Origin of the sequence: Pseudomonas sp. WS 5021, assembly GCF_012985535.1 — a bacterium.
Lineage (GTDB): Bacteria > Pseudomonadota > Gammaproteobacteria > Pseudomonadales > Pseudomonadaceae > Aquipseudomonas.
Genome location: NZ_JAAQWP010000003.1, coordinates 56,037 through 112,048, shown reverse-complemented (window position 1 = coordinate 112,048; position 56,012 = coordinate 56,037). Strand labels below are relative to the sequence as shown.

Sequence of the window (56,012 nt, the reverse complement as noted above, 5' to 3'; positions counted from 1 at the left end):
GTCTGGTAAACGACTTCCGCATGGTGATGAAGACCCTCAAGCGTTTGTCGCGCCTGTACCCTCAGGAGCTGACCGAGCACTTCATCTACCTGCCGGCTGTCAGCCTGGAGCAGTTGGGCGATCACGCAGCGATGCAGGATTGGCTGGCCCAGTACGAAGTGCGCCTGCGCACCGTCGAGAAGTCTGGCCTGGTGTACAAAGCCAGCCTGCGTGAAGACCGTGAACGTAACGTCTGGCTGCCAGAGGTCGAACTGATCTCCCACGGCCTGTCGAACTACGTCACCTTCAACCGCGACTTCTTCGGCAGTAACGACTACAAGACCGTGGTAACCCTGGGCGCGCAACTGAGCACCCTGCTGGACGACGGCGCGTACATTCAGCGCGGCGAACGCAAGAAGCAGGTCAAGGAGTTCAAGGAAGCCCTGGACTGGTTGATGGCAGAAAGCACCAAGCGTCACACCATCCAGCGATACAAAGGTCTGGGCGAAATGAACCCTGACCAGCTGTGGGAAACCACCATGGACCCAGCCCAGCGCCGTATGCTGCGTGTGACCATCGAAGACGCCATTGGCGCGGACCAGATCTTCAACACCCTGATGGGTGATGCGGTCGAGCCACGTCGTGACTTCATCGAGAGCAATGCCTTGGCAGTGTCCAACCTGGACTTCTGATAACGCTATTGCCAAACAAAAAAGGCCAACGTTTAACGTTGGCCTTTTTTTATCGCCCAGATTTTGGAGCCCTTTTTAAATGCTCCACGTGGAACATCGGCTATGCCGTCGCTGCGGTCACGCTCTCCAACCGATAGCCGTACCCATAGATCGTCAGCAGCTGCCAACCCCGCTCCGGCGTCAGCCCAAGCTTGTTTCGTAGCCGATAAATGTGGGTATCCAGCGGGCGCGAAGACACCATTTCTTCATGGGTCCAGAACCGTTCATAGAGATATTCCCGTGACAGCGGCCGGGCCAGGTTGGCGAAGAGGCAGCGTGCCAGGCGGTATTCCCTTTCGGTCAGGTTGATTGGATCACCCGCGCGGCTGACGGTCAGTTCGGCATCGTCGAAGGTCAGGTCGTTGAAAACCAGCATTTCGGTGGCAGCAGATTTCTGCAGGCCGTGACGACGCAGGACGGCACTCACCCGTGCCTTCAGTTCGTTGGGGCGAAACGGTTTGCTGACGTAGTCATCGGCACCGCTGTTCAGGGCCTGGACGATATCGCTCTCGGCATCGCGGCTGGTCAGCATAATCACGGGCGGTGGCGCCTCCATGTGCTCACGGGTCCAGCGCAGGATCGCGATGCCGCTCAGGTCCGGCAACTGCCAGTCGAGTACCAGCAAGTCGAAGGTTTCTCGGCGCAGTTGGCGCAGCAAGTCTTCGCCACGTTCGAAGCAATGCAGCGTCCATGGCTGCTCCAAGGCACTTGGGATTTGTCGCAGTGTCTGTTCCACCCGCCGCAATTCGGCAGGTTCGTCATCCAGTATCGCGACACGCATGGCAGGGTCCTTTCTTCTTGAAGAATGTTGCAGCGGTTGAAGAGAGCGTAATGGTTCACCGTTGAATCTGAACAATTGTGGCCAGTTTCTCAAGCTCCCTGAATCTCTCGGTACGCTGATATCAGATAGCTCTAAGGCCGTTAAACATCGCGTACCCAGCTGGAAAGATACCGGCTCAAGCCCCTCAGGAAAAGGATCAATGCCAATCAGGTTTTATGCGCTGTCGGGACAGGTGTGTCTCGTGCAGAAGGTCAGAGTGTGGGGAAAGATGTTCATGCTGGTGATGGCAACAGGTTTTGGCACAGAAATGGTGGATGCCTGCAGCCCGGCACAGTCTGCCCCACTTGACGAAATGACGGTGTACGCCGAATCCGTAGACGGCCTCGGTTACGCAGGACTCAGGGAAATCGATGCCCCGCAGGCGTTTCAACACGGAAGCTTGCTGGACCAGGATCAACGATGGATCTTCTAAATCTGAACAAATGTTGCACTACTCCCCTATGCACCACTCTTGTAGGTAAATTCTCTTTCGCTGAGTGACACATGGAGGGCGTGCGCGGGAAGCGCTCTCGATACACGGATGTATCATCTGTAGTCCGCGGTTCGCCATGGGCTGCTGTCGGAGGGATGTGAGGGACAGTATTTCTTCGATGTACATCCGGTTCGACGTCGTCGATCCGGCAGACACAGGGATGTGTCACCTTTCTTGGCGCCTCATCCCTGCCACTACGGCTATCGAGTTCGATGCGTCATCGGGTATCGTAGGCGAGATTCAAGGTCCTGCCGCCGCAAGACGCTTTCTGAATGTGCAGTCTGACGGACCTTTAGAACTAGAACCTTGATGAGCGCCATGACCCTCTTTCCTCGTCGCTATTCCCTTTCCTCTTTGTTTGGCTCAAGCCTGGCCCTGGCCCTGGTGGTCACCAGCCCACAAGTCCTCGCCAAGCCTGCACCTGTGCGCGCGCCCTACATTGATGACAACCTGATGTGCCGGGCACAGCCGCTGCCGGCAGTCGTGCAGAACCTTACCGGTGAAGCCTGGAAGCTGGACGCCAAGGGGCGCCCCAGTGTGTTGGAAGAAGGCATGCTGATCGATGAGCAGGAAAGCGTAAAAACCTCGCCATCGGCGTTTGTCAGCCTGTTGCTGGGCGATGGCTCACGCATCGTCCTGCCCTCCAGCTCCGAGGTGCGTTTGCATTTGGTGGAAGAACAGGCGATCCCCCAGGTCATCCTGCAACAAGGCCAGGTCGAGGCCTACGTACTCAAGCGCACCAGTGACTATGACCGTTTTCAGATCGTGACCCCGGTGGGCGTACTGGGCGTGCGCGGTACGCACTTTCGTGTGCGTAACGACGATCAGCAATCGGTGGTCGAAGTGCTCAACGGCCAGGTAGCCGCCAGCCGGACCGAACCGCAGCCGGTAGGCAAACAGCTGAAGAAAAAGCCGCATACGGGCGCGGTGGAAGGTGAACTGAAGGTCGGCGCTCGACAAGGTGTGCTGCTCAAGCCCCAGGGCGAGTTGAAGACAGTCGACCTATTGCCCGCGCCGCGCCTGATGGGCCAGGACGGCCAGAAAGGCGATGCGCCGGTATGGACATTGATCCTGCACCCGCAACCGGGGGCCCAGCGCTACCGTGCGCAAGTAGCTACCGATAAAACCTTCATGAACATCAAGCAGGAAAACTTCTCCAGTGAGCCGCGCTTGAGCTTCACTGGACTCAAGGCCTCGTTCTATCACGTGCGCGTGTCGGCCTTTGATGACCAGGGACTGGAAGGAGAAGCAGGCGTTTATGACATCTTCTATTACCCACCTGCCACCCGTGTGCAGTAGCAGCGCGGCGCTCGCACGGTGAAGTGGTGGCGCCGGGCTGAACAGCGCCAGCCGACCCAGGCCCAACGCCTGTTCAATGGGCTGGTCAGGGAGTGGCTGTGGATCGGTCTGCTTCTGCTGCCGATGACGGCCTTTCTGTCGCTAAGCCCCGGCCTTGCCCTGAATAACCTGCTGTACGACAGCCTGCGGCGCATGGCGCCGTTGCCGGTGGATCCGCGCATCCTGCTGGTGAACATTGACGACATGAGCCTCAAGGAACTCGGTCAATGGCCGTGGTCGCGGCGCCTGCATGCCGACCTGATTGACCAGTTGAGTGCGGCCAAACCCGCCGGGATCCTGCTCGATGTGATCTTCAGCGAACCGGCGCGCGAGCCGGCCAATGATCAACGCCTGGCCCAGGCTATGTGCAATGCCGGCAATGTCCTGCTGCCGTTGATTCGCGAAGGCACGCCGCGCCTGGGGCAACCCATCGCGCAGATCCTCCCTGTGCTGCCACTGCGCGATTGTGCGAGGGGGGTGGGTCATATCAACGTGGAAGCGGACAGCGACGGTATTGTGCGCAGCCTGTACCTGCGTGAGGGGCCGCCGGGGCAACTGGTCCCGCAACTGGCCTGGTTGGCCTTCGAGCTGACCGGCCAGCACACCGATATGCCAGGGCTGTCAGCGTCTTCTGAAGTAACCGATTGGCAGCGTGACAATGCCATCCGCATCCCTTTTATCGCCACCGACCACGGCTTTCCCAGCGTGCCGTATGTCAGTGTCTTGCGCGGTGAGGTCCCTGCCCAACTGTTGCGTGATCGGATCATTCTGGTGGGGGCCACTGCACCGGGCATGGGCGATCGCTATGTGACACCGCTTTCGGCCAGCGTCGGTACCACCCCGGGCGTCGAGATCCAGGCCAATATCCTCAACGGCTTGCTGCAAGGGCGCAGCATTACCGTGTTGCCTGGCTGGCTGGCCACCCTGCTGTCTACCGCGATGGTGGCCTTGTTGCTGGGCCTGCTGCTGTTGCGCCCGCGTTATGCGCTGTGGCTGACCCTGGGCTGCATGGCGGGCGCCCTCCTCGCTTCCTGGGGCTTGTTGCGCCTGGGGCTCTGGTGGTCGCCAGCGGCCACGCTGATCGGCATGCTGCTGGGCTACCTGATCTGGAACTGGCGCCGCCTGAGCGTAATCCTCGCCTACTTCGGCTGGGAATTGGCGCGCCTGGACAGCGAGCCCAAGGTGCTGCCGGAACGCCGTCGCGCGGCCGTCAGCAACGGTGATGTGTTGCAGGGCCGTATCGTGGCCCTGGAGCAAGCGGTCAGCCGCACCCGCGACACCCGGCGTTTTATGGCCGATGGCCTGGAGTGCCTGCCGGTCGCTACGCTGATTACCGATCCCACAGGCGAGATCCTGTTGGCCAATCGGATCGCCCGCGATGTGTTTGGCAACGAACTGATTGCCCAGAACCTGCTGCAGCAACTGGCGGCACTGGGTTACCCGCCCTTGCAAGGCCAGGTACATACGCCGCTATCGGCCCTGGAAATCATCGAGTTCCGCGATACCCAGCAACGCAGCCTGCGCCTGGAACTGGCGCCTCTGTTACCGGCCGACGGTGATGTGGCGTTGGGGTGGCTGTTGAGCCTGACTGACCTGAGTATCGAACGCGACGCCCAGCAGCAACGTGAAACCCTGCTGCGGTTTCTCTCCCATGATCTGCGGGCGCCCCACTCGGCAATCCTCGCGTTGCTGGATGTGCAACGGCATGAAGCCTCAGACGTTCCGCAGGTCTTTACCCAGATCGAACAGCAAGTGCGACGCGCATTGAATTTGACCGAATCGTTCGTTCAACTGGCCAAGGCCGAGTCCGACGGTTATCAGTTTGAGCCCAGCCTGTTTGCCATGTTGGTGCTCGATGCGTTTGACCAGGTCGCGCTGCTGGCCCAATTGAAACATATCCAATTGGTCCACGACCTGGACGAGGCTGGTGAGCAAATGGTCCTCGCGGATCAGTCGCTGCTCACCCGAGCCTTGTTCAACCTGATGGAGAATGCGATCAAGTACAGCCCAGCCGGCACCACGGTGACGGTGCGCCTGGAACGCAACGCCCAATGGCTGGCTTGTCATATCCAGGACCAGGGCCCCGGCATCGCGGCCCAGGAGCTGCCTGAACTGTTCAGCCAATACCGACGTTTTGCTTCGGCTCAGGGCAGCGAAGGCCTGGGGCTGGGCCTGACCATGGTCAAGGCGGTGATGGACCGCCATGGGGGGCGGATCGACTGTGTGAGTGTGGTGGGGCAAGGCACGGTTTTCAGCCTGCAGATGCCGTTGTGGGAGGAGTGAACGGCTGTGCATAAAAAACCGGCCGCAAGGGCCGGTTTTCAACGCTCTAAAAAACTTATGCACGTTTTCCGGTGTTTTATTAGCTTAAGAAATATGTAATAGAATCATAAGCCTACAAGCGAAAAACTGCATTTCGCCAACAAACCGTGCACAGGTTATCCACAGAACGTCAGATCACCGCCTGGTCCGCTGCAATCGGCAGTGGCGGCAGCGAACCCATGGCCCGTTGCTGCGCCTCATTCCACGCTGCAGCGCGGTCATTGAGCGCGGCAATTGCACGCGGTCCTTCCCCTTGCGCATACATCGGCTCGCCGATCACCACGGTGATGGTGCCTTTACGCTTGGCCCAGCCTTCCTTGGGCCAGAACTTGCCGGCATTGTGGGCAATCGGCAGTACTGGAAGATTGGCGTTGACCGCCAATGCCGTACCGCCCCGGGAGAACTTGCCTACAGTGCCAAAGGGTACGCGAGTGCCCTCCGGGAAGATCAGTACCCACACCCCATCCTTGAGCAGCTCGTCACCCTTCTTCGCCACATGCTTGAGCGCGGCCTTGGGGTTGTCGCGGTCGATGGCAATCGGGCGCAGCATGGCCATCGCCCAGCCAAAGAACGGCACGAACAGCAACTCACGCTTGAGCACCTGGCTCAGGGGCGAGAAATACGCGGAAAGAAAGAAGGTCTCCCAGGTGCTCTGGTGGTTCGACAGGATCACGCACGGCTGGTCCGGCACATTCTCGGCACCCTTGACCTCGAAACGAATGCCCAGGAACACCTTGGTCAGCCACAACGCGCAGCGGCACCAATAGACGTTGATAAAGCGATAGCGCGCCTTGAATGGCAAAAAGGGCGCGATAAAAAAGCTCAGGGTGCACCAGAGAAACGAACTGGTGCCCAGCAGCAGGTAAAAGAAGAAGGTTCTGATGGCCTGCAAAATCGACATGGCAGCATTTACCGTTGCGGGACAACGCCCGCCTGTTAAAAGTGCACTCCCGAACAATCCTTGGTCAGGAAGTCGAGGGCGACTAGTTGTTGATAAGTTCTGCGGCAACCGCCGCCAGATCGTCAAAAATCAAGGTGCCGACCGGCAGGTTTTTCGCCTGGGTCTTTTCGCCTTTCCCGGTCTTTACCAAAACTGGCTGAGAGTCGACGGCTTTGGCCGCCTCCAGGTCACCGAGACTGTCCCCGACGAACCATATCCCAGCCAGGGGCACCTTGTAATGTTCTGAAATGATTTTCAACATGCCAGGCTTGGGTTTGCGGCAATCGCAACCCTCATCCGGCCCGTGGGGGCAGTACACCACCAGTCCCACCTCACCGCCCTGCTCGGCCACCAATGCGCGCAGGCGCGCGTGCATGGCGTCCAGGGTGGCGATGTCGTAGTAGCCGCGGGCGATGCCGGACTGGTTGGTAGCGATGGCTACCGTCCAGCCGGCCTTGCTCAACTGCGCGATGGCCTCGACCGAGCCGGGCAGCGGGATCCACTCCTCCACCGACTTGATGTAAGCGTCGGAGTCGTAATTGATCACCCCGTCCCGATCGAGAATCAGCAGTTTCAACATGATCAGCTCAGGGTCGAAATGTCAGCGATGTTGACGAACAAGCCGCGCAGGCGCGCCAGCATGGCGTAGCGGTTTTTCCGCACGCCAGCATCTTCGGCATTGATCATCACCGCTTCGAAGAACGCATCCACCGGCTCACGCAAGGTGGCCAGGCGCGCCAGTGCTTCGGCGTAGTTGCGTTCGGCGATCAGCGGCTTCACGGCGTTTTCTGCCTTGGCGATGGCCGAGTTCAGCGAGAACTCCTTGGCATCGGCAAACAGGCCAGGGTCGACATCGGCATTGCCCAGGCCTTCGGCCTTGCTCAGCAGGTTCGACACGCGCTTGTTCACGGCGGCCAGGGCGTCCGCTTCCGGCAGCTTGCGGAACGCTTGTACGGCTTGCACACGCTGGTCGAAGTCCAGTGCCGAGCCTGGTTGCAGGGCACGTACCGAGAGGTAGACGGAAACGTCCACGCCTTCGTCTTCGTAGCGCGCACGCAGGCGGTCGAACACGAACTCCAGCACTTGCTCGGCCAGGCCGGCTTGCTTGACCTTGCCACCAAACTGGCCGACGGCAAATACCACGGCCTGGGTCAGGTCGAGGTCGAGCTTTTTGTCGATCAGGATGCGCAGCACGCCCAGGGCGGCACGGCGCAGGGCATATGGGTCTTTGCTGCCGGTCGGCAACATGCCGACGCCAAAGATACCGACCAGGGTATCCAGCTTGTCGGCGATGGCCACGGCCGCACCGGTCAGGGTGGTCGGCAGCTCGGCGCCAGCGCCACGCGGCATGTACTGCTCGTTCAAGGCCAGGGCGACGTCTTCAGGCTCGCCGTCATTGAGCGCGTAGTAGTAACCGGCCACGCCTTGCATTTCCGGGAACTCGCCGACCATCTCGGTGGCCAGGTCGCATTTGCACAGCAGGCCCGCGCGTGCGGCCAAGGCAGCGTCGCCGCCAATGCGTGGGGCGATGTAGGCCGCCAGCTTGGAAACCCGCACAGCCTTGTCGTAGACGCTGCCCAGCTTCTCCTGGAACACCACGTTCTGCAGGCGCAGGTTGAAGTCTTCGAGCTTCTGCTTCTTGTCTTGCTTGAAGAAGAACTCGGCGTCGGTCAGGCGCGGGCGTACGACTTTTTCGTTACCGGCGATGATCTGCTGCGGGTCCTTGCTTTCGATGTTGGCCACGGTGATAAAGCGCGGCAGCAACTTGCCGTCCACATCCAGCAGGCAGAAATACTTCTGGTTGTCCTGCATGGTGGTGATCAGGGCTTCTTGCGGCACATCGAGGAAACGCTCTTCGAACGAGCACACCAGTGGCACCGGCCATTCAACCAGCGCGGTTACTTCGTCGAGCAGGCTTGGCGGCACGATGGCGGTGCCTTCCTGCAAGCGGGCCAGCTCTTCGGTGCGCTTGCTGATCAGCTCGCGACGCTCGTTGGCGTCGGCCAGTACGTAGGCGGCACGCAGGTCAGTGGCGTAGTTGGCCGGCGAGGTGATGCGCACGGCTTCAGGATGGTGGAAGCGGTGACCACGGGACTCACGACCGGCCTTCTGGGCGAGGATGGTGCAATCGATGACTTGGTCACCGAGCAGCATCACCAACCATTGGGTCGGACGTACGAACTCTTCCTTGCGTGCACCCCAGCGCATGCGCTTTGGGATCGGCAGGTCATTGAGAGAATCTTCAACGATAGTCGGCAACAGGCTGGCGGTCGGCTTGCCCTTGATGACTTGGCTGAAACGCAGTTTCGGGCCGCTCTGGTCGATCTCGCTCAGCTCGACGCCGCACTTCTTGGCAAAACCAAGGGCAGCCTGGGTCGGGTTGCCTTCAGCATCAAAGGCGGCCTGGCGTGGCGGGCCGTCGAGGTTGATGTTGCGGTCCGGCTGCTGGGTTTCCAGCGCGGTCAGCAATACTGCCAGGCGACGTGGCGCGGCGTAGACCTTCTTGGCTTCAAACTTCAGGCCGGCAGTCTGCAGGCCTTTCTCGATGCCGGCCAAAAATGCATCGGCCAGGGTGTTGAGGGCCTTGGGTGGCAGCTCTTCGGTGCCCAGTTCAACCAGGAAATCTTGAGCACTCATTGTGCAGTCTCCAGCTTAGCCAACACTTCATCACGCAGATCCGGGGTCGCCATCGGGAAGCCCAGCTTGGCGCGTGCCAGCAGGTAGGCTTGCGCAACGGAACGCGCCAGGGTGCGGACACGCAGGATGTATTGCTGGCGCGCAGTTACCGAGATGGCACGGCGGGCGTCCAGCAGGTTGAAGGTGTGGGATGCCTTCAGGACCATTTCGTAGCTTGGCAACGGCAACGGCTGATCCAGTTCGATCAGGCGCTTGGCTTCGCTTTCGTAGAAGTCGAACAGTTCGAACAGCTTCTCGACGTTGGCGTGTTCGAAGTTGTAGGTCGACTGCTCCACTTCGTTCTGGTGGAACACATCGCCATACGTCACTTTGCCGAACGGGCCGTCAGCCCACACCAGGTCGTAGACCGAGTCCACGCCCTGCAGGTACATGGCCAGGCGTTCCAGGCCGTAGGTGATTTCGCCGGTCACCGGGTAGCACTCGATGCCGCCCGCCTGCTGGAAGTAGGTGAACTGCGTGACTTCCATGCCGTTGAGCCAGACTTCCCAGCCCAGGCCCCAGGCGCCGAGGGTTGGCGATTCCCAGTTGTCTTCGACGAAACGGATGTCGTGGACCAGTGGGTCCAGGCCGACATGTTTCAGCGAACCCAGGTACAGCTCCTGGAAGTTGTCCGGGTTGGGCTTGAGGACCACCTGGAACTGATAGTAGTGCTGCAGGCGGTTGGGGTTTTCGCCGTAGCGGCCGTCAGTCGGGCGACGACTGGGCTGCACATAAGCGGCGTTCCAGGTTTCCGGGCCGATGGCCCGCAGGAATGTTGCGGTGTGGAAAGTGCCGGCGCCTACTTCCATATCGTAGGGCTGAAGTACCACACAACCTTGCTCGGCCCAGTATTGCTGGAGGGCGAGGATCAAGTCTTGGAAGGTACGCACGGCTGGCGTAGGCTGGCTCACAAAATTCACCTGTTACTTGGGCTGCGATTTAAAGGGCGGGAGTATACCCGATTCGGCCCCGCCACCACTCCCTGGAGCCTTATGCCACGCTGCTTTTGGTGTTCTGAAGATCCGCTGTACATGGCTTATCACGATCAAGAGTGGGGAACGCCGCTGCGCGATGCGCAGGGTTTGTTCGAGTTGCTTTTGCTCGAAGGGTTCCAGGCGGGCCTGTCCTGGATCACCGTTTTACGCAAACGCGAGCATTATCGAAAGGTCTTGTTCGGTTTTGATCCAAAGCGCCTGGCGCAGTTGAGCGATGCCCAGATCGAGCAGTTGATGCTCGACCCAGGCATTGTGCGCAACCGCTTGAAACTCAATGCCACCCGGCGCAATGCCGCGGCCTGGCTGGCGCTGGAGGACCCGGTGGGGTTGCTCTGGTCGTTTGTCGGCGGCGTGCCCAAGGTCAATCACTTCAAGGATCGCAGCCAGGTCCCGGCGATTACGCCAGAGGCCGAAGCCATGAGCAAAGCCCTCAAGAAAGCCGGCTTCACGTTCGTCGGGCCGACCATCTGCTACGCGTTCATGCAGGCCTCAGGGATGGTCATGGACCACACCCAGGACTGCGACCGTTACGCGGACTTGGTCAACGCCGGGTAGAATGGCCGCTTTGCGCACCACACACGATCAGGAGTGACCTGTGGAAAAGTTAAAAGGCGTCTTGCTGGTAGGCGCTCTGCGATTGTTTGCCCTGCTGCCCTGGCGCGCCGTGCAAGCCGTGGGTTCGGCGATTGGCTGGATCATGTGGAAGACCCCCAACCGCTCCCGCGACACGGTGCGGATCAACCTCTCCAAGTGTTTCCCGGACATGGACCCGGCCGAGCGCGAGCGCCTGGTCGGCCAGAGCCTGATGGACATCGGCAAGTCCCTGACCGAGAGCGCGTGCGCCTGGATCTGGCCGGCCCAGCGTTCTATCGACCTGGTACGTGAAGTCGAAGGCCTGGAAGTGCTGCAGCAAGCCCTGGCCTCGGGCAAAGGCGTGGTCGGCATCACCAGCCACCTGGGCAACTGGGAAGTGTTGAACCACTTCTATTGCAGCCAGTGCAAACCGATCATTTTCTATCGCCCGCCCAAGCTCAAGGCGGTGGATGACCTGCTGCGCAAGCAACGCGTGCAGTTGGGCAACCGGGTGGCGGCGTCGACCAAAGAAGGCATCCTCAGCGTCATCAAGGAAGTGCGCAAGGGCGGCCAGGTGGGGATTCCCGCTGACCCGGAGCCGGCAGAATCGGCCGGGATCTTCGTACCGTTCTTCGCCACCCAGGCGCTGACCAGCAAGTTCGTGCCGAATATGCTCGCCGGCCATAAGGCGGTGGGCGTGTTCCTGCATGCCCTGCGGCTGCCGGACGGCTCGGGTTACAAAGTGATCCTGGAAGCGGCGCCAGAAGACATGTACAGCACCGACACGGCCACGTCCTGCGCGGCGATGAGCAAGGTGGTGGAGCGTTATGTCGGCGCCTACCCGAGCCAGTACATGTGGAGCATGAAGCGCTTCAAGAAACGCCCGCCGGGCGAGGCGCGTTGGTACTGATACACCCGGCTCTGCAAGCAACGAAGATCAAATGTAGGAGCTGGCTTGCCTGCGATAGCATCGCCTCGGTGTCACTGAGAGACCGAGTCGCCTGCATCGCAGGCAAGCCAGCTCCCACAGGGGGTGCCTCAGGCTTGGCGATCGAGTTTTTTCAGGAACACCGTCATCTCTTTCTCGGCCTGCTTGTCGCCATGGGCCTGGGCCGCTTCGATACCCTTCTCCCATGCCTGGCGTGCCGCGTCTTTATCGCCGAGTGCAGCGTGTGCCTTGCCCAGCAGCTTCCACGCCGCCGAATACTTCGGGTCAAACCCGACGCACTTGCCTAAATGCTCGGCTGCCTTGGCGTTGTCCTTCAAATCCAGGTAACCCTTGCCCAAGCCAAAGCGCAGCAGCGAGTTATCCACACCCTTGGCGAGCATTTTTTCCAGGGATTCGAGCATGTCGGTCTCTCCGTCAGATCAGAAAAAGCTCAACCCCACGTGGAACAGCTTCTCCACATCGCGGATATGTTTTTTATCCACCAGGAACAGGATCACATGGTCGCCCGTGGCGATCACCGTATCGTCATGGGCGATGATCACTTCTTCATCGCGGATGATCGCGCCAATGGTGGTGCCCGGTGGCAAGCCGATATCGCGGATCGCCCGGCCGATCACCTTGCTCGACTTGGAGTCACCGTGGGCGATCGCCTCGATGGCTTCCGCCGCCCCCCGGCGCAATGAGTGCACGCTGACGATATCGCCGCGCCGCACGTGGGCCAGCAGGGTACCGATGGTGGCCAATTGCGGGCTGATGGCAATGTCGATGTCGCCACCCTGGATCAGGTCCACATAGGCCGGGTTGTTGATGATGGTCATCACCTTCTTCGCCCCCAGCCGCTTGGCCAGCAGCGACGACATGATATTGGCTTCGTCGTCGTTGGTCAGGGCCAGGAAGATATCGGCGTCGGCGATGTTCTCTTCCATCAGCAGGTCGCGATCCGAAGCGCTGCCTTGCAGCACCACGGTGCTGTCGAGGGTATCGGACAAGTAGCGGCAGCGCGCGGCGTTCATCTCGATGATCTTCACCTGGTAGCGGCTTTCGATGGCCTCGGCCAGGCGCTCGCCGATCTGCCCGCCGCCGGCGATGACGATGCGCTTGTAGCTCTCGTCGAGCCGGCGCATTTCGCTCATCACGGCACGAATATTGGCCTTGGCGGCGATGAAGAAGACTTCGTCGTCGGCTTCGATCACCGTGTCGCCCTGGGGCAGGATCGGCCGGTCGCGACGGAAAATCGCGGCCACGCGGGTTTCCACATTCGGCATATGTTCGCGCAATTGGCGCAGTTGCTGGCCCACCAGCGGCCCGCCGTAGTAGGCCTTGACCGCCACCAGTTGCGCCTTGCCTTCGGCAAAGTCGATCACCTGCAGCGCGCCGGGGATTTCGATCAGGCGCTTGATGTAGTGGGTAACCACTTGCTCGGGGCTGATCAGCACGTCCACCGGAATCGCGTCGTTGTCGAACAGGCCGGCGCGGGTCAGGTAGGCCGCTTCACGCACCCGGGCGATCTTGGTCGGGGTGTGGAACAGGGTGTGGGCGACCTGGCAGGCGACCATATTGGTCTCGTCACTGTTGGTCACCGCCACCAGCATGTCGGCATCGTCGGCGCCGGCCTGGCGCAGCACGGTGGGGAACGAGGCACGGCCCTGGACCGTACGGATATCCAGGCGATCGCCCAGACCGCGCAGGCGTTCGGCGTCGGTGTCGACCACGGTAATGTCGTTGGCTTCACTGGCCAAATGCTCGGCCAGCGTACCGCCGACCTGCCCTGCGCCAAGGATGATGATCTTCATCCGGTCACTCCCTTAAAAACCATTCAACCGCGTGCCGCGGCAATCTTGATCAGCTTGGCGTAATAGAAGCCATCGTGCCCGCCTTCCTGCGCCAGCAACTGGCGGCCGTGGGGCTGCTTGATGCCGGCGGTAGTGGCAATGTCCAACTCCCGCGCGCCGCTGGTGCGGGCGAGGAAGGCTTCGATCACGTCGGTGTTTTCGGTCGGCAAGGTCGAGCAGGTGGCGTAGAGCAGGATGCCACCGACTTCCAGCGTCGGCCACAGCGCGTCCAGCAACTCGCCTTGCAGCACAGCCAGGGCGGCGATGTCGTCGGGTTGGCGGGTGAGCTTGATATCCGGGTGACGGCGGATCACACCGGTGGCGGAACAGGGTGCGTCCAGCAGGATGCGCTGGAACGGCTTGCCATCCCACCAGGCGGCGGTGTCGCGCCCATCGGCGGCAATCAGCTCGGCGTCCAGGCCCAGGCGCGCGAGGTTTTCGCGCACGCGCACCAGGCGCTTGGCTTCCAGGTCGACGGCGACGACACCGGCCAGGCCCGGCTGCACTTCCATGATGTGGCAGGTCTTGCCGCCTGGGGCGCAGCAGGCGTCCAGCACCCGTTGGCCCGGCGCCAGGTCAAGCAGGTCGGCGGCAAGTTGCGCGGCTTCGTCCTGCACGCTGATCCAGCCTTCGGCAAAGCCTGGCAGGCTGCGCACATCGCCTGCGGTCTCCAGCACGATGCCGTCCTGGCTGTACACGCAGGCGCTGGCATTGATGCCGGCCTCTGCCAGTAGTTGGAGATAGGCATCGCGGCTGTGATGGCGGCGATTGACCCGCAGAATCATCGGCGGGTGGGCATTGTTGGCGGCGCAGATGGCTTCCCACTGCTCTGGCCAGAATGCCTTGAGGGATTTTTGCAGCCAGCGCGGGTGCGCGGTGCGCACTACCGGGTCGTGTTCGAGCTCGGCCAGCAACCCCACGCTTTCGCGCTGGGCACGGCGCAGCACGGCGTTGAGCAAGGCCTTGGCCCAGGGCTTTTTCAGCTTGTCGGCGCACCCCACGGTTTCGCCGATGGCGGCGTGGGCCGGCACGCGGCTGTAGAGCAACTGGTAGAGGCCCACCAGGAGCAGCGCCTCGACGTCGGCATCGGCGGCCTTGAACGGCTTTTGCAGCAACTTGGCCGCCAGCGCCGACAGACGCGGCTGCCAGCGGGCGGTGCCAAAGGCCAGGTCCTGGGTGAAGCCGCGATCGCGGTCTTCGACTTTATCCAGTTGCACCGGCAACGAGCTGTTCAGGGAAGCCTTGCCATTGAGCACGGCGGCCAGGGCCTTGGCGGCGGCCAAACGCGGGTTCATCAAGCGTCCACTCCGAGGATGATGCCGGGGGCAAATTTCTCACGACGGCTGTTGAACAAGTCGCTGAAGTTCAGCGCCTTGCCGCCGGGCAATTGCAGACGAGTCAGACACAGTGCCTGTTCGCCGCAGGCCACCAGCAGGCCTTCCTTGCTGGCGCCGATGATTTCACCGGGTGCGCCGCTGCCGTCGGCCAGGGTGGCGGCGAGGACTTTCAAGGCTTCGCCATTGAGGGTGCTGTGGCAGATCGGCCACGGGTTGAAGGCACGTACCAGGCGCTCCAGTTCCACGGCCGGGCGGCTCCAGTCGATGCGCGCTTCGTCCTTGTTCAGCTTGTGGGCGTAGGTGGCGAGGCTGTCGTCCTGCGCTTCACCGTGCAAGGTGCCAGCAGCGAGGCCGGCAATCGCCTCGACCACCGCTGGCGGGCCCATCTCGGCCAGGCGGTCGTGCAGGCTGCCGCCGGTGTCTTGGGCGGTGATGGGCGTGGTCACCTTGAGCAGCATCGGCCCGGTGTCCAGGCCGGCTTCCATGCGCATCACGGTCACGCCGCTTTGTGCGTCACCGGCTTGCACCGCGCGCTGGATCGGCGCCGCACCGCGCCAGCGCGGTAGCAGCGAGGCGTGGCTGTTGATGCAACCCAGGCGCGGGATATCCAGCACTGCTTGGGGGAGGATCAGGCCGTAGGCCACCACCACCAGCAGGTCCGGCTTCAGTGCTGCCAGTTCAGCCTGGGCCTCGGCATTGCGCAGGGTCGGCGGTTGCAGCACGACGATGCCGTTTTCCAGCGCCAGTTGCTTGACCGGGCTGGGCATCAGTTTTTGCCCACGGCCGGCCGGGCGATCCGGCTGGGTGTACACCGCGACGATTTCATAAGGGCTGGCAAGCAGGGCCTTGAGGTGTTCGGCGGCAAATTCAGGGGTGCCGGCAAAAACGATGCGCAGTGGCTCGGTCATGGGAAACGTCTCACAAAAGAAAAAGGCTTGCCGGAGCAAGCCTTTGAAAGAAGGGAATCAAGCTTGCTGGCGATGCTTCTTTTCCAGTTTCTTCTTGATCCGGTCGCGTTTGAGCGTGGACAGGTAATCGACAAACAGCTTGCCGTTGAGGTGGTCGCACTCGTGCTGGATGCACACCGCCAGCAGGCCTTCGGCAATCAGCTCGAATGGCTTGCCGTCGCGGTCCAGGGCCTTGATCTTGACGCGCAGCGGGCGTTCGACGTTCTCGTAGAACTCCGGCACCGACAGGCAGCCTTCCTGGTATTCGCCCATCTCGTCGGTCAGCGGCTCGAATTCCGGGTTGATGTACACCATCGGTTCGCTGCGGTCTTCGGACAGGTCCATGACCACCACGCGCAGGTGCACGTTGACCTGGGTGGCGGCGAGGCCGATGCCCGGGGCTTCATACATTGTTTCAAACATGTCATCGACCAGCTGACGAACCTTGTCGTCCACTACGGCCACCGGTTTGGCGATAGTGCGCAGGCGCGAGTCCGGGAATTCGAGGATGTTCAAAATAGCCATAAGCGTAATTGCTGCACATGTGAGGTAAAGGCAAATCGGCCTCGGGACACCCCGCACGGCCGGTGTGAAACGCTCGCAGGCCGCGAAGGCCAAGGCATTTCACGCGAACCGACATAATAAAGGAGATTGCCCCCATGAGGAAATCGCTACTCGTCTTCAAAACGGGGCGCCAGGTTGGGCGGCAATAACCAGTTGCAATAATTAGCCTGCTAAATAAGTTACCAACAGAGTTATCCACAGCTTGTTCCTGATCAAGGATGATCATATGTCAGCAATCCCTACTGCAGATATTTCCCCTGCCGAGCTCGAAGCCCGCCTGCGTTTGCACCGCATGCCGGAGCTGGGGCCCAGGCGTTTCAAGACGTTGATCGAGGCCTTTGGTTGCGCCTCGAAAGCCATCGGCGCACCGGCCAGTGCCTGGCGCTCCCTGGGGTTGCCGGCCGCCTGCGCCGAAGCCCGGCGCAGCGTGCAGGTGCGTGATGGCGCCAGCGTCGCATTGGCTTGGCTTGAGCATCCGGCCCAACATTTGCTGATGTGGGACCAGCCCGACTACCCGGCCCTGCTGGCCGAGTTGGACGATGCGCCACCCTTGTTATTCGTCGCCGGCAATCCCGCCATCCTGGAAAAACCGCAGCTGGCCATGGTCGGCAGCCGCCGTGCTTCCCGACCCGGAATGGATACGGCGGCGGCCTTTTCCCGCAGCCTGGCGGGCGCCGGTTTTGTGATCACCAGCGGCCTGGCCCTGGGCATCGATGGGGCGGCGCACCAGGCGGCATTAGATGTCGGGGGGCAGACAATCGGGGTGTTGGGTACCGGCCTGGAAAATTTTTATCCACAGCGCCACCGCCGGCTCGCCGAGGCGATGATTGCCCAGGGCAGCGCGGTGGTTTCCGAGTTCCCGCTGGACGCCGGGCCCCAGGCCGGCAACTTCCCGCGACGCAACCGCATCATCAGTGGCCTGTCCCTGGGCGTGCTGGTGGTGGAAGCCAGCGTGGCCAGCGGTTCGCTGATCACCGCGCGGCTGGCGGCCGAGCAGGGCCGCGAGGTGTACGCCATACCGGGGTCGATTCATCACCCGGGGGCCAGGGGTTGTCACCAACTGATCCGTGAGGGGGCGGTGCTGGTGGAGACCATCGAGCACATCCTGGAGGGGCTGCGCGGCTGGCAGGCGTTGTCGCGGCCCGCGCCGGTGCCGGTGACCCATCCGCTGCTGGCGTTGCTGCACGCCGCGCCCCACACCAGCGAAGGCCTGGCCATCGCCAGCGGGCAGAGCCTGTCCCAGGTGTTGGCGAGCCTCACCGAACTGGAGCTGGAGGGCCGGGTGATCTGCGAAAGTGGTCGCTGGCTCGCGCGCAGTTAGGTTTTGTAACGAAGATCGGTAAACTGCGCAGAGCTTTAGTCCGGAGAGTGAGTAATGGTCAACAGGTGGCGTGTGCAAGAAGCCGCACGAGAAATTCGCGCAGGCGCGGTGATTGCCTATCCGACCGAGGCGGTGTGGGGCCTGGGCTGCGACCCGTGGAACGAAGAGGCGGTGGAGCGCTTGCTGGCGATCAAGGGCCGCTCGGTGGACAAGGGCTTGATCCTGGTCGCCGACAATATCCGGCAGTTCGATTTTCTGTTCGAAGACTTCCCGGACACCTGGATCGACCGCATGGCCAGTACCTGGCCGGGACCCAATACCTGGCTGGTGCCCCATCAGGACCTGCTGCCTGAGTGGATTACCGGCAAGCACGACACCGTGGCATTGCGGGTCAGTGATCATCCGCTGGTGCGGGATTTGTGTGCATTGGTGGGCCCGTTGATTTCCACCTCGGCCAACCCGCAAGGCCGGCCGGCAGCGCGCACGCGGATCCGGGTGGAGCAGTATTTCCGTGGGCAGGTGGATTTGGTGCTGGGCGGTAGCCTGGGTGGGCGCAAGAACCCGAGTTTGATTCGGGACCTGGCGACGGGCGAGGTTCGGCGCCCGTCCTGAGACCCAGGCGTGGCCATCGCGAGCAAGCTCGCTCCCACATTCGAGCGCATTCCCATGCTGGAAATCGGTCGAATGTGGGAGCGGGCTTGCCCGCGATAGCGGTCTGCCAAACCACCGAGATCTCAAGGCAACAGAATGGTCGACCCCGTCGTCCGCCGCCCCGACAACTCCACCTGCGCCTTCGCCGCATCCGCCAACGAAAAGCGCTGGTTGATATCAATGCGCACCTTGCCGCTTGCGATCATGCCAAACAGGTCATCGGCCATGGCCTGCAGGTTCTGCGGATTGTTGGCGTAGGTCGCCAGCGTCGGCCGGGTCACGTACAGCGAGCCTTTCGCCGCCAGAATCCCCAGGTTCACCCCGTCCACCGCGCCCGAGGCATTGCCGAAACTCACCAGCAGGCCACGGGGCGCCACGCTGTCCAGCGAGGCGAGCCAGGTGTCTTTGCCGACACCGTCGTACACCACCGGGCATTTTTTGCCGTCGGTCAGTTCCAGCACCCGCTGTGGGACATTTTCCTGGCTGTAGTCGATGGTTTCCCAGGCGCCGAGGGATTTGGCCAGGGCGGCTTTTTCCGGCGAACTGACCGTACCGATCAGCTTCACGCCCAGGGCCTTGGCCCATTGGCAGGCCAGGGAACCGACGCCACCTGCAGCGGCGTGGAACAGGATGGTTTCACCGCCTTGCAACTCATAGGTCTGGCGCAGCAGGTACTGCACGGTCAAGCCCTTGAGCATGGCGCCAGCCGCTTGTTCGAAGCTGATCGCGTCCGGCAGGTGCACCAGGTTGGCCGCTGGCAACACATGCAGTTCGCTGTAGGCACCCAGCGGGCCGCTGCCGTAGGCCACGCGGTCGCCGACCTTGAATTGAGTGACTGCGCTGCCCACCGCATCCACCACGCCAGCGCCCTCCGCGCCCAGGCCCGAGGGCAAGGCTGGCGGTGCATACAGGCCGCTGCGGTAATAGGTGTCGATGAAGTTCAGGCCAATGGCCTTGTTCCGCACCCGAACCTGCTGTGGGCCGGGCTCCACGGGTGTGTAGTCCACATACTCAAGTACTTCGGGGCCGCCATGGGCGCTGAACTGGATACGTTTGGCCATCTGTTCTGTCCTCAAGTCTGTTTCGCGAAAGGCTCCTATCGGACTCCTATGCTTGACCTTCGTCAACTGTGGCAGTGCCCGGCGCGGTGGTATCCTGTGCGCCCCTTTGCCGCCGACGCCCAATGGCCTCGCGTAGCTTTGCCCGATTCAAGGTGATGCCATGACTACCCGCACCGAGGCTGTAAAAGCCTACCTGCTCGACCTGCAAGACCGCATTTGCAGTGCCCTGGAAACCTTCGAGGCGCATACGCGCTTTATCGAAGACGCCTGGACCCGCCCAGCCGGTGGTGGTGGCCGCACGCGGGTGATCGAGAACGGGACCGTGATCGAGAAAGGCGGCGTCAACTTTTCCCACGTCTTCGGCAGCGGCCTCCCACCGTCCGCCAGTGCCCACCGCCCGGAGCTCGCCGGTCGTGGTTTTGAAGCCCTCGGCGTGTCGCTGGTGATCCACCCGCATAACCCCCATGTGCCAACGTCCCACGCCAACGTGCGATTTTTCATCGCCGAGAAAGACGGTGAAGAGCCGGTGTGGTGGTTCGGGGGCGGCTTCGACCTGACGCCCTACTACGCCAACGAAGAAGACTGCATCCACTGGCACCGCGTGGCCGAGCAGGCCTGCGCGCCGTTTGGCGCGGACGTTTACCCGCGCTACAAGGCCTGGTGCGACAGCTACTTCCATATCAAGCATCGCAACGAGCCCCGGGGTATTGGCGGCCTGTTCTTCGATGATTTGAACGAGTGGGACTTCGACACCTGCTTCGCCTTTATCCGTGCGATTGGCGACGCCTACATCGACGCTTACCTGCCGATCGTCCAGCGCCGCCAGGCAATGGCTTATACCGAGCAGCAACGCCAGTTCCAGGAGTTTCGCCGTGGGCGCTACGTGGAATTCAACCTGGTTTATGACCGTGGCACGCTGTTTGGCCTGCAATCGGGCGGGCGTACCGAGTCGATCCTGATGTCGTTGCCCCCGCAAGTGCGCTGGAGCTATGACTGGAAGGCCGCTGCCGGCAGCGAAGAAGCGCGCCTGACCGACTACTTCCTGCAAGACCGTGACTGGCTCGGCCTTGCTGCGCCCCAGGTGGCCAGCTGATGGATCGTTATGTGGTGTTCGGCAACCCCATCGGCCACAGCAAATCGCCGCTGATCCATCGCCTGTTTGCCGAGCAGACCGGCCAGGCGCTGGACTACAGCACCCTGCTGGCGCCGCTCGAGGATTTCACCGGCTGTGCTCAGGAATTTTTCCTGCATGGGCGCGGTGCCAACGTCACCGTACCCTTCAAGGAAGAGGCCTTCCGCCTGGCCGATGCCCTGACCGAGCGCGCGCAGCGCGCAGGCGCGGTGAACACCCTGAGCAAGCTGGCCGATGGCAGTCTGTTGGGTGATAACACCGATGGCGCCGGCCTGGTGCGCGACTTGACCGTCAACGCCGGCCTGAGCCTGGCCGGCAAGCGCATCCTGCTGCTCGGTGCCGGCGGCGCAGTGCGCGGTGCACTGGAGCCACTGCTGGCGCAACAGCCCGCCTCGCTGATCATCGCCAACCGCACTGTGGAAAAGGCCGAGCGGCTGGCCGAACTGTTCGATGACCTGGGGCCGGTCTCCGCCAGCGGTTTCGACTGGCTGAGTGAACCGGTGGACCTGATCATCAACGCCACCTCCGCGAGCCTGTCAGGCGATGTACCGCCGATTGCCAGCAGCCTGATCGAGCCGGGCAAGACCTTTTGCTACGACATGATGTACGCCAAGGAGCCGACCGCCTTCTGCCGCTGGGCCACTGAACACGCTGCGGCGGTGGCGATGGATGGCTTGGGCATGCTGGTGGAGCAGGCGGCGGAAGCCTTCTACCTGTGGCGCGGTGTACGGCCGGATTCGGCGCCGGTGCTGGCCGAGTTACGTCGGCAGTTGGCAGGCCACTGAAGGTCAAATGTAGGAGCTGGCTTGCCTGCGATAGCGCTGGGTCAGCGCCGGATGCGCCACTGATACACCGCTATCGCAGGCAAGCCAGCTCCTACAGGTTTTTACCGTGTCAGTCTTCGAAAAGGATCGGGCATTTGTCCGCCCCTTCCAGCTTCCTCAACTCCTCCACCACTTGCGGCCGCGCCCGGCGCAGCGTCAGGCTGCGTCCCAACCCCTGCAACCGCCGCGCTTCCTGGTGCAGCATCTCCACCCCGGAATAGTCGATAAAGTTGATCTGCTGCGCCTCGATCACCACCCGCTGGCCTTGCAGGCGCTGCAAGCGCACTTGCAGGTAATGGCTGGCGCCAAAGAAGATCGAGCCACCGACCCGCAGCACATCGTCGTCCCCATCGCGCCATTGCTGCACCCGTGGCTGTGAGGTGCGCTTGAGGTAGAAGAACAGCGATGCCAGCACCCCGGCATAGATTGCCGTTTGCAGCTCCAGCAGCAAGGTGGCCAGGCACGTCAGGCCCATCACCAGACACTCTGCACGGCTGACCCGCCACAGCGCGCGGATGCCCCGATGATCCACCAGGCCCCAGCAGATCAGCAGGATGCTGGCGGCCATGCTCGGGATCGGGATGTGCGCAATCACCGCCGCGCCAAACAGCGCAAACAGTGCGACCCACAACGCCGAAAACACCCCCGCCAGCGGCGAACAGGCGCCCGCCTCGTAACTCAGGCCCGAGCGGGTGAAGGATCCGGCCGACAGGTAGCCGGAGAAAAATCCGCCGACGATATTGGATAAACCCTGGGCGCGTACTTCCTGGTTGGCGTCGAGCAACTGTTGCGAGCGCGCCGACAGCGAGCGGGCAATCGACAGGCTGGTCACCAGCCCCAGCATGCCCACCGCCACGGCGCTGGGTAGCAGGCGCAGGACCATGTCCAGGTCCAGCGGCAACGGGCTGAACGGCGGCAGTTGGCCAACAAATGAGCTGACCCGCGCCACATGCCCGAACATCGCCGGCCACGCCCACGCCGCCAGGCTGCCTACTGCCAGGGCAATCAACAGGCTTGGCCAGCGCGGCACGCAGTATTTAAGCAGCGCGCCCACCAGCAAGGTGCCCAGGCCAAGGGCCAGTGACGGGCGATCCCACTCGCCACCATGGTCGATCAGCGCCAGCAGGCTGTTGATGGCCGTGGCCTGGCTGGGCAGGTCGAGCCCCAGCAGGTTGGGCAACTGGCCCAGGGCGATGACCACTGCCGCGCCGAGGGTGAAGCCGAGGACGACGGAATGGGAGACGAAATTGACCAGCGCGCCAAAGCGCAACATGCCCAACAGCCATTGGAATACGCCGGCGAGCAAGGTCAGCAGCAGGATCAGGGTGATGTAGTCCTGGGAGCCAGGCACCGCCAGCGGGCTGATGCTGGCGTAGAGCACGATGGAAATTGCCGCCGTCGGGCCGCAGATCAAATGCCAGGACGAACCCCACAGGCAGGCAATCAGCACCGGGATGATCGCCGCATACAGGCCGTATTCGGGGGGCAGGCCGGCGATCAGGGCGTAGGCGATCGATTGCGGCAAGGCCAGCACCGCGCCGCTGAGGCCGACCAGCGCATCCCGGCCGACGCTGGCGCGGGTCTGGCGTGGCAGCCAGCGCAGGAATGGGAGCAGAGTGTGGGGCCGGGACATGGATCGCTCGAAATACTGTAGGAGCGAGCTTGCTCGCGAAGATGGATAACGATAACGCGGGTTGCCTGAAAAAACGCGGCGTTTTCGAATTCTTCGCCGGCAAGCCGGCTCCTACAGGGTGATAGGAAGACCTGTAGGAACCAGGGCAATATTTAGAGTTTGGCTTTGACCGCCGCCAATGCATCCTGGCCATCGAGGGTTTCAACCCCCTCCAGCCACTTGTCCAAAACCGCCGGATTGGCCTTGATCCATGCCTTCGCCGCGTCAGCATTGCTGACTTTGTTGTTCACCACCTCGGCCATGATGCTGTTTTCCATATCCTGGGTAAACGTAAGGTTGGTCAGCAGCCTGGCCACATTCGGGCAGGCCTGTGCATAACCTTTGCGGGTCAGGGTGTACACATTGCCGGTGTCGCCGAAGTATTTTTCGCCGCCCTTGAGGTAACGCATCTTCAACTGCACGTTCATCGGGTGCGGTGTCCAGCCCAGGAAGGTGACGAAACGCTCGCGCTTCACCGCCCTGGACACTTCGGCGAGCATCGCCTGTTCGCTGGATTCGATCAGCTTCCACTGGCCGAGGTCGAAGTCGTTTTTCTTGATGATCTCCTGCAGCGAAAGGTTGGCCGGCGCGCCGGAGCCGATGCCGTAGATCTTTTTGTCGAACTTGTCGGCAAATTTGTTCAGGTCGGCAAAGTCACGCACACCGGCCTCCCACACATAGTCCGGCACCGCGAGGGTGAACTGGGTGCCCTCGAGGTTTTTCGCCAGTTGCACCACATCGCCATTGGCCACGAACTTGTCATAGAAGCCCTGCTGCGCCGGCATCCAGTTGCCCAGAAACACATCCACCTGGCCGTCCTTGAGCCCGCCAAACGTGATCGGCACCGCCAGGGTATCGATCTTGGCCTTGTAGCCCATGCCGCTGAGCAAAACACCGGCGATGGCATTGGTGGCGGCAATGTCGCTCCAGCCGGGGTCGGCCATCTTTACCGTCTCGCAACGGGTGTCGGCATACGCATGGGTGGCACTGAGCAACAACACTGCACTCGCGATTGTGGATAACTTTTGCATGGCCTTCCCCTCACTGATTTATTGGTTTTGGCAGGGTTGTGGATAACGGGCCTTGCGCTCCAGATCGTCGAGGTCGATATGGTTGCGCATGTACTGCTGGCTGGCGTCTACCAGCGGCTGGTGATCCCAGCTCTTGAGTTTGCCCACCGCCAGCGCCTCGCATACCAGGCGCCGACGGCGTTGGCTGGCGAGCACTTGCTGGTGGATCGCCGGCATGTCCCACTTGGCCCGCGCTTCGGCCAGGAACGCCTCGAACAACGCACGATGGGCCGGCGACTGACTGAGTTCTTCTTGCTCACGTGGGTCGTGGTGCACATCAAACAGTAGGCAAGGATCGTCCTCGCTGTAGATGAATTTGTAGGCCTCTCGGCGAATCATCATCAATGGGCCGATAGTGCCTTCGGCCATGTACTCGCCGAACACCTCGTCATGCCCGACCTGCCCTTGCAAGTGCGGGAGCAGTGAGCGGCCGTCCAGCGGCAGGTTGGGGTCCAGCTCGCCGCCGGCCAGCTCCACCAGGGTCGGCAACAGGTCGGCGGTGGACACCGCCGCACTCACCCGCCCGGCCTTGAATTGCCCCGGTGCACTGACCAGCAGCGGCACCCGCGCGGCCATTTCAAACCAGTGCATTTTGTACCAGAGCCCCCGCTCGCCGAGCATGTCGCCGTGGTCGCCGGAGAACACGATGATGGTGTCCTCGGCCAGGCCTGTGTCCTGCAGGGTTTGCAGGAGTTTGCCGACGTTGCTGTCAATGTAGCTGCACGCCCCGAAGTAAGCGCGCCGCGCATCGCGGATCTTATCCACAGGCAGCGGCTTGTCCCACAGGTCGTAGACCTTGAGCAGGCGCTGGGAATGCGGGTCCAGGTCGGCCTGGGCCGGCGTTGTAGGCATTGGGATGTCATTGTCGTCGTACAGATCCCAGAACGGTTTGGGAATGGTGTACGGGTCGTGGGGGTGAGTCATGGAAACCGTGAGGCAGAATGGCTGGTCGCCGTCCTCGCGAATATGGTCGAACAGGTACTGCTGGGCCTTGAACACCACCTCTTCGTCGAAATCCAGCTGGTTGGTGCGCACACACGGGCCGGCTTGCAGCACCGACGACATGTTGTGATACCAGGTGGGGCGCACGTCGGGCTCATCCCAGTTCACCGCCCAGCCGTAGTCGGCGGGGTAGATATCGCTGGTGAGGCGCTCTTCATAGCCGTGCAACTGGTCCGGCCCGCAAAAGTGCATCTTGCCCGACAGCGCCGTGCGGTAGCCGAGGCGGCGCAGGTAGTGGGCATAGGTCGGTACATCGGCGGGGAAATCCGCCGCGTTGTCGTAGGCGCCAATCTTGCTCGGCAACTGGCCGCTGACCAGGGTAAAACGCGACGGCGCACACAGCGGGCTGTTGCAGTACGCAGCGTCGAACACCACGCCTTGTGCGGCCAGGCGGCTGAGGTTGGGCAGTTTGATCGGCGAAGGGCCGTAGAACGGAAGCAACGGCGCGGCCATTTGATCGGCCATGATGAAAAGAATGTTCTTGCGCTTCATGGTCTCTCGGCATTCCATAGTCAGTGTTTATGCGATTGAGCATGCAGGCCATGGAAACCGTGGTAAAGCCCATGAAAAGCAATGTCTAGGATAAGCACCGCTTATGTATAAAGCCCTGGGAAACCTGTCGCTGGATCTGTTGCGCGCCTTTGAAGCCGCCGCCCGTCATCGCAGCTTTACAGCGGCGGCGATGGAGCTGGGCACCACCCAGCCGGCCGTCAGCCAGCAGATCAAGCGCCTGGAAGAACAACTGGCAGTACGCCTGTTCGACCGTATCTACCGCGGCATCGAATTGACTGACGCGGGCCTGCTGTTGTTCGAGCACGTCCAGGCCGGATTGCAGAGCATTGATGCGGGCCTGGGGCTAATCACGGAGCAGGACCAGCACGAAGTGTTGCAAGTGGCGACCGACTTCGCCTTTGCCGCCTACTGGCTGATGCCGCGACTGCATCGTTTTCATGAGGCCAACCCGCAAGTGGATGTGAGCCTGGTCACCAGCGAGCGCAACCACGCGGCCTTGCGCAGTGACATCGATGTGGCGGTGTTGTTTGGCGATGGGCGTTTTCGCCAGGGCCACAGCCAGTGGTTGTTCAACGAGGAAGTGTTCCCGGTGTGCAGCCCGCAACTGCTCAAGGGCCGCGCCACGCCGCTGTCGCTACAAAGCCTGCAGGAGCTGCCGCTATTGCACCTGCGCCAGGAAAACAGCCAGTGGTTCGACTGGAACGGGGTGTTTCGTGAACTGGGCATCACCGCCGCACCGACCCCCGGCCTGCTGCGTTTCGACAATTACACCCTGTTGATCCAGGCGGCGATTGCCGGCCAGGGCGTGGCCATCGGCTGGCGCCATCTGGTGGATAATCTGCTGGAGCAGAAATGGCTGTGCCGGCCGATTGGCGACACGGTGATCTCGCGCTTTGGTTATTACGTGGTATTGCCCCAGCGCAAACGGCGCGGGCAGTTGATCGAACGGTTTGTCGACTGGCTGGCGGCCGAGCAGGCCAGCAGCGCGCAGTCCCTGGCCGGGCTGGCCCTGCCGTCGATTGCGGTCTAGGATCGGCCGATCAACGAGTCCGGAGCCAGTCATGCAACGTATCAAGGGCTACCACGCCCATATCTACTTCGACGCCAGCACCCTCGACCAGGCGCGCAAGCTCTGCGAAGACGCGGCGGCCATCTTCCCGGTGCGCATGGGGCGTATGCACGAGCGCCCGGTGGGCCCGCATCCGGACTGGAGCTGCCAGCTGGCGTTCGACCCCGAGTACATCGGCGTGGCGCTGCCGTGGCTGGCGCTCAACCGCAACGGGTTGGTGGTGTTTCTGCACCCGGATACCGGCGATGACCTGAAGGATCACACCGACTATGCGATCTGGATGGGCGCCATGCGGCCGTTGGATTTGTCGATTTTTTAACCAGTTGCTGTCAGTTGAGTCCTCACGTTCAGGTGCGAAGAACAGCGCAGGGACGTGGGGATTTTTTGGGCATTGTTCCACTATATGGGATTGATATTTATATATTGAGATATTTTCAGCCTTAGGTTTATAGTCGGCCATCTGCCACATTCCAGGTGAAGCGATGCCGGCGCAATTGATCGCGCTCGATTGGGGAACCAGTTCCCTTCGTGCCTATAAGCTCGGCCCAGGTGGCCAGGTCCTCGAACAGCGCTCGCTGGCGTCGGGGATCATGCATTTGCCCAGCGAACCGCGATTGATCGGTGGTGTTCATTGCAGCGATGGGTTTGAGCTGGCCTTTGATACCGCGTGCGGCGACTGGCTCGACGCCCAGCCCGAGCTGCCGGTGATCGCCTGCGGCATGGTCGGCAGCGCCCAGGGGTGGGGTGAGGCGGCCTATCGCAAGACGCCGGTTGACGTCGCCAGCCTGGGCTTGGCGCTGCACAAGGTGCGCAGTTTGCGCGGTGTGGATGTGCATATCGTGCCCGGTGTGATCGAGCAGGTCGGTTTACCCAACGTGATGCGCGGCGAAGAAACCCAGGTGCTCGGCGTGCTGCAAAGCCTGCCAGCCAGCGCTGAATTATTGATCGGCCTGCCCGGCAGCCATTCCAAATGGGTCGAGGTGGTCGCAGGCCGCATCACCCATTTCGACACCTTCATGACCGGCGAACTGTTCGCGGTGCTGAGCAAGCACAGCATTCTGGGGCGTACGCAAAAGATCGCCGGGCAGTTTCAGGCCGACGCCTTTGACCGGGGTGTGCGCGTGGCACTTTCAGAGGATGGCCGGCGCGGTGTGCTGTCGACCCTGTTCAGCGCGCGCACCCTGGGGTTGACCGCAGAACTGACTCCTGAGCAGCAGCCCGACTACCTGTCCGGCCTGCTGATCGGTCATGAACTGGCCGGCTTGCCCGACCGTGCGCGCCACACGCCGATCATCCTGGTGGGCGCCGCCGCCCTCTGCGCCCGCTACCAACGTGCCCTCGCCCTGTGTGGTTTGCACCACGTCAGCCTCGCGCAAGCAGCGACCGAGCGCGGCCTGTGGCAACTGGCGCTGGCCGCCGGGCTCATTCAACCTGCAATCGAGGCCTGACATGCTCAAGCAAGCACTCACACACAACGGTTTGATCGCGATCCTGCGGGGCCTGCTCCCGGATGAGGCTGGCGCTGTCGGCCAGGTGCTGTACCAGGCCGGGTTCCGGGTGATCGAAGTGCCGCTCAATTCGCCAGATCCCTACACCAGCATCCGCACCCTGCGTGAGACGTTGCCCGCCGACTGCCTGATCGGCGCTGGCACCGTGCTGACGCCCGAGCAGGTGGAGCGGGTGAAGGCGGCGGGTGGCCAGGTGATCGTCATGCCCCACAGCGATGCCAAGGTGCTGCGTGCCGCAAAAGCTGCGGGCCTGTACCTGTCGCCTGGGGTCGCGACGCCCACTGAAGCCTTCGCCGCCCTGGCCGAAGGGGCCGATGTGCTCAAGCTGTTCCCGGCCGAGCAAATGGGCCCGGCGGTGGTCAAGGCCTGGCTGGCGGTGTTGCCGGCCGGCACGGTCCTGCTGCCGGTGGGCGGGATTACCCCGGACAACATGCAAGTGTTCGTCGACGCCGGGGTCAAGGGCTTTGGCCTGGGCTCCGGGCTGTTCAAGCCCGGCATGACGGTCGAGCAGGTGGCGAGCCGTGCCCAGGCGTATGTCGCTGCCTGGAATGCCTTGAACTGAGTGTGCCTGGCGCCTCAGGCGCCGCATCCGACAAGAGAGATAAGAAGATGAAAATCACCAAACTGACCACCTTTATCGTGCCGCCGCGCTGGTGCTTCCTCAAAGTGGAAACCGACCAGGGTGTAACCGGTTGGGGCGAGCCCGTGGTTGAAGGCCGCGCCCACACCGTGGCGGCGGCGGTCGAGGAATTGTCCGACTACTTGATCGGCAAAGACCCACGCAATATCGAAGATATCTGGACCGTGCTGTATCGCGGCGGCTTCTACCGGGGCGGCGCGATTCATATGAGCGCCCTGGCCGGGATCGACCAGGCGTTGTGGGACATCAAGGGCAAGGCCCTCGGCGTGTCGGTCAGCGACCTGCTGGGCGGCCAGGTGCGGGACAAGATCCGCGTCTACTCGTGGATCGGCGGCGACCGCCCGGCCGACACCGCCCGTGCGGCCAAGGAAGCCGTGGCCCGGGGGTTTACGGCGGTGAAGATGAATGGCACCGAGGAGCTGCAATTTCTCGACACCTTCGACAAGGTCGACCAGGCCCTGGCCAACGTGGCCGCCGTGCGCGACGCGGTCGGCCCGAATGTCGGCATTGGCGTGGACTTCCATGGCCGCGTACACAAGCCCATGGCCAAGGTGCTGATGAAAGAGCTGGACCCGTACAAGCTGATGTTTATCGAGGAGCCGGTGCTCAGCGAAAACTACGAAGCGCTCAAGGAACTGGCGCCTTTGACCAGCACCCCGATTGCCCTGGGCGAGCGGCTGTTCTCGCGCTGGGATTTCAAGCGTGTGCTCAGTGAAGGTTACGTCGACATCATCCAGCCGGATGCGTCCCACGCCGGCGGCATCACCGAAACCCGCAAGATCGCCAACATGGCCGAAGCCTACGACGTGGCCCTGGCCCTGCACTGCCCGCTGGGCCCGATTGCCCTGGCGGCGTGCCTGCAACTGGATGCGGTTTGCTACAACGCGTTTATCCAGGAACAAAGCCTGGGCATTCACTACAACGAGAGCAACGATTTGCTCGACTACGTGCGCGATCCGGGGGTTTTCGACTACGACCAGGGCTTTGTGAAAATCCCCAACGGGCCGGGGCTGGGGATTGAGATCAACGAGGAGTACGTGATCGAGCGCGCGGCCATTGGTCACCGCTGGCGCAACCCGATCTGGCGGCATGCCGATGGCAGTTTTGCCGAGTGGTGATTGTCACCTGACGGAACGCGGTCAGTGTGGGAGCTGGCTTGCCTGCGATAGCAATGTTGAATGTTCCGCCGCCATCGCAGGCAAGCCAGCTCCCACTTTCAACCCGGTAGCCGTTAACCGACCTCAATAAACATAATAAGAGGCTCCCCCCATGCACCCTGAAACCCTCACCGGCCAGGCGTCCCTCGTCACGCCCAGCCGCAAGCGTTACTTCATCATGGTCCTGCTGTTTATCACGGTGGTGATCAACTACCTGGACCGCAGCAACCTGTCGATTGCCGCGCCGGCCCTGACCAGCGAGCTGGGGATCGACCCGGTGCATGTGGGGCTGATTTTCTCGGCGTTCGGCTGGACCTACGCCGCCATGCAAATCCCCGGCGGCTGGCTGGTGGACCGGGTGCCACCGCGCATTTTGTACACCGTGGCCTTGCTGTTGTGGTCGATTGCCACGGTGATGCTGGGGTTTGCCGCAAGCTTTATCGCGCTGTTTGTGTTGCGCATGGCGGTGGGTGCCCTGGAAGCGCCGGCTTATCCGATCAACAGTCGGGTCGTCACCAGCTGGTTTCCCGAGCGTGAGCGCGCCACGGCCATTGGTTTCTACACGTCCGGGCAGTTCGTCGGGCTGGCGTTCCTTACCCCGGTACTGGCGTGGTTGCAGCATCACTATGGCTGGCACATGGTGTTTATCAGCACCGGCGCGGTGGGCATCCTCTGGGCACTGGTGTGGTATGCGGTGTACCGCGAGCCGCGGGATTTCAAAGGGGTCAACAGCGCAGAAATCGAGTTGATCCGCGCAGGCGGCGGCCTGGTGGACCTGGATGCACAAACCGCCAAGCGCAAGGCGCCTTTCAGTTGGGTCGACCTGGGTATCGTGCTGACCCAACGCAAGCTGTGGGGCATCTACCTGGGCCAGTTCTGCCTGAACTCGACCCTGTGGTTTTTCCTGACATGGTTCCCAACCTATCTGGTGAAATATCGCGGCATGGACTTCATCAAGTCCGGCCTGCTTGCCTCGCTGCCGTTTCTCGCGGCGTTTGTCGGGGTGTTGTGTTCCGGGCTGTTTTCCGACTGGCTGATCCGCCGTGGCGCCTCGGTGGGGTTTGCGCGCAAATTGCCGATCATCAGTGGCCTGCTGATCTCCACGGCAATCATCGGCGCCAACTTCGTGGATTCCACGCCACTGGTGATTGCATTCCTGGCGGTGGCGTTTTTCGGCAACGGCCTGGCGTCGATCACCTGGTCGCTGGTCTCGACACTGGCGCCGGCGCGACTGTTGGGGTTGACGGGTGGGGTGTTCAACTTCATCGGCAACCTGGCGGCGATCACCACGCCTATCGTCATTGGCTTTCTGGCCACGGGCGACTCGTTTGCGCCGGCGATTACCTACATTGCGGTGTTGGCGTTGCTGGGGGCGCTGTCTTACATACTGCTGGTGGGTAAGGTCGAGCGGATCGAGCTGAAGGAATAAAGCTGTTGTAGGAGCGAGCTTGGCTCGCTCCTACAAGGGGGGCGTTTATTTACGGGCGTTACGCACACCTTCCGACAGCGCTGCACACAGGCTCAACACCCCATCAATCGCTTGCTGGTCGTTGCTGGCATTGGCGATGTGGTCGATCAGCGCCGACCCCACCACCACACCGTCCGCCAGGCGGGCGATGGCGGCGGCCTGTTCCGGGGTGCGGATGCCGAAGCCGATGCTGATCGGCAGGTCGGTATGCCGGCGCAGGCGGCCGACGGCCTCTTCCACGTGTTCCAGGGTGGCGGCACCGGCACCGGTCACACCGGCCACCGACACGTAGTACACAAACCCGGAGCTGCCGTTGAGCACGGTGGGCAGGCGCGCATCGTCGGTGGTGGGCGTGGTCAGGCGGATAAAGTCGATGCCTGCGGCCTGGGCCGGCTCGCACAGTTCGCTGTTATGTTCCGGCGGCATGTCGACCACGATCAGGCCGTCCACGCCGGCCTCTTTTGCGTCATGGATAAAGCGCGGCACGCCGTACATGTGGATCGGGTTGAAGTAGCCCATCAGCACCAGCGGCGTATCGCTGTTGCCCTGGCGGAACTCGCGCACCATCTGCAGGGTTTTCAGCAGGTTCTGCTTGGCGCCCAACGCGCGGATATTGGCCAGCTGGATCGCCGGGCCATCGGCCATGGGGTCGGTGAAAGGCATGCCCAGCTCGATCACATCGGCGCCGGCTGCCGGCAAGCCCTTGAGGATCGCCAGGGAAGTGTCATACCCCGGGTCGCCAGCGGTAACGAAGGTCACCAGGGCGGCGCGGTTTTGTTCCTTGAGTTGCGCAAAGCGGGTTTGCAGGCGGCTCATTTAGTGTTTCTCCTGCTGAGACTGTTCCATATGGTGCATCACTGTCTGCATGTCCTTGTCGCCACGGCCCGACAGGTTGACCACCATCAGGTGATCCTTGGGTAGGCTCGGTGCGCGCTTGAACACTTCGGCCAGGGCGTGGGCGCTTTCCAGTGCAGGAATAATCCCTTCCAGACGGCAGCATTTGTGAAAGGCGTCGAGGGCTTCGTCGTCAGTTACCGAGGTGTACTGGACGCGGCCAATGTCGTGCAACCATGCATGCTCAGGGCCGATGCCGGGGTAGTCGAGGCCCGCAGAGATCGAGTGGGCGTCGATGATCTGGCCGTCGTCGTCCTGCAACAGGAAGGTACGGTTGCCGTGCAGCACGCCTGGTACGCCGCCATTGAGGCTGGCCGCGTGCTTGCCGGTCTCGATGCCGTAGCCTGCGGCTTCGACGCCAATGATCTGGACACTGGTGTCATCGAGAAACGGGTGGAACAGGCCCATGGCGTTGGAACCACCGCCGATGCACGCCACCAGGCTGTCGGGCAGGCGGCCTTCCTGGGCTTGCAACTGGGTGCGGGTTTCCTTGCCGATCACCGCCTGGAAGTCGCGCACCATCGCCGGGTACGGGTGCGGGCCGGCCACGGTGCCGATCAGGTAGAAGGTGCTGTCGACGTTGGTCACCCAGTCGCGCAGGGCTTCGTTCATCGCGTCCTTGAGGGTGCCGGTGCCGGCCACCACCGGGATCACTTCGGCGCCCAAAAGCTTCATGCGGAACACGTTGGCCTGCTGGCGCTCGATATCAGTGGTGCCCATGTAGATCACACATTGCAGGCCAAACCGCGCGGCGACGGTGGCGGTGGCCACGCCGTGCATGCCGGCGCCGGTCTCGGCGATGATGCGTTTCTTGCCCATGCGCCGCGCCAACAGGATCTGGCCGATGCAGTTGTTGATCTTGTGCGCGCCGGTGTGGTTGAGCTCTTCGCGCTTGAGGTAGATCTTGGCGCCGCCGCAGAACTCGGTCAGGCGTTCGGCAAAGTACAGCGGGCTGGGGCGTCCGACATAGTCGCGCTGGAAGTAGGCCAGTTCTTTGTTGAAGGCCGGATCGATCTTGGCCGCTTCGTATTCGCGGGCCAGGTCGAGGATCAACGGCATCAGGGTTTCCGCCACGTAGCGGCCGCCGAACGCGCCAAACAGGCCGTTGGCGTCAGGGCCGTTGCGTAAATCGGTCTGGGACTGAGTCATGGTGCGCTCCAGGAAGAAAGTTGGGAGAGGCAATGACGGCCACTCTACCCCTGACGCCGGACCGTGAAAACCGATAAGATCGCCGCAACCTGTCAGGAAAACTCACAGATGAGCCGAGACCTTCCGCCGCTTAATGCCCTGCGTGCATTTGAAGCCACCGCCCGCCTCAACAGCGTCAGCCAGGCCGCCGAGCAATTGCATGTGACCCATGGTGCGGTCAGCCGACAACTGAAAGTGTTGGAAGAACACCTTGGGGTGAGTCTTTTCGTCAAGGATGGACGCGGCATTAAACTCACAGATGCCGGCGTGCGGCTGCGCGATGCCAGCTTCGAGGCGTTCGAGCGTCTGCGGGATGTGTGCGGGGAGTTGACCCAAAGCAGCGCCGATGCGCCGTTTGTCCTCGGCTGTTCCGGCAGTTTGCTGGCGCGTTGGTTTATTCCGCGCCTGGGGCGCTTGAATGCCGACTTGCCGGATTTGCGCCTGCATCTATCGGCGGGCGAAGGCGACCTTGATCCAAGGCGCCCGGGCCTGGACGCCCTGCTGCTGTTTGCCGAGTCGCCGTGGCCTGCGGATATGCAGGTCTACGAGCTGGCGAGCGAGCGGATTGGCCCGGTGATGAGCCCGCACTTTGCCCACTACCAAGCCCTGCGCCAGGCACCCGCCCAAGCCCTGCTGGGCGAAGCCCTGTTGCACACCACTTCGCGCCCGCAAGCCTGGCCCAATTGGGCACAGCACCATGGCATCGAGCCCGGCGCATTGAAGTACGGCCAGGGGTTTGAGCATTTGTATTATTTGCTGGAGGCGGCCGTGGCTGGCCTTGGGGTGGCGATCGCACCGCAACCGCTGGTGGCGGAGGACGTGCGCGCCGGTCGCCTGGTTGCGCCATGGGGTTTTAGTCAAACCCCGGCGCAACTGGCGTTGTGGCTACCCAAGCGCGCCGCGGATGGGCGCGCCCGGCAGCTGGCGCAATGGCTCAAGGCTGAGCTTGCGCGCCAGCCGGTTTAGTCACCGCGTTTGCACAGCAGGTAAGCCGCCAGCAGGCCCAGTGCGCCAACGGCAACGCCGGCGGTGGTCCAAGGGTGCTCCTGTGCATAGTCACGGGTGGCAGCCCCGGTTTCGCGGATTTTCACTTTGCTTTCTTCGTAGGCGTCGCTGATCAAGTGGCGGGAGTGCTTGAGGGCATTCTCGGCATTGCTTTTGAGGGCCTTCAGGGTTTTGCGCGACTCGTCAGACGCATCGTCCTTGAGGCTCTCAAGGGATTTGAGCAGGCTCGAAATCTCGGCTTCCATGCTTTCCAATGACGCTTTGCGTAAAGAGGTGTTGGCCATGTGGGCTCTCCTGGAGTGAATGAGTAACGTGTGTTGATTCCGACTGCGGGGGTTTCAGAAAGTGCAGTAAATCTGAACTTTCAAGTAAGAAGAGTCGCCAGAAGCAGTACGAAGAATCACTGCTAGGCTTCATTCATCGACCCAGGAGAACACTCATGACTGATCATCACACCTACAAGAAAGTCGAACTGGTGGGCTCGTCCCCAACCAGCATCGAGGACGCCATCAACAATGCCCTGGCCGAGGCCAGCAAGAGCATCAAGCACCTGGAGTGGTTTGAGGTCACCGAAACCCGTGGCCACATCAAGGACGGCAAGGCCGCGCACTTCCAGGTGACACTCAAGGTGGGCTTTCGTATTGCCAATAGTTGACGGGGTTGGTTGAACTTGCACGCTGGCCGATTGCCATAACCTGCGCTACACCCTTTGGGCGCCGATGCCCTATGCGTCGGCGTACATTTTTTGATCAGCGCAAGGAAAGTAACGGATGAAAAAGTTTCTGTTAGCGGTAGGTTTGTTGAGCCTGGCAGGTACAGCCCTGGCGGCTGGCAAGGATTGTGGCGAGCTGAAAAGCGAAATCGACGCCAAGATCCAGGCCAATGGTGCGTCCGGGTACACCCTGGAAATTGTCGAAAAAGGCAGCGCAACCAACGGCGAAGTGGTCGGCAGTTGCGAAGGTGGTACCAAGGAAATCGTCTACAACCGCAGGTGATCCCGTGCGGCAGACATAAAAACCGACGCCAGAGCGTCGGTTTTTTTATCCCTGCCGATCAGCCTTTCATCACCTGGGCCAGTAGCTCATAGGAATGAATCCGATCAGCATGTTCGTACAGGTCGCAGGTAAAGATCAGCTCATCGGCGCCCGTCTGCTCGATCAACACCTCCAGTTTGGCGCGAATCTTCGCCGGGCTGCCTACCATCGCCAGGCCTAGGAAACTGCCTACCGCGTCCTTCTCATGGGGCAGCCACAGGCCGTCCATGCTATCGACCGGCGGGCGTTGCACCAGGCTTTGCCCACGCATCAGCGCGAGAATTCGCTGGTAGACCGAGGTGGCCAGGTAATTGGCCTGCTCATCGGTATCAGCGGCCACCAGCGGCACACCGAGCATCACATAGGGCTTGTCGAGCACTGCCGAAGGCTTGAAGTGATTGCGATAGACGCGAATCGCCTCATGCATCATGCGCGGTGCGAAATGGGAGGCGAAGGCGTAGGGCAAACCGCGCTCGCCGGCCAGTTGGGCGCTGAACAGGCTGGAACCGAGCAGCCACACCGGGACGTTGGTGCCGGTGCCCGGTACGGCGATCACCCGTTGGTCGGGGGTGCGCGGGCCCAGGTAGGCCATCAACTCGGCCACATCTTCCGGGAAGTCATCGGCGCTGCCGGAGCGTTCGCGGCGCAGGGCGCGGGCGGTCATCTGGTCGGAGCCGGGTGCGCGGCCCAGGCCCAGGTCGATCCGGCCGGGGTACAGGCTTTCCAGGGTGCCGAACTGTTCAGCGATCACCAGTGGCGCATGGTTGGGCAGCATCACGCCGCCTGCGCCGACCCGGATAGTCGAAGTGCCACCGGCCAGGTAGCCGAGCAGCACCGAGGTCGCGGAGCTGGCGATGCCATCCATATTGTGGTGCTCGGCCACCCAGAAGCGGGTGTAGCCGAGCTTTTCCACGTGCTGGACCAGGTCCAGGGAATTGCGCAACGACTGCGCCGGGCTGCCATTGGCGCGCACCGGTACCAGGTCGAGGGTCGAGAACTTCACATCGGACAGTGGTTTCATAAGCCTGCTTCTCCATAGGGGCGCAGGCTTGTGACGAACCAAAACCTGCCGCTTCATGTGCATGCCCTATGCAATGAGGGCATATACCCGAGATTCAATAGCGGACATGAAATTTCCTACTTGCCCGCTTGGTTTTTCCGACAGGGTGAACTTTGCCAGAGGTTCTATCCTCAGAACCTTACTGATGCACAACCACTGCTTGGGAGAACGCTATGAGTATCGTGAAAAAAGCCTCCGCACACTGGGAAGGCGACCTGAAAACCGGTCTGGGCTCGATCTCGACCGAAACCGGCGTATTGCGCGAAGCCCCCTACGGCTTCAAGGCACGTTTCGAAGGTGGCAAGGGTACCAACCCTGAAGAACTGATCGGCGCGGCCCATGCCGGCTGCTTCTCCATGGCCTTTTCCATGATTCTTGGCGATGCCGGCCTCAAGGCTGACAGTATCGACACCCAGGCCGAAGTGACCCTGGACCAGGTGGACGGTGGTTTTGCGATCACCGCAGTCCACCTGATCCTCAAGGCCAAGATCCCCGGCGCGAGCCAGGCGCAGTTCGATGAACTGAGCAAGAAGGCCAAGGAAGGATGCCCGGTATCCAAGGTGCTGAACGCCACCATCACCCTGGATGGCACCCTCGTCAACTGATCTGCGCAGGTCCAATGTGGGAGCGGGCTTGCTCGCCCCCACATTTTGTTCTGCGTTAAATCAGAACTCGCGTTTCGCAAATGTGGTCTCATACCCATGCAGCCTTTGGCGCACACCCGTGCGCAGCGCATTTAGGGAGCTTCACACATGAAACGTTTTGCCTTGGCGATTATCTGCGGTGTTTTGGCCACATCGGCAATGGCCGCGCCCAAAGACTGTGAAGAGCTCAGGAAAGAGATTGAAGTCGGCCTACAGGCCAAGGCAATCCCGTCCTACACCCTGGAAATCATCACCGCCGAAGAAGCCAAGAATCATGACGAAGCCATGATCGTCGGCTCCTGCGAAAACGGCACCAAGCGCATCATCTACCAGCGCAACGATGACTGATCAGGGAATGCAGTTGACGCTGCGTTCCTCGGCCAGCAACTGACGCTGGGCGTCATACAGCCGGATATTCGGGGTGAAGCCCAGCGAGCGCCCTTCCAGGCGGTAGCGCTGGCCGGCCTGGAACTGGTCGTATTGCAGGGTGATAAAACAGGTGCGCTCCTGGGGCTGGTTCAGCCCGCCACCCAGGCCTGCGCCGGCATACACTTCAAAATCAAAACGCACCATCAACTCGTGGCTGCCCGGTGGCACCTGGAAGTAGCGCCCATCGTCCAGGGCCTTGCCGTCCAGGCGTTGCGCCATGACCAGCTTGGCGCCGGGTGTCGGGGTGGCAAAATCGACCCAGGCCTGTTGCGGGTCGGCTGGCGGGATCGGGGTGGAGGCGCAGGCGCTGAGAAAAATCGCCGCCAAGGGAAGCAAGAGCTGACGCATAGTGGGCACTCAACCGTAGGAATGGTATGAGCATAACCCCTGCCAGCCAGTTAGTCTGGCGGGCCAAAGATTGTGGAGCGGTTTGAGATGGTGCGGCATTTATTGGCGGGGCTGACGTGCCTATTGCTCGGTGGCTGTTCCAGTGTCAGCTATTACAGCCAGTTGGCCAGCGGCCAATGGCAGCTGCTGCAGGCGCGGGAGCCGGTGGCCAAGGTGATCGCCGATCCGACGCGCCCGCAAGTGTTGCGTGAGCATTTGGCGCAATCCCAGAAGGCACGCACCTTTGCCAGCCAACAGTTGCATTTGCCCGACAACCAGAGCTACCGCCTTTACGCCGATATCGGCCGGCCGTACGTAGTCTGGAATGTCTTTGCTACATCAGAGTTTTCTTTGTTACCCCAGACCCATTGCTTCCCGATTGCCGGCTGCGTGGCCTATCGCGGTTATTACACTCAGGGCGCGGCCCGGGGCGAGGCTGCGTTGTTGCAACTGCGTGGCATGGATGTGTCGATTGGCGGCGTCGAGGCCTATTCCACCCTCGGCTGGTTCAATGACCCGATCATGAGTTCGATGATGCGTTGGGGTGATGAGCGCCTGGCCACGGTGATTTTTCACGAGCTGGCGCACCAGCGTTTTTATGTGAAGGACGACACGGAGTTCAATGAGTCGTTTGCCACCTTCGTCGAGCAGGAAGGCACCCGGCAATGGCGCGCGGCCCGTGGCCTGGCGCCTGCGAGCGAATCGACGTTGAAGCAGCGCGACCAGTTTATCCAACTGATCCTCGACACCCGCAGTCGCCTGGAGCGCCTGTATGCGCAGCCGTTGGCCGCAGTTGCGATGCGCCAGGCCAAGGCGGCCGAGTTCGAGCGCTTGCGCCGTGAGTATCGGCAGATGCGCGACAGCCAGTGGGGCGGCGACCCGCGTTATGACGCCTGGGTCAATCAGCCGATGAACAATGCGCGGTTGTTGCCGTTTGGGCTGTATGACCAGTGGGTACCGGCGTTTGCGGCGTTGTTTCGCCGGGAAGGCGGGGATTGGCTGAGGTTCTACGGCGCCGTGGAGCAGTTGGGGCGCTTGCCGGTGGAACAGCGCAAATTAGCGTTGCGGCAGTTGGTAAGCGGTGACGTTTAGGGCCTCATCGCAGGCAAGCCAGCTCCCACATGTTGATGTGTGAACACCGTCCAATGTGGGAGCGGGCCTGCCCGCGATAGCGGTCTCAAGCCCGCCGCAAAAACGCCTGATGCATCTCCTCCAGCGTCTCAAAATGCCAGCGCGGCGCTTCAGCATTCAACTCGGCAAAACTACCAAACCCATACCCCACCGCCGCTGCATCCAGCCCGTTGCTACGTGCGCCGATCAGGTCGTGCTTGCGGTCGCCGATCATCAAGGTACTGGCCGGATCCAGGCCTTCCTCGCGCATCAAATGGGCGATCAGCTCGACCTTGTTGGTGCGGGTACCGTCCAATTCACTGCCGTAAATCACCTTGAAGTGCTTGGCGAAATCGAAATGCCGGGCGATCTCCCGGGCAAATTCCCACGGTTTGGAGGTGGCCACATACAGTTGGCGACCCTGGGCATTGAGCTCCTCCAGCAACGGCATGACCCCATCGAACACCCGGTTTTCATAGAGCCCGGTGACTTTGAAGCGCTCGCGATAGAAATTCACCGCCTCCCAGGCCCGCGCCTCGTCGAAATCGTAGAACTGCATAAAGGCTTGCAGCAGCGGCGGGCCGATAAAGTGTTCGAGCTTGGTCAGGTCCGGCTCATCGATGCCCAGCTTGGCCAAGGCGTACTGGATCGAGCGGGTGATGCCTTCCCGTGGATCGGTCAGGGTGCCGTCCAGGTCAAACAGGACGGTTTGGTAATCCAGGGTCATCGGTCGAATCCTTCTGCCAGGTGCAGGTCCTTGAGCTTCACGTAGTTCGCTGCGCTGTAGGTGAAAAAGGCGCGTTCCTTGTCAGAAAGTGCGCGGACTTGTCTAACCGGGCTGCCCACATACAAAAAACCGCTTTCAAGTTTCTTGCCCGGCGGCACCAGGCTGCCGGCGCCGATGATCACATCGTCTTCAACCACCGCGCCGTCCATCACAATGCTGCCCATGCCGATCAGGATACGACTGCCGACGGTGCAGCCATGGAGCATGACCTTGTGGGCGATGGTCACATCGTCGCCGATCAGCAGCGGGAAACCGTCAGGATTGAAGGGCCCGGCGTGGGTAATGTGCAGCACGCAGCCGTCCTGCACGCTGGTGCGTGCACCGATGCGGATGCGGTGCATGTCGCCGCGAATCACCGTCAGCGGCCAGACCGAGCTGTCGGCGCCGATTTGAACATCGCCGATCACCACCGCCGAAGCATCGACGAAAGCCCCGGCGCCGAGGGTTGGCGTGTGATTCTGATAGGTGCGAAGGGTCACGATAGCCTCTCTCTGTTTGGTTGATAGCTGCGGTGGACGTTGATTGTAATTAAGATGGCCCCATCTTTGTCTTACCTGTTTCTTCAGCCAAGGTGCCAACCGTGAGCGCGAACAACCCTCTTTTGCAGTCCTACGACCTGCCGCCGTTCTCGGCGATCCGTGCCGAGCACGTCCAACCGGCCATCGAACAGATCCTGGCCGACAACCGCGTCGCCATCGAAGGCATCCTGCAAAGCCAGGGGAAAAATCCGACCTGGGCCGGCCTGGTCCTGGCCATGGATGAACTCAACGACCGTCTGGGCGCCGCCTGGAGCCCGGTCAGCCATCTCAATGCCGTGTGCAACAGCGCTGAACTGCGTGAGGCCTATGAGGCCTGCCTGCCGGCATTGAGCGCCTATTCCACCGAGATGGGCCAGAACCGCGAACTGTTCCAGGCCTTCGAAGCCCTGGCCAACAGCTCGCAAGCGGCCGGTTTCGATGTGGCGCAAAAAACCATTCTGGAGCACGCACTGCGCGACTTCCGCCTGTCGGGTATCGACCTGCCGCCTGAGCAGCAGAAGCGCTACGCCGAGGTGCAAAGCAAACTCTCCGAGTTGGGCAGCAAGTTCTCCAACCAATTGCTCGACGCCACCCAGGCCTGGACCAAGCACGTCACCGACGAAGCCACCCTCGCCGGCCTGACCGATTCGGCCAAGGCGCAAATGGCGGCTGCGGCCCAGGCCAAAGGCCTCGACGGCTGGCTGATCAGCCTGGAGTTCCCCAGCTACTACGCGGTGATGACCTACGCCCACGACCGCGCCCTGCGCGAAGAAATCTACGCGGCCTACTGCACCCGTGCGTCGGACCAAGGCCCGAATGCCGGTCAGAACGATAACGGCCCGGTGATGGAACAGATCCTCGACTTGCGTCAGGAACTGGCCCAACTGCTCGGTTTCGCCTCTTTCTCCGAACTGAGCCTGGCCACCAAAATGGCCGAATCCAGCGACCAGGTACTGAGTTTCCTACGCGACCTGGCCAAACGCAGCAAGCCATTCGCCACCCAGGACCTGCAGCAGCTCAAGGCCTACGCCGCCGAACAAGGCTGCAACGACCTGCAAAGCTGGGACAGCGGTTTCTACGGCGAAAAGCTGCGTGAACAGCGCTACAGCGTGTCCCAGGAAGCCCTGCGCGCCTATTTCCCGATCGACAAAGTGCTGGGCGGGCTGTTTGCCATCGTCCAGCGCCTGTATGGCATCGAGATCGCCGAGCAGAAAGGCTTCGACACCTGGCACCCGGATGTTCGCCTGTTCGAAATCAAGGAAAACGGCCAGCACGTCGGCCGCTTCTTCTTCGACCTGTATGCCCGCGCCAACAAGCGTGGCGGTGCCTGGATGGACGGCGCCCGGGATCGTCGACGCACCGCTGCAGGTACCCTGCAAAGCCCGGTGGCCAACCTTGTGTGCAACTTCACCCCGGCCGACAGCGGCAAGCCAGCCCTGCTGACCCACGATGAAGTCACCACCCTGTTCCACGAATTCGGTCACGGCCTGCACCACCTGCTGACCCGCGTCGAACACGCGGGCGTGTCCGGCATCAACGGCGTGGCCTGGGACGCGGTGGAGTTGCCGAGCCAGTTCATGGAGAACTGGTGCTGGGAACCTGAAGGCCTGGCGCTGATTTCCGGTCATTACGAAAGCGGCGAAGCCCTGCCCCAGGACCTGCTGCAAAAAATGCTCGCGGCGAAGAACTTCCAGTCTGGCCTGATGATGGTGCGCCAGCTGGAATTCTCGCTGTTCGACTTTGAACTGCATGCCACCCACGGTGATGGCCGCAGCGTGGCGCAGGTGCTCGAAGGCGTGCGCGACGAGGTGTCGGTGATGCGTCCGCCGGCCTATAACCGCTTCCCCAACAGCTTCGCGCATATCTTCGCCGGCGGTTACGCGGCGGGGTACTACAGCTACAAGTGGGCCGAAGTATTGTCGGCGGACGCGTTCTCCAAGTTCGAAGAAGACGGCGTGCTCAATGCCGAAACTGGCCGGGCGTTCCGCGAGGCGATCCTGGCCCGTGGCGGTTCCCAGGCGCCGATGGTGCTGTTCGTCGACTTCCGCGGACGCGCACCGTCGATTGACGCACTCTTGCGCCACAGCGGCCTGAGTGAGGACGCGGCAGCATGAGTGACGGGCCTGTGATCACCAAAAAGCAATTTATCGCCGGCGCCGTGTGCCCGGCGTGCAGCGAGCCGGACAAGTTGAAGATGTGGACCGAAGACAGCGTGCCCCATCGCGAATGCGTGGCCTGTGGCTATACCGACACGCTCAACGACCAGGGTTTGTCGGTGCCCAAGGAATTGGGCACGCGGGTCAACACCTCGGCGTTGAAAGCGCCGGCGGACCCCAAGGTGCAGGCGGTGCAGTTCTTCCCTAATCCCAAGCTGAAAAAAGACTGACGGACCTTACTCCGTCCAACCTGTGGGAACAGGCTCATGTAGGAGCTGGCTTGCCAGCGATAGCATCACCTCGGTGTCACTGATACACCGAGGTGTCTGCATCGCAGGCAAGCCAGCTCCTACACAAGCCTGCTCCCACTTTTTTTTGCGCGCATTTCTCGATTTTCCTGGCTGAAACGGTTCTCTCATTCCTTAGCCTGCTATCATTTGTAACCATTGATTACATCCACAACGACAAGCCGCTCCATGAAGCGACTGCTCAAACCCGTGACCACATGATGAGGTGCCACCATGTCTGATCAAGATCGAGACAACCCCCGGCGTGACTTTTTGCGCAAATCCTTGACCTTGATCCCGGTGGTCACGGTTGCCAGCACCGGCCTTGGCGGCTCGATGCTGATGGCCACGCCCGAGCCTGTCCAGGCCAGCCCGGCCAAGGCACCTACCAGCGAAAAGGCCTACGAGCCCAGTTACTTCACCGCTGAGGAATGGGCCTTCATCAACGCGGCCGTCGCGCGCCTGATCCCCGCAGATGCCCAAGGCCCAGGTGCCCTGGAAGCCGGTGCACCGGAATACATCGACCGGCAGATGAACACGCCCTACGCCAGCGGCGCCCTGTGGTTCATGCAAGGTCCGTTCAACGCCGACGCACCGCCCGAGATGGGCTGGCAGAGCAAACTGGTGCCCAAGGAGATCTATCGCCTGGGTATTGCTGCCACGGATGCCTGGTCGAAAGCGTTCAACGGTAAAACATTTGCTGGGCAAGACAGCGCTACCCAGGATGATTTGCTGCGCCGCCTGGAGGCGGGAGGTGCCGAAACCGGCGAGCATTTCGCCGCGGTCCCGCCGAAGATTTTCTTCAACTTGTTGCTGCAAAACACCAAGGAAGGGTTCTTCTGCGACCCGATCCACGGCGGCAACAAAGGCATGGTCGGCTGGACCATGATCGGCTTCCCCGGCGCCCGCGCCGATTTCATGGATTGGGTTGAACGCAACGAGCAATACCCCTTCCCGGCTGTTTCCATCCGTGGCGAGAGGGCATAAACGTGGCGACCATCATGAAGAAAGTGGATGCAGTCATCGTCGGCTTTGGCTGGACTGGCGCGATCATGGCCAAGGAGCTGACGGAAGCCGGCTTGCACGTGGTAGCGCTGGAGCGCGGCCCGATGCAGGACACCTACCCGGACGGCAATTACCCACAAGTGATCGACGAACTGACCTACAGCGTGCGCAAAAAGCTGTTCCAGGACATTTCCAAGGAAACCGTGACCATTCGCCATAGTGTGAATGACATCGCCCTGCCCAACCGTCAGTTGGGCGCCTTCCTGCCGGGCAACGGCGTAGGCGGCGCGGGCCTGCACTGGTCGGGCGTGCATTTTCGGGTGGACCCTATCGAACTGCGCATGCGCAGCCACTACGAAGAACGCTACGGCAAAAACTTCATTCCCAAGGACATGACCATCCAGGACTTCGGCGTCAGCTACGAAGAACTGGAACCGTTCTTTGACTACGCCGAAAAGGTCTTCGGCACCTCCGGCCAGGCCTGGACCGTGAAGGGCCAACTGGTGGGTGAAGGCAAGGGCGGCAACCCTTACGCGCCGGATCGCTCCAGCCATTTCCCACTGGAATCGCAGAAAAATACCTACTCGGCACAGCTGTTTCAGCAGGCCGCCACTGCCGTGGGCTACAAGCCCTACAATCTGCCTTCGGCCAATACCTCGGGGCCTTACACCAATCCCTATGGCGCGCAGATGGGGCCGTGCAACTTCTGTGGTTTTTGCAGCGGGTATGTCTGCTACATGTACTCCAAGGCATCGCCCAACGTGAACATCCTGCCGGCCCTGCGCCAGGTGCCGAACTTTGAACTGCGGCCAAATTCCCACGTGCTCAAGGTCAATCTCGACAGCACCAAGCGCAAGGCCACTGGCGTGACCTATATCGACGCCCAGGGCCGCGAGATCGAGCAACCGGCGGACCTGGTGATTCTTGGCGCCTTCCAGTTCCACAACGTGCGCCTGATGCTGCTCTCGGGCATCGGCAAGCCCTACGACCCGATCACGGGCGAAGGGGTGGTGGGCAAGAACTTCGCCTACCAGAACATGGCCACCATCAAGGCCTACTTCGACAAAGACGTGCACACCAACAACTTCATCGGCGCTGGCGGCAATGGCGTGGCGGTGGACGATTTCAACGCCGATAACTTCGATCATGGCCCCCATGGTTTCGTCGGCGGTTCGCCGATGTGGGTCAACCAGGCGGGCAGCCGGCCGATTGCCGGTACCTCCAACCCACCGGGCACGCCGGCCTGGGGCAGTGCGTGGAAGCGCGCCACGGCCGATTACTACACCCACCAAGTGTCGATGGACGCCCATGGCGCTCATCAATCCTACCGGGGCAACTACCTCGATCTGGACCCGGTTTACCGTGATGCCTACGGCCTGCCGTTGCTGCGCATGACCTTCGACTGGCAGGAAAACGACATCAAGATGAACCGCTTCATGGTCGAGAAAATGGGCAAGATCGCCGAAGCGATGAACCCCAAGGCGATTGCGGTACTCGGCAAGAAGGTCGGCGAGCACTTCAACACCGCGTCTTACCAGACCACGCACCTCAACGGTGGCGCGATCATGGGTACCGACCCGAAGACCAGCGCGTTGAACCGCTACCTGCAGTGCTGGGATGTGCACAACGTGTTTGTCCCTGGCGCATCCGCTTTCCCACAAGGCTTGGGCTACAACCCTACGGGCCTGGTGGCGGCGCTGACCTATTGGTCGGCCCGGGCGATACGCGAGCAGTACCTGAAAAACCCCGGCCCGCTGGTTCAGGCATAAGGAGCGACGACTATGAAAGCATTTGTTATCGCAACCCTGGCCCTGTTCAGCAGTTGCTCGGTGAGCGCCGCTGAAACTGATCTGGTCAAACAGGGCGAATACCTGGCTCGCGCCGGTGACTGCGTGGCCTGCCATACCGCCAAGGGCGGCAAGCCGTTTGCCGGTGGCCTGGCGATGGAAACCCCGATTGGCGTGATCTACTCAACCAACATCACCCCGGACAAAACCGGCCTGGGGGACTACAGCTTTGAAGATTTCGATAAAGCCGTGCGCCATGGTGTCGCCAAAAGCGGTAGTACCCTTTACCCGGCGATGCCCTACCCGTCTTACGCACGTGTCAGCGAAACCGACATGCAGGCGCTGTATGCGTACTTTATGAAAGGCGTGGAGCCGGTCGCCCAGGCGAACCAGGACAGTGATATTCCCTGGCCCTTGAGCATGCGCTGGCCCCTGGCGGCATGGCGTTGGATGTTTGCGCCCGAGGTGGCGGGCTATCAGGCTCCGGCCGATGCCGACCCGGTGATCAGCCGTGGCGCCTACCTGGTGGAAGGCCTCGGCCACTGTGGCGCCTGCCATACCCCGCGGGCCCTGACCATGCAGGAAAAGGCCCTGAGCGCGTCGCAAGGTGCGGCGTTCCTGTCCGGCAGTGCGCCCCTGGAAGGCTGGATCGCCAAAAGCCTGCGCGGCGACCACAAGGACGGCCTGGGCAGTTGGAGCGAAGAGCAACTGGTGCAGTTTCTCAAGACCGGTCGCAGTGATCGCAGCGCGGTGTTTGGCGGTATGAGCGACGTTGTAGTCCACAGCATGCAGTACATGTCTGAAGACGACCTGACCGCTATCGCCCGTTACCTCAAGAGCCTGCCGGCAGTCGATCCCAAGGATCAGCCGCACCAGTACGACAAGCAGGTGGCCGAGGCTTTATGGAAAGGCGATGACAGCCAGCCGGGCGCTGCGGTGTACATCGACAACTGCGCGGCCTGCCATCGCACCGATGGCCATGGCTACACCCGGGTGTTCCCGGCGCTGGCGGGCAACCCGGTGTTGCAGACGGCGGATGCCACATCGTTGATCAACATTGTGTTGAATGGTGGAACCCTGCCGGCCACACATGCAGCGCCTTCTACATTCACCATGCCGGCTTTTGCCTGGCGCTTGTCGGATCAGGAAGTGGCGGATGTGGTCAGCTTTATTCGGGGCAGCTGGGGTAACCAGGGCGCGCCGGTGAAGGCTGGTGACGTGGCCGACCTGCGCAAAAGCGATAAACACACCACCTCGGGCGACGATCTGGGGCAAGTGACGAGTCACTGATTTTGCCTTTGCCGCCCAACGGCACTGGTCAGATACGCTGCGCCTCGATACTGTATATAAAAACAGTATCGAGGCGCTTTCATGTCCACTCCTCTGCCGCCGCGCGGGCGAGGCACCGCCACCAACCTGCACAATCGCTTCGCGCCCACGGTGAGTGTGGCCGAGGATGACGGCTGGTATCAGGAAGTGCCGCCGACCCAGGGCACCGAAGTGCGCATCGAGACGGCGAAGACCATCATCACCCGCAACACCTCGCCGGACCTGCCGTTCGACCGCTCCATCAACCCTTACCGGGGGTGTGAGCACGGTTGCATTTATTGTTATGCGCGGCCCAGCCATGCCTATTGGGACATGTCCCCGGGCCTGGATTTTGAAACCAAGCTGATCGCCAAGAGCAACGCCGCTCAGGTGCTGGAGCAACAATTGTCCAAGCCCGGTTATGTGTGCGCGCCGATCAACCTGGGCTCCAACACGGACCCGTACCAGCCCATCGAGCGCGAGTACCAGATCACCCGGCAAACCCTGCAAGTGCTGCTGCGCTATCGCCACCCGGTGACTATCGTGACCAAGGGTTCGTTGATCCTGCGTGACCTTGACCTGCTCACCGAACTGGCCCGCCAGCGGCTGGTGGCGGTGATGATCAGCCTTACCAGCCTGGACGATGAACTCAAGCGCATCCTGGAACCTCGTGCAGCGGCGCCCAAGGCGCGGCTGCGGGCGATCCGGGTGATGCGCGAGGCAGGGATCCCGGTAGGCGTGCTGTGCTCGCCGATGATTCCGATGATCAACGACAGCGAACTGGAAAGCCTGCTCGCCGAGGCCCATGCCGCCGGGGCGCAGAGCGCCGCCTATATGATGCTGCGCCTGCCCCTTGAGGTGGCGCCGCTGTTCGAGGAGTGGTTGGCGGCCCATTACCCGCAACGGGCGGCCCATGTGATGAGCCTGGTACGCCAGGTGCGCGGTGGCGAAGTCTATGACAGCCGCTTCGGTGTGCGCATGCGCGGTGAAGGGCCGTTTGCCGACCTGCTGGCACAACGATTTGCCAAGGCGATCAAGCGTTTGGGGCTTGACCGGCGTGAGGGCTTCAATCTCGATTGCAGTGCATTCTGTCCACCCGGCAGGCAGCTGGCTTTGTTGTAGACTGATACAAATGCGCGGGCTTCCCGGCCAGGATGGTCGCGTTTTGATATCACTGAAACCCGCGAGATAGAGCGGTTGATTCAGTTTGAGTTAAGTTTCGGCAGGTACCTTGTTCATTGAGTGACTGATGGGTCGGCGGCGCTGGCTGGGTGGTTTGCATGTGTTGTTTCCCGGTGATCGCGCGTCGACCTCAACTGCAAGACTCTCCTGCCCCAACCACGAGGATGAATCATGAGTGACAAGGATAAACAGCCGTTGGCTGCGTCGGCTTCAGCCCCTCACGAGGCGGAGTCCGCCGATGCAGCGCTGCAGCACATCGTTGATGGCTTTTTGCATTTCCATAACGAGGTCTTTCCCCAGCAGGAAGAGCTCTTCAAGAAACTCGCCACGGCCCAGAGCCCACGGGCGATGTTTATCACCTGTGCCGACTCGCGCATTGTTCCGGAACTGATCACCCAGAGCTCCCCGGGCGATTTGTTCGTCACCCGTAACGTGGGTAACGTCGTGCCGCCTTACGGGCAGATGAACGGCGGTGTGTCCACGGCCATCGAGTACGCGGTGCTGGCGCTTGGCGTGCAGCACATCATCGTCTGCGGCCACTCCGATTGTGGCGCCATGCGGGCCGTGCTCAACCCCCAGAGCCTGGAAAAAATGCCCACGGTCAAAGCCTGGCTGCGCCACGCCGAGGTCGCCAAGACTATGGTCCAGGACAACTGTGATTGCGCCAATGAAGGCGAAAGCATGCAGGTGCTGACCGAAGAAAACGTCATCGCCCAGTTGCAACACTTGCGCACCCACCCCTCTGTGGCTTCGCGCATGGCCAACGGCCATTTGTTCATCCACGGCTGGATCTACAACATCGAGACCAGCGAGATCAAAGCCTACGATGCGGACCAGGCCACGTTCCGGCCGCTGAGCGGGTCCGGACCGATCCCTTCGGCGACGCCCAAAGCGCGCTTCTAAAACAATCCCCTGCCGGGTAATGCGATGGCTGCCATGGATGCAGCCAGGCCTTGCCACGCCCGGCGAATGCCTCGGGAGAGTCATCATGCGTGCAGCTCAATTAAAAACAGTGCTGCCACGGGAGCTGTTGGCTTCGGTGGTGGTGTTTCTGGTGGCCCTGCCCCTGTGCATGGGGATCGCCATTGCATCCGGAATGCCACCGGCCAAGGGGCTGATCACCGGGATTATCGGTGGCCTGGTGGTGGGCTGGCTGGCCGGTTCGCCCCTGCAAGTCAGCGGCCCGGCGGCCGGCTTGGCGGTGTTGGTGTTCGAGTTGGTGCGCCAGCACGGCATGCTGATGCTCGGGCCGATCCTGCTGTTGGCGGGCTTCCTGCAACTGGTGGCCGGGCGCCTGCGCCTGGGCTGCTGGTTCCGGGTGACGGCGCCGGCGGTGGTCTACGGCATGCTGGCGGGGATCGGGGTGTTGATCGTCCTGTCGCAAGTGCATGTGATGCTCGATGGGGCGCCCAAGCCTTCGGGGCTGGATAACCTCGCGGGCTTCCCCGCCGCAGTGGCCCAGGCCATTCCCAGCCTGGGTGGCGGGCTCGGTTGGCAAGCCGGCCTGCTGGGCTTGGCGACCATGCTGGTGATGTGGTTGTGGGACCGGTTTCGCCCGCAAAAGCTGCGCTTTGTCCCCGGCGCATTGCTTGGCGTGGGCCTGGCGACCGTGACCAGCCTGGCGCTGGCCTTGCAGGTCAAGCGCGTGGAGGTGCCGGAAAACCTCGCCGATGCCATTGACTGGCTGCGCCCCAGCGACCTGCTGAACCTGGCCGACCCCAACCTGTTGATCGCGGCCTTCGCGGTAGCCTTTATCGCCAGTGCCGAAACATTACTCTCGGCGGCGGCTGTGGACCGTATGCACAACGGTCAGCGTTCGGACTTCGACAAGGAATTGTCCGCCCAGGGTGTAGGCAACATGCTATGCGGCCTGGTAGGCGCATTGCCCATGACCGGGGTGATCGTGCGCAGTTCGGCCAACGTCCAGGCGGGGGCAACCACGCGCTTGTCGGCGATGTTCCACGGCCTTTGGCTACTGGCCTTCGTATTGCTGTTGTCGAGCGTGCTGCAAAGTATTCCGGTGGCGAGCCTGGCGGGGGTGCTGGTGTACACCGGGATCAAGCTGGTGGACCTCAAGGCGTTCCGTGGCCTGGCGCGTTATGGCCGGATGCCGATGTTCACATACGCCGCCACGGCCCTGGCGATCATCTTCACCGATTTGCTGACGGGAGTGCTGGTGGGCTTCGGCCTGACCCTGGTCAAACTGGCGTGGAAGGCTTCACGGTTGAAAGTCAGCCTGATCGACCTGCCCCAGGACGGTGAGATGGAGTTGCGATTGACCGGTGCGGCGACCTTTCTCAAGGTGCCCGCATTGACCCAGGTGCTGGCGACTGTGCCGGCGGGGACCACGGTGCATGTGCCGCTCAATAACCTGAGCTACGTGGATCACTCGTGCCTGGAGTTGCTGGAGGAATGGGGGCGGGCCAATGCGGCCAAGGGCTCGAAGTTGGTGATCGAGGCGCGCGGGTTGAAGCGCAGGTTGGAAGGGCGGATACGTACCACGACGCGGATTGGTTCGGCCCCGTCAGTGGGCTGACGAAACCGGATAAAAAAATGTGGGAGCGGCGGTGCGACGATTCGACTTGCCCGCTCCCACACTTTGTTCTACGCCAGGCCGGAAATTCAGGCTGGCTGATCCAGCTCCAACTCCACGCCCAACTGGCGCGACAGGCACGGCCAGCGCTTCCACGCCGCTTCCGTTGCCGGGCTCTTGAGCTGTTCGCGATAGGCCTCGACGGACTCCAGGGCGAAGCTCTCTTCATTGAGCATTTCATCCACCGCCAGGTGCACGGCTTCATCCAGCTGATTGGCGAAATCTTCGCCGATCAGTTGGTGGGCAATCACGTTGGCAACGGTGGTGTCTGCCGGAATCAACGGCTGGCCGAAATGCTTGATATACAGATCGTTTACTTCTTCCACCAGTCGGTGGGCCAGGTAGGCCTCGTCCAACAGGCCGTTGAGGCCTTCATGGGCCGTCAGGATCGCCGGCGGCTGTAGAAAGAAATGCTCGGCGATTTTCAGCACCGGCTTGATCTGGCTTTCAATCCCGGCTTCCCGGGCCACGTCGTTGGCGGCGTCCAGCAGGTCCGGGACCTGGTCGATGTAGGCGGTGACGAAACGCGTCATCACGGCATTGCGATCACCGTCGGCCAGGGAAATGGCCGAGTGCAGGTGTGGCAACTGTGCGTCCAGTTGTTTAGCCAATTGGCCGGTGGACGCTTCGTGTTGATGGGCACGGGAAATCTGCTCGCGCAATGCGGCGGTGTTCATGAAAGCTCCAGGAATACGGGCGTAGGAAAGGGGATTGCATAAGGTAGCTCGTTTATACGAGCCCCTAAGACGCATTTGTCATAATTATTTCATGGTTATGCGCCGCTGTTATATCGAAATGCCATCGTTCGTCGGATAGGCCCTGAATCTGCTGGCCGGCCAATGCCGTTCGTCTCTTTTTACTGATTTGTCCCCACACATTGCGGGGTCGCAGTCGCTGTCTATACTCGGGTTTGTACGCAATTAGCTGATGACGCCCGACTGCATTAGGCAGGCAAGGCTTGGCGGATGTAAGCAGTTTGGAAGCCGCCCCCTTGGCCGCAGGTGCAAACCGGCGGGATAACAAGAACGATAAGGGGAACCCGCAATGACGCGACATCCACATGTTTGGATGGGCTTACTCTTGTGGTCAGTATTCAGCCAGGCGCAAGCCGCCTGGACGGTGAATATGGCACCAGGGGCCACTGAAGTCAGTCACGCCGTGTTCGACCTGCACATGACCATTTTCTGGATCTGTGTGGTGATCGGCATCATCGTGTTTGGCGCCATGTTCTGGTCGATGATTGTGCATCGACGCTCCACGGGCCAGGTGGCGGCCAAGTTCCACGAAAGCACGACGGTCGAGATTCTCTGGACGGTGGTGCCCTTGCTGATCCTCGTCGCCATGGCCATTCCGGCGACCAAGACCCTGATCAACATCTACGACAGCAGTGAATCGGATATCGATATCCAGGTCACCGGCTACCAGTGGAAGTGGCACTACAAGTACCTGGGCCAGGACGTCGAGTTCTTCAGCAACCTGGCCACTCCCGCCGAGCAGATCCATAACCAGGCCACCAAGGGCGAACACTATCTGCTGGAAGTCGACCAACCGCTGGTGCTGCCGGTGGGCGCCAAGGTGCGCTTTTTGGTGACGGCCGCCGACGTGATCCATTCGTGGTGGGTGCCGGCGTTTGCGGTCAAGCGCGATGCGATCCCAGGCTTCGTCAACGAGGCCTGGACCCGGGTCGAGAAGCCCGGCATCTACCGTGGCCAGTGCGCGGAGCTGTGCGGCAAGGACCACGGCTTCATGCCCATCGTGGTCGAGGTCAAGTCCAAGGCCGACTACGCAACCTGGCTCGGCGAGCGCAAGGAGGAAGCCGCCAAGCTCAAGGAGCTGACCTCCAAAGAGTGGACGCGCGAAGAGCTGGTGGCCCGTGGCGACAAGGTCTATCACACCACCTGCGTGGCCTGTCACCAAGCCGAAGGCCAGGGCCTACCGCCGATGTTCCCGGCGCTCAAAGGCTCGAAAATCGCCACTGGACCGGCGGCAGACCACCTGAGCATCGTCTACCACGGTAAGCCCGGTACGGCGATGGCGGCCTTTGGCAAACAACTGTCGGAAGTCGATATTGCGGCGGTCGTGACCTACGAGCGTAACGCCTGGGGCAACAACAAAGGCGACATGGTCACGCCCAAAGACGTGCTGGCCATCAAACAGGCGGAAAGCCAATGAACCTCTTCATTGCGTATGCCCTGAACCGCCCCGCCCATCCGCTTGCAGGAGAACGGCCATGAGCACTGTGATCGATGACCACGGTCATGCCGCTGACCACGCCCACGGTCCCGCCAAGGGCCTGATGCGCTGGGTGCTGACCACCAACCACAAAGATATCGGGACCATGTACCTGTGGTTCAGCTTCGCCATGTTCCTGCTCGGCGGCTCGTTCGCCATGGTGATCCGTGCCGAGTTGTTCCAGCCGGGCTTGCAGATCGTCGAGCCGGCGTTCTTCAACCAGATGACCACCATGCATGGCTTGATCATGGTGTTTGGCGCGGTGATGCCGGCGTTTGTCGGCCTGGCCAACTGGATGATCCCACTGATGATCGGCGCGCCGGACATGGCCTTGCCGCGCATGAACAACTTCAGCTTCTGGCTACTGCCGGCGGCGTTCCTGCTGCTGGTCTCGACCCTGTTCACCCCGGGCGGTGGGCCGAACTTTGGCTGGACCTTCTACGCCCCGCTCTCCACCACCTACGCCCCGGAAAGCGTGACGTTCTTTATCTTTGCCATCCACCTGATGGGCATCAGCTCGATCATGGGCGCGATCAACGTGGTCGCGACCATCCTCAACCTGCGCGCACCGGGCATGACCCTGATGAAGATGCCGCTGTTCGTCTGGACCTGGCTGATCACCGCCTTCCTGCTGATTGCAGTGATGCCGGTGCTGGCCGGTTGCGTGACCATGATGCTGATGGATATCCACTTCGGCACCAGCTTCTTCAGCGCCGCTGGCGGCGGTGACCCGGTGTTGTTCCAGCATGTGTTCTGGTTCTTCGGCCACCCTGAGGTGTACATCATGATCCTGCCGGCCTTCGGTGCCGTCAGCTCGATCATCCCGACCTTCTCGCGCAAGCCGCTGTTTGGCTACACCTCGATGGTCTACGCCACGGCGAGCATCGCGTTCCTGTCGTTTATCGTGTGGGCGCACCACATGTTCGTGGTGGGTATTCCGCTGGTGGGCGAGCTGTTCTTCATGTACGCCACCCTGCTGATCGCGGTGCCCACCGGGGTCAAGGTGTTCAACTGGGTCAGCACCATGTGGCAAGGCTCGCTGACGTTCGAGACGCCCATGCTGTTTGCCGTGGCCTTTGTGATCCTGTTCACCATCGGCGGCTTTTCCGGGCTGATGCTGGCGATTGCCCCGGCGGACTTCCAGTACCACGACACCTACTTTGTGGTGGCGCATTTCCATTACGTACTGGTGCCTGGAGCGATCTTCGGGATCTTCGCCTCGGCTTACTACTGGCTGCCGAAATGGACCGGCCATATGTACGACGAAACCCTGGGCAAGCTGCACTTCTGGCTGTCGTTCGTGGGGATGAACATGGCGTTCTTCCCGATGCACTTCGTGGGGCTGGCCGGCATGCCACGGAGGGTGCCGGACTACAACCTGCAGTTCGCCGACTTCAATATGGTGTCGTCGATTGGCGCCTTTATGTTCGGCGCCACGCAGATCTTCTTCCTGTTTATCGTGATCAAGTGCATCCGGGGCGGCAAGCCGGCGCCGGCCAAGCCGTGGGATGGCGCTGAAGGGCTGGAGTGGAGCATTCCTTCGCCGGCGCCGTATCACACCTTCACCACGCCGCCGGAGGTCAAATGAGCCCGGTCATGAAAACACTCCCGATCCCCTGTGGGAGCGGGCTTGCCCGCGATGGCGGCCTCAAGACCCCTGCAGAGCTTGAGGGCCTCATCGCGAAGCCAGCTCGCCCAGGTGGGCGCCATGGCTGACTCCGTCCCTCTCAACCGCCTGGTCACGCGCCTGCTGATCCTGGTGCTGGCGATGTTCGCCTTCGGTTTTGCCCTGGTGCCGATCTACGACGTGATGTGCAAGGCGTTCGGCATCAACGGCAAGACCGCGGGGCAGTACGAAGGCTCGCAGGTGGTCGATCCGTCACGTCAGATACGGGTGCAATTCCTGTCGACCAATGCCATCGATATGGTCTGGGAATTCCACTCCAAGGCCGACGAAATCGTGGTCCACCCCGGTGCGGTCAACGAGATGGTGTTCGTGGCCTTCAACCCCACCGACAAGCCGATGACCGCCCAGGCGATCCCGAGTATTTCCCCGGCCGAAGCGGCGATGTACTTCCACAAGACCGAGTGCTTTTGCTTCACCCAGCAAGTGCTGCAGCCGGGAGAGCGCATCGAGATGCCGGTGCGCTTCATTGTCGATCGCGACATGCCCAAGGATGTGAAGCATTTGACCCTGGCGTACACGCTGTTCGATATCACTGCGCGCCAACCGCCCGTGGCTGTCCATACCGGCGGCTAGGCGTGCCTGCGGGCTCGATTAGGAGAACGGATACATGTCTACTCATGATACGTACTACGTACCAGCGCAAAGCAAATGGCCAATAATTGCCACGTTTGGGCTGTTGATCACCGTGTATGGCCTGGGTGTGTGGTTCAACGACCTCAAGGCGGCCCGCCCGGAATCCCACGGCCCGCTGATCTTTTTCGTCGGCAGCCTGCTGCTGGCCTACATGATGTTTGGCTGGTTTGGCGCGGTGATCAAGGAAAGCCGCGCCGGGTTGTACAGCGCGCAGATGGACCGCTCATTCCGCTGGGGCATGACCTGGTTCATCTTTTCCGAGGTGATGTTTTTTATCGCGTTCTTTGGTGCGCTGTTCTATGTGCGGCATATGTCGGCGCCGTGGCTGGCCGGTGAAGGCTCCAAGGGCATTGCCCATATGCTGTGGCCCAATTTCGAGTTTGCCTGGCCGCTGCTCAACAACCCGGACCCCAAGCTGTTCCCGGCGCCGGAAGGCACCATCAGCCCGTGGGGCCTGCCGTTGGTCAACACCATCTTGCTGGTGAGTTCCAGCGTGACCATC

At 61.7% G+C, this 56,012-nt stretch carries 56 protein-coding genes (2 of these 56 cut by a window edge); 34 read left to right on the top strand and 22 right to left on the bottom strand.

Features of this window, described 5'->3' with window-relative positions:
- Positions 1-671: the 3' portion of a DNA topoisomerase (ATP-hydrolyzing) subunit B gene (gene gyrB, locus HBO19_RS10475; protein ID WP_032857164.1), read on the top strand. 1,747 nt of this gene lie to the left of the window's left edge; only the last 671 of its 2,418 coding nucleotides appear in the window; its start codon lies off the left edge, out of view; its stop codon occupies positions 669-671.
- Between the two features lie 100 nt (positions 672-771).
- Here gyrB and HBO19_RS10470 read toward each other — a convergent pair whose 3' ends face one another.
- Complete coding sequence (locus HBO19_RS10470) at positions 772-1,491, bottom strand: response regulator transcription factor (RefSeq protein ID WP_170057470.1); 720 nt, start codon at positions 1,489-1,491, stop codon at positions 772-774.
- Between the two features lie 199 nt (positions 1,492-1,690).
- Here HBO19_RS10470 and HBO19_RS10465 point away from each other — a divergent pair, with 199 nt between their 5' ends.
- The 3 genes from HBO19_RS10465 (at position 1,691) to HBO19_RS10455 (ending at position 5,644) form a co-directional block, all read left to right on the top strand.
- A complete protein-coding gene (locus tag HBO19_RS10465; protein WP_170042009.1) occupies positions 1,691-1,963 on the top strand; it encodes a hypothetical protein in 273 nt (90 codons plus the stop codon).
- Between the two features lie 369 nt (positions 1,964-2,332).
- Entirely contained in the window at positions 2,333-3,322 is a 990-nt protein-coding gene (locus HBO19_RS10460) for a FecR domain-containing protein (RefSeq protein WP_170057469.1), read from the top strand.
- 18 nt (positions 3,323-3,340) lie between these two features.
- The gene (locus HBO19_RS10455; protein WP_170057468.1) at positions 3,341-5,644 is read left to right on the top strand and encodes a CHASE2 domain-containing protein; all 2,304 of its coding nucleotides are present in this window, start codon (positions 3,341-3,343) and stop codon (positions 5,642-5,644) included.
- A gap of 169 nt (positions 5,645-5,813) precedes the next feature.
- On the opposite strand, the gene HBO19_RS10450 is transcribed toward HBO19_RS10455, so the two are convergent.
- The 4 genes from HBO19_RS10450 to glyQ all read right to left on the bottom strand — a co-directional run bounded on the left by HBO19_RS10450 (position 5,814) and on the right by glyQ (position 10,210).
- Positions 5,814-6,584, bottom strand: coding sequence for a lysophospholipid acyltransferase family protein (locus tag HBO19_RS10450; RefSeq protein WP_170057467.1), 771 nt, complete (start codon positions 6,582-6,584; stop codon positions 5,814-5,816).
- An 82-nt stretch (positions 6,585-6,666) separates the two neighbouring features.
- Positions 6,667-7,206 (bottom strand): D-glycero-beta-D-manno-heptose 1,7-bisphosphate 7-phosphatase, encoded by a 540-nt coding sequence (gmhB, locus tag HBO19_RS10445; RefSeq protein ID WP_169954151.1) that lies wholly within the window; start codon positions 7,204-7,206, stop codon positions 6,667-6,669.
- On the bottom strand, positions 7,206-9,260 hold the full coding sequence (glyS, locus tag HBO19_RS10440; RefSeq protein ID WP_170057466.1) for a glycine--tRNA ligase subunit beta: 2,055 nt from the start codon (positions 9,258-9,260) through the stop codon (positions 7,206-7,208). Before glyS ends, gmhB begins: the two co-directional genes overlap by 1 nt.
- Positions 9,257-10,210: a glycine--tRNA ligase subunit alpha gene (glyQ, locus tag HBO19_RS10435; RefSeq protein WP_170057465.1), complete on the bottom strand. Its 954-nt coding sequence runs from the start codon at positions 10,208-10,210 to the stop codon at positions 9,257-9,259. The genes glyS and glyQ overlap by 4 nt, the downstream gene beginning before the upstream one ends.
- A gap of 81 nt (positions 10,211-10,291) precedes the next feature.
- Between glyQ and tag the strand changes: the two genes are divergently transcribed.
- Both tag and HBO19_RS10425 read left to right on the top strand, forming a co-directional pair.
- The gene (gene tag, locus HBO19_RS10430) at positions 10,292-10,849 is read left to right on the top strand and encodes a DNA-3-methyladenine glycosylase I (protein WP_169954072.1); all 558 of its coding nucleotides are present in this window, start codon (positions 10,292-10,294) and stop codon (positions 10,847-10,849) included.
- Between the two features lie 40 nt (positions 10,850-10,889).
- Complete coding sequence (locus HBO19_RS10425; RefSeq protein ID WP_169954073.1) at positions 10,890-11,777, top strand: lysophospholipid acyltransferase; 888 nt, start codon at positions 10,890-10,892, stop codon at positions 11,775-11,777.
- Between the two features lie 128 nt (positions 11,778-11,905).
- Here the strand turns inward: HBO19_RS10425 and HBO19_RS10420 are convergent, their stop codons facing one another.
- Genes HBO19_RS10420 through def form a run of 5 tightly spaced genes read right to left on the bottom strand, consistent with a single transcriptional unit; the run spans position 11,906 to position 16,457 of the window.
- Complete coding sequence (locus HBO19_RS10420) at positions 11,906-12,217, bottom strand: tetratricopeptide repeat protein (protein WP_170057464.1); 312 nt, start codon at positions 12,215-12,217, stop codon at positions 11,906-11,908.
- Between the two features lie 18 nt (positions 12,218-12,235).
- Positions 12,236-13,609 carry a Trk system potassium transporter TrkA gene (trkA, locus tag HBO19_RS10415; RefSeq protein ID WP_057957876.1) on the bottom strand — a complete coding sequence of 458 codons (1,374 nt, stop codon included), beginning with the start codon at positions 13,607-13,609 and terminating at the stop codon, positions 12,236-12,238.
- 23 nt (positions 13,610-13,632) lie between these two features.
- The gene (gene rsmB, locus HBO19_RS10410) at positions 13,633-14,943 is read right to left on the bottom strand and encodes a 16S rRNA (cytosine(967)-C(5))-methyltransferase RsmB (RefSeq protein WP_170057463.1); all 1,311 of its coding nucleotides are present in this window, start codon (positions 14,941-14,943) and stop codon (positions 13,633-13,635) included.
- On the bottom strand, positions 14,943-15,893 hold the full coding sequence (gene fmt, locus HBO19_RS10405) for a methionyl-tRNA formyltransferase (protein ID WP_170057462.1): 951 nt from the start codon (positions 15,891-15,893) through the stop codon (positions 14,943-14,945). The genes rsmB and fmt overlap by 1 nt, the downstream gene beginning before the upstream one ends.
- 57 nt (positions 15,894-15,950) lie before the next feature.
- Entirely contained in the window at positions 15,951-16,457 is a 507-nt protein-coding gene (gene def, locus HBO19_RS10400) for a peptide deformylase (RefSeq protein WP_029290229.1), read from the bottom strand.
- Positions 16,458-16,722: 265 nt separating this feature from the next.
- Here def and dprA point away from each other — a divergent pair, with 265 nt between their 5' ends.
- Positions 16,723-17,817 carry a DNA-processing protein DprA gene (gene dprA, locus HBO19_RS10395; protein WP_170057461.1) on the top strand — a complete coding sequence of 365 codons (1,095 nt, stop codon included), beginning with the start codon at positions 16,723-16,725 and terminating at the stop codon, positions 17,815-17,817.
- Positions 17,818-17,871: 54 nt separating this feature from the next.
- Positions 17,872-18,429, top strand: a complete 558-nt coding sequence (locus HBO19_RS10390; protein ID WP_169954078.1) for an L-threonylcarbamoyladenylate synthase — start codon at positions 17,872-17,874, stop codon at positions 18,427-18,429.
- 122 nt (positions 18,430-18,551) lie between these two features.
- Here HBO19_RS10390 and HBO19_RS10385 read toward each other — a convergent pair whose 3' ends face one another.
- Positions 18,552-19,529 (bottom strand): NADPH:quinone reductase, encoded by a 978-nt coding sequence (locus HBO19_RS10385; protein ID WP_169954079.1) that lies wholly within the window; start codon positions 19,527-19,529, stop codon positions 18,552-18,554.
- A gap of 160 nt (positions 19,530-19,689) precedes the next feature.
- On the opposite strand from HBO19_RS10385, the gene hemF reads away from it, so the two are divergent.
- Positions 19,690-20,622, top strand: coding sequence for an oxygen-dependent coproporphyrinogen oxidase (gene hemF / locus HBO19_RS10380; RefSeq protein ID WP_170042002.1), 933 nt, complete (start codon positions 19,690-19,692; stop codon positions 20,620-20,622).
- On the top strand, positions 20,622-21,446 hold the full coding sequence (gene aroE, locus HBO19_RS10375; protein WP_170057460.1) for a shikimate dehydrogenase: 825 nt from the start codon (positions 20,622-20,624) through the stop codon (positions 21,444-21,446). Before hemF ends, aroE begins: the two co-directional genes overlap by 1 nt.
- Positions 21,447-21,555: 109 nt before the next feature.
- On the opposite strand, the gene HBO19_RS10370 is transcribed toward aroE, so the two are convergent.
- From HBO19_RS10370 to betC, 3 genes are all read right to left on the bottom strand, one after another.
- Complete coding sequence (locus tag HBO19_RS10370; RefSeq protein ID WP_170042001.1) at positions 21,556-23,118, bottom strand: SulP family inorganic anion transporter; 1,563 nt, start codon at positions 23,116-23,118, stop codon at positions 21,556-21,558.
- Between the two features lie 152 nt (positions 23,119-23,270).
- A complete protein-coding gene (gene choX / locus HBO19_RS10365) occupies positions 23,271-24,188 on the bottom strand; it encodes a choline ABC transporter substrate-binding protein (protein WP_170057459.1) in 918 nt (305 codons plus the stop codon).
- An 18-nt stretch (positions 24,189-24,206) separates the two neighbouring features.
- Positions 24,207-25,721 carry a choline-sulfatase gene (gene betC / locus HBO19_RS10360; RefSeq protein WP_170057458.1) on the bottom strand — a complete coding sequence of 505 codons (1,515 nt, stop codon included), beginning with the start codon at positions 25,719-25,721 and terminating at the stop codon, positions 24,207-24,209.
- A gap of 103 nt (positions 25,722-25,824) precedes the next feature.
- Here betC and HBO19_RS10355 point away from each other — a divergent pair, with 103 nt between their 5' ends.
- The 6 genes from HBO19_RS10355 to HBO19_RS10330 all read left to right on the top strand — a co-directional run bounded on the left by HBO19_RS10355 (position 25,825) and on the right by HBO19_RS10330 (position 31,545).
- Complete coding sequence (locus HBO19_RS10355; protein WP_170057457.1) at positions 25,825-26,772, top strand: LysR family transcriptional regulator; 948 nt, start codon at positions 25,825-25,827, stop codon at positions 26,770-26,772.
- Positions 26,773-26,803: 31 nt separating this feature from the next.
- Positions 26,804-27,130, top strand: a complete 327-nt coding sequence (locus HBO19_RS10350) for a DOPA 4,5-dioxygenase family protein (protein ID WP_169954086.1) — start codon at positions 26,804-26,806, stop codon at positions 27,128-27,130.
- A 163-nt stretch (positions 27,131-27,293) separates the two neighbouring features.
- Entirely contained in the window at positions 27,294-28,259 is a 966-nt protein-coding gene (locus HBO19_RS10345) for a 2-dehydro-3-deoxygalactonokinase (protein ID WP_170057456.1), read from the top strand.
- A 1-nt stretch (position 28,260) separates the two neighbouring features.
- Positions 28,261-28,881, top strand: coding sequence for a 2-dehydro-3-deoxy-6-phosphogalactonate aldolase (locus HBO19_RS10340; RefSeq protein ID WP_170057455.1), 621 nt, complete (start codon positions 28,261-28,263; stop codon positions 28,879-28,881).
- A gap of 47 nt (positions 28,882-28,928) precedes the next feature.
- Positions 28,929-30,077 carry a galactonate dehydratase gene (dgoD, locus tag HBO19_RS10335; RefSeq protein WP_032857121.1) on the top strand — a complete coding sequence of 383 codons (1,149 nt, stop codon included), beginning with the start codon at positions 28,929-28,931 and terminating at the stop codon, positions 30,075-30,077.
- Positions 30,078-30,228: 151 nt separating this feature from the next.
- Entirely contained in the window at positions 30,229-31,545 is a 1,317-nt protein-coding gene (locus HBO19_RS10330; protein WP_170057454.1) for an MFS transporter, read from the top strand.
- Positions 31,546-31,590: 45 nt separating this feature from the next.
- Here the strand turns inward: HBO19_RS10330 and trpA are convergent, their stop codons facing one another.
- Positions 31,591-32,400: a tryptophan synthase subunit alpha gene (gene trpA, locus HBO19_RS10325; protein ID WP_170057453.1), complete on the bottom strand. Its 810-nt coding sequence runs from the start codon at positions 32,398-32,400 to the stop codon at positions 31,591-31,593.
- Positions 32,401-33,627, bottom strand: a complete 1,227-nt coding sequence (gene trpB / locus HBO19_RS10320; protein ID WP_170057452.1) for a tryptophan synthase subunit beta — start codon at positions 33,625-33,627, stop codon at positions 32,401-32,403.
- 108 nt (positions 33,628-33,735) lie between these two features.
- Between trpB and HBO19_RS10315 the strand changes: the two genes are divergently transcribed.
- Positions 33,736-34,632: a LysR family transcriptional regulator gene (locus HBO19_RS10315; protein WP_170057451.1), complete on the top strand. Its 897-nt coding sequence runs from the start codon at positions 33,736-33,738 to the stop codon at positions 34,630-34,632.
- Here the strand turns inward: HBO19_RS10315 and HBO19_RS10310 are convergent.
- Positions 34,629-34,955 carry a DUF883 family protein gene (locus tag HBO19_RS10310; protein ID WP_016969656.1) on the bottom strand — a complete coding sequence of 109 codons (327 nt, stop codon included), beginning with the start codon at positions 34,953-34,955 and terminating at the stop codon, positions 34,629-34,631. The genes HBO19_RS10315 and HBO19_RS10310 overlap by 4 nt on opposite strands.
- A gap of 155 nt (positions 34,956-35,110) precedes the next feature.
- Here HBO19_RS10310 and HBO19_RS10305 point away from each other — a divergent pair, with 155 nt between their 5' ends.
- Positions 35,111-35,326 carry a dodecin gene (locus HBO19_RS10305; RefSeq protein ID WP_029290270.1) on the top strand — a complete coding sequence of 72 codons (216 nt, stop codon included), beginning with the start codon at positions 35,111-35,113 and terminating at the stop codon, positions 35,324-35,326.
- A gap of 115 nt (positions 35,327-35,441) precedes the next feature.
- Positions 35,442-35,666, top strand: a complete 225-nt coding sequence (locus HBO19_RS10300; protein WP_169954092.1) for a DUF1161 domain-containing protein — start codon at positions 35,442-35,444, stop codon at positions 35,664-35,666.
- Positions 35,667-35,724: 58 nt separating this feature from the next.
- Here the strand turns inward: HBO19_RS10300 and HBO19_RS10295 are convergent, their stop codons facing one another.
- Positions 35,725-36,726: an LLM class flavin-dependent oxidoreductase gene (locus HBO19_RS10295; protein WP_170057450.1), complete on the bottom strand. Its 1,002-nt coding sequence runs from the start codon at positions 36,724-36,726 to the stop codon at positions 35,725-35,727.
- Between the two features lie 212 nt (positions 36,727-36,938).
- Here HBO19_RS10295 and HBO19_RS10290 point away from each other — a divergent pair, with 212 nt between their 5' ends.
- Together HBO19_RS10290 and HBO19_RS10285 are read left to right on the top strand one after the other, a co-directional pair.
- Positions 36,939-37,370 (top strand): OsmC family protein, encoded by a 432-nt coding sequence (locus HBO19_RS10290; protein ID WP_003170750.1) that lies wholly within the window; start codon positions 36,939-36,941, stop codon positions 37,368-37,370.
- A 147-nt stretch (positions 37,371-37,517) separates the two neighbouring features.
- Positions 37,518-37,757, top strand: coding sequence for a DUF1161 domain-containing protein (locus HBO19_RS10285; protein WP_057439267.1), 240 nt, complete (start codon positions 37,518-37,520; stop codon positions 37,755-37,757).
- On the opposite strand, the gene HBO19_RS10280 is transcribed toward HBO19_RS10285, so the two are convergent.
- A complete protein-coding gene (locus HBO19_RS10280; protein WP_170041991.1) occupies positions 37,758-38,186 on the bottom strand; it encodes a hypothetical protein in 429 nt (142 codons plus the stop codon).
- 87 nt (positions 38,187-38,273) lie between these two features.
- Here HBO19_RS10280 and HBO19_RS10275 point away from each other — a divergent pair, with 87 nt between their 5' ends.
- On the top strand, positions 38,274-39,317 hold the full coding sequence (locus HBO19_RS10275) for an aminopeptidase (protein WP_169954095.1): 1,044 nt from the start codon (positions 38,274-38,276) through the stop codon (positions 39,315-39,317).
- Between the two features lie 85 nt (positions 39,318-39,402).
- On the opposite strand, the gene HBO19_RS10270 is transcribed toward HBO19_RS10275, so the two are convergent.
- Complete coding sequence (locus tag HBO19_RS10270) at positions 39,403-40,062, bottom strand: HAD family hydrolase (RefSeq protein WP_169954096.1); 660 nt, start codon at positions 40,060-40,062, stop codon at positions 39,403-39,405.
- Complete coding sequence (locus HBO19_RS10265; protein WP_170057449.1) at positions 40,059-40,601, bottom strand: gamma carbonic anhydrase family protein; 543 nt, start codon at positions 40,599-40,601, stop codon at positions 40,059-40,061. The genes HBO19_RS10270 and HBO19_RS10265 overlap by 4 nt, the downstream gene beginning before the upstream one ends.
- A gap of 101 nt (positions 40,602-40,702) precedes the next feature.
- Between HBO19_RS10265 and prlC the strand changes: the two genes are divergently transcribed.
- From prlC to HBO19_RS10225, 8 genes are all read left to right on the top strand, one after another.
- A complete protein-coding gene (gene prlC / locus HBO19_RS10260; protein ID WP_170057448.1) occupies positions 40,703-42,754 on the top strand; it encodes an oligopeptidase A in 2,052 nt (683 codons plus the stop codon).
- Entirely contained in the window at positions 42,751-43,026 is a 276-nt protein-coding gene (locus HBO19_RS10255; RefSeq protein ID WP_029290288.1) for a YheV family putative zinc ribbon protein, read from the top strand. Before prlC ends, HBO19_RS10255 begins: the two co-directional genes overlap by 4 nt.
- Before the next feature lie 291 nt (positions 43,027-43,317).
- Positions 43,318-44,070, top strand: coding sequence for a gluconate 2-dehydrogenase subunit 3 family protein (locus HBO19_RS10250; protein ID WP_169954099.1), 753 nt, complete (start codon positions 43,318-43,320; stop codon positions 44,068-44,070).
- Between the two features lie 2 nt (positions 44,071-44,072).
- On the top strand, positions 44,073-45,857 hold the full coding sequence (locus HBO19_RS10245) for a GMC family oxidoreductase (RefSeq protein ID WP_169954100.1): 1,785 nt from the start codon (positions 44,073-44,075) through the stop codon (positions 45,855-45,857).
- A gap of 12 nt (positions 45,858-45,869) precedes the next feature.
- Complete coding sequence (locus HBO19_RS10240) at positions 45,870-47,165, top strand: cytochrome c (RefSeq protein ID WP_169954101.1); 1,296 nt, start codon at positions 45,870-45,872, stop codon at positions 47,163-47,165.
- Between the two features lie 81 nt (positions 47,166-47,246).
- Entirely contained in the window at positions 47,247-48,305 is a 1,059-nt protein-coding gene (locus HBO19_RS10235) for a PA0069 family radical SAM protein (protein WP_169954102.1), read from the top strand.
- A 231-nt stretch (positions 48,306-48,536) separates the two neighbouring features.
- The gene (locus HBO19_RS10230) at positions 48,537-49,268 is read left to right on the top strand and encodes a carbonic anhydrase (protein WP_057957895.1); all 732 of its coding nucleotides are present in this window, start codon (positions 48,537-48,539) and stop codon (positions 49,266-49,268) included.
- A gap of 85 nt (positions 49,269-49,353) precedes the next feature.
- Entirely contained in the window at positions 49,354-50,901 is a 1,548-nt protein-coding gene (locus tag HBO19_RS10225; RefSeq protein WP_169954103.1) for a SulP family inorganic anion transporter, read from the top strand.
- Positions 50,902-50,987: 86 nt separating this feature from the next.
- Here HBO19_RS10225 and HBO19_RS10220 read toward each other — a convergent pair whose 3' ends face one another.
- Positions 50,988-51,635: a hypothetical protein gene (locus HBO19_RS10220; RefSeq protein ID WP_169954104.1), complete on the bottom strand. Its 648-nt coding sequence runs from the start codon at positions 51,633-51,635 to the stop codon at positions 50,988-50,990.
- A 367-nt stretch (positions 51,636-52,002) separates the two neighbouring features.
- On the opposite strand from HBO19_RS10220, the gene coxB reads away from it, so the two are divergent.
- The 4 genes from coxB to HBO19_RS10200 form a co-directional block, all read left to right on the top strand.
- Positions 52,003-53,130, top strand: a complete 1,128-nt coding sequence (gene coxB / locus HBO19_RS10215) for a cytochrome c oxidase subunit II (protein WP_170057447.1) — start codon at positions 52,003-52,005, stop codon at positions 53,128-53,130.
- Between the two features lie 58 nt (positions 53,131-53,188).
- Positions 53,189-54,778, top strand: coding sequence for a cytochrome c oxidase subunit I (gene ctaD, locus HBO19_RS10210; protein WP_038444815.1), 1,590 nt, complete (start codon positions 53,189-53,191; stop codon positions 54,776-54,778).
- 120 nt (positions 54,779-54,898) lie between these two features.
- Positions 54,899-55,450: a cytochrome c oxidase assembly protein gene (locus HBO19_RS10205; RefSeq protein WP_076963356.1), complete on the top strand. Its 552-nt coding sequence runs from the start codon at positions 54,899-54,901 to the stop codon at positions 55,448-55,450.
- Between the two features lie 34 nt (positions 55,451-55,484).
- Positions 55,485-56,012: the 5' portion of a cytochrome c oxidase subunit 3 gene (locus HBO19_RS10200; protein ID WP_169954106.1), read on the top strand. It continues 360 nt past the right edge of the window; 528 of the gene's 888 nt are visible here — the first part of the coding sequence; the start codon lies at positions 55,485-55,487; its stop codon lies off the right edge, out of view.

Excerpts from the sequence above, each read along its gene's own strand:
- def (WP_029290229.1), bottom strand. The coding sequence starts at position 16,457 with ATGGCTATTTTGAACATCCTCGAATTCCCGGACTCGCGCCTGCGCACT.
- HBO19_RS10355 (WP_170057457.1), top strand. The coding sequence starts at position 25,825 with ATGTATAAAGCCCTGGGAAACCTGTCGCTGGATCTGTTGCGCGCCTTT.
- HBO19_RS10235 (WP_169954102.1), top strand. The coding sequence starts at position 47,247 with ATGTCCACTCCTCTGCCGCCGCGCGGGCGAGGCACCGCCACCAACCTG.
- trpA (WP_170057453.1), bottom strand. The coding sequence starts at position 32,400 with ATGAGCCGCCTGCAAACCCGCTTTGCGCAACTCAAGGAACAAAACCGC.
- fmt (WP_170057462.1), bottom strand. The coding sequence starts at position 15,893 with ATGACCGAGCCACTGCGCATCGTTTTTGCCGGCACCCCTGAATTTGCC.
- HBO19_RS10315 (WP_170057451.1), top strand. The coding sequence starts at position 33,736 with ATGAGCCGAGACCTTCCGCCGCTTAATGCCCTGCGTGCATTTGAAGCC.
- HBO19_RS10350 (WP_169954086.1), top strand. The coding sequence starts at position 26,804 with ATGCAACGTATCAAGGGCTACCACGCCCATATCTACTTCGACGCCAGC.
- HBO19_RS10250 (WP_169954099.1), top strand. The coding sequence starts at position 43,318 with ATGTCTGATCAAGATCGAGACAACCCCCGGCGTGACTTTTTGCGCAAA.
- HBO19_RS10340 (WP_170057455.1), top strand. The coding sequence starts at position 28,261 with ATGCTCAAGCAAGCACTCACACACAACGGTTTGATCGCGATCCTGCGG.
- HBO19_RS10385 (WP_169954079.1), bottom strand. The coding sequence starts at position 19,529 with ATGGCCAAACGTATCCAGTTCAGCGCCCATGGCGGCCCCGAAGTACTT.
- HBO19_RS10390 (WP_169954078.1), top strand. The coding sequence starts at position 17,872 with ATGGTCAACAGGTGGCGTGTGCAAGAAGCCGCACGAGAAATTCGCGCA.
- ctaD (WP_038444815.1), top strand. The coding sequence starts at position 53,189 with ATGAGCACTGTGATCGATGACCACGGTCATGCCGCTGACCACGCCCAC.
- dprA (WP_170057461.1), top strand. The coding sequence starts at position 16,723 with ATGTCAGCAATCCCTACTGCAGATATTTCCCCTGCCGAGCTCGAAGCC.
- HBO19_RS10345 (WP_170057456.1), top strand. The coding sequence starts at position 27,294 with ATGCCGGCGCAATTGATCGCGCTCGATTGGGGAACCAGTTCCCTTCGT.
- betC (WP_170057458.1), bottom strand. The coding sequence starts at position 25,721 with ATGAAGCGCAAGAACATTCTTTTCATCATGGCCGATCAAATGGCCGCG.
- glyS (WP_170057466.1), bottom strand. The coding sequence starts at position 9,260 with ATGAGTGCTCAAGATTTCCTGGTTGAACTGGGCACCGAAGAGCTGCCA.
- HBO19_RS10225 (WP_169954103.1), top strand. The coding sequence starts at position 49,354 with ATGCGTGCAGCTCAATTAAAAACAGTGCTGCCACGGGAGCTGTTGGCT.
- HBO19_RS10295 (WP_170057450.1), bottom strand. The coding sequence starts at position 36,726 with ATGAAACCACTGTCCGATGTGAAGTTCTCGACCCTCGACCTGGTACCG.
- HBO19_RS10280 (WP_170041991.1), bottom strand. The coding sequence starts at position 38,186 with ATGCGTCAGCTCTTGCTTCCCTTGGCGGCGATTTTTCTCAGCGCCTGC.
- HBO19_RS10310 (WP_016969656.1), bottom strand. The coding sequence starts at position 34,955 with ATGGCCAACACCTCTTTACGCAAAGCGTCATTGGAAAGCATGGAAGCC.
- HBO19_RS10240 (WP_169954101.1), top strand. The coding sequence starts at position 45,870 with ATGAAAGCATTTGTTATCGCAACCCTGGCCCTGTTCAGCAGTTGCTCG.
- HBO19_RS10465 (WP_170042009.1), top strand. The coding sequence starts at position 1,691 with ATGCCAATCAGGTTTTATGCGCTGTCGGGACAGGTGTGTCTCGTGCAG.
- HBO19_RS10460 (WP_170057469.1), top strand. The coding sequence starts at position 2,333 with ATGAGCGCCATGACCCTCTTTCCTCGTCGCTATTCCCTTTCCTCTTTG.
- trpB (WP_170057452.1), bottom strand. The coding sequence starts at position 33,627 with ATGACTCAGTCCCAGACCGATTTACGCAACGGCCCTGACGCCAACGGC.
- aroE (WP_170057460.1), top strand. The coding sequence starts at position 20,622 with ATGGATCGTTATGTGGTGTTCGGCAACCCCATCGGCCACAGCAAATCG.
- rsmB (WP_170057463.1), bottom strand. The coding sequence starts at position 14,943 with ATGAACCCGCGTTTGGCCGCCGCCAAGGCCCTGGCCGCCGTGCTCAAT.
- HBO19_RS10255 (WP_029290288.1), top strand. The coding sequence starts at position 42,751 with ATGAGTGACGGGCCTGTGATCACCAAAAAGCAATTTATCGCCGGCGCC.
- HBO19_RS10450 (WP_170057467.1), bottom strand. The coding sequence starts at position 6,584 with ATGTCGATTTTGCAGGCCATCAGAACCTTCTTCTTTTACCTGCTGCTG.
- HBO19_RS10220 (WP_169954104.1), bottom strand. The coding sequence starts at position 51,635 with ATGAACACCGCCGCATTGCGCGAGCAGATTTCCCGTGCCCATCAACAC.
- HBO19_RS10330 (WP_170057454.1), top strand. The coding sequence starts at position 30,229 with ATGCACCCTGAAACCCTCACCGGCCAGGCGTCCCTCGTCACGCCCAGC.
- HBO19_RS10285 (WP_057439267.1), top strand. The coding sequence starts at position 37,518 with ATGAAACGTTTTGCCTTGGCGATTATCTGCGGTGTTTTGGCCACATCG.
- HBO19_RS10370 (WP_170042001.1), bottom strand. The coding sequence starts at position 23,118 with ATGTCCCGGCCCCACACTCTGCTCCCATTCCTGCGCTGGCTGCCACGC.
- hemF (WP_170042002.1), top strand. The coding sequence starts at position 19,690 with ATGACTACCCGCACCGAGGCTGTAAAAGCCTACCTGCTCGACCTGCAA.
- HBO19_RS10300 (WP_169954092.1), top strand. The coding sequence starts at position 35,442 with ATGAAAAAGTTTCTGTTAGCGGTAGGTTTGTTGAGCCTGGCAGGTACA.
- dgoD (WP_032857121.1), top strand. The coding sequence starts at position 28,929 with ATGAAAATCACCAAACTGACCACCTTTATCGTGCCGCCGCGCTGGTGC.
- HBO19_RS10470 (WP_170057470.1), bottom strand. The coding sequence starts at position 1,491 with ATGCGTGTCGCGATACTGGATGACGAACCTGCCGAATTGCGGCGGGTG.
- HBO19_RS10205 (WP_076963356.1), top strand. The coding sequence starts at position 54,899 with ATGGCTGACTCCGTCCCTCTCAACCGCCTGGTCACGCGCCTGCTGATC.
- tag (WP_169954072.1), top strand. The coding sequence starts at position 10,292 with ATGCCACGCTGCTTTTGGTGTTCTGAAGATCCGCTGTACATGGCTTAT.
- trkA (WP_057957876.1), bottom strand. The coding sequence starts at position 13,609 with ATGAAGATCATCATCCTTGGCGCAGGGCAGGTCGGCGGTACGCTGGCC.
- HBO19_RS10270 (WP_169954096.1), bottom strand. The coding sequence starts at position 40,062 with ATGACCCTGGATTACCAAACCGTCCTGTTTGACCTGGACGGCACCCTG.
- HBO19_RS10275 (WP_169954095.1), top strand. The coding sequence starts at position 38,274 with ATGGTGCGGCATTTATTGGCGGGGCTGACGTGCCTATTGCTCGGTGGC.
- choX (WP_170057459.1), bottom strand. The coding sequence starts at position 24,188 with ATGCAAAAGTTATCCACAATCGCGAGTGCAGTGTTGTTGCTCAGTGCC.
- HBO19_RS10420 (WP_170057464.1), bottom strand. The coding sequence starts at position 12,217 with ATGCTCGAATCCCTGGAAAAAATGCTCGCCAAGGGTGTGGATAACTCG.
- coxB (WP_170057447.1), top strand. The coding sequence starts at position 52,003 with ATGACGCGACATCCACATGTTTGGATGGGCTTACTCTTGTGGTCAGTA.
- HBO19_RS10305 (WP_029290270.1), top strand. The coding sequence starts at position 35,111 with ATGACTGATCATCACACCTACAAGAAAGTCGAACTGGTGGGCTCGTCC.
- HBO19_RS10230 (WP_057957895.1), top strand. The coding sequence starts at position 48,537 with ATGAGTGACAAGGATAAACAGCCGTTGGCTGCGTCGGCTTCAGCCCCT.
- HBO19_RS10290 (WP_003170750.1), top strand. The coding sequence starts at position 36,939 with ATGAGTATCGTGAAAAAAGCCTCCGCACACTGGGAAGGCGACCTGAAA.